Source organism: Rhodococcus sp. C-2 (genome assembly GCF_027854095.1).
Taxonomy (GTDB): Bacteria; Actinomycetota; Actinomycetes; order Mycobacteriales; family Mycobacteriaceae; genus Rhodococcus_F; species Rhodococcus_F qingshengii.
On sequence record NZ_JAQGFI010000002.1, the window covers coordinates 1 to 57,671 of the forward strand.

The following is a 57,671-nucleotide window of genomic DNA, read 5'->3' on the forward strand; positions in this document are numbered from 1 at the left end:
CACATATCCCGAATCCGTGGAAGGAAGCCCAGGATGATGTCAACGGCACTACCTACTAGCTACGGATTACATGTCGTCGCACTCTCGGACGCCTGGCAGAAGGGCGCACAACAGCTCGATACACAGACGCGAACCAATCTGGCCAACGACCCTCGAAACCTGCGCGCTGTCGACGGGCCCACGAACCAGAAGAAGTCGGATTCCGACGCGGCGACCTGGCTGCCACCCAACAAGGCCTACCGCTGCCAGTACGTGACTGCTCAAGTGGAAGTCAAAGCGGCATACGGTTTGTGGGTCACCCAAGCCGAACACGACACCATCGCAGACATTCTCGCGACCTGCTGAACTCTTGCGGTGATCAGCGGCCCTTGATCAGATACCGCACAATCGCCATTCCGAGCGCGAGGCCCACTACGGTGGCGAGCGCTGCAACCAGACCGTGACCGGTCAGTGCGACGAACACACCGGTGATGACTGCGACGACGGCAATGATCCCCGCGTCCACTCTGCTTTGACCACGTTCAGGCATGGCACTCTCTCGTGCTGTCAGGTCCGTCCGCTCCCCTCGTAGCGGACGGACCCAGCGGCAATCTGTCGAAATGCGCGAACTCCGGTGGCCTCACCGGGCTGACTTTGCGGGCGGTCCTGCGAGGCCGGCACGTCCCCCGGAGCCAACTCACATCGGTTCACGAAGTCCGTACCTTCGCAGAATATACCGATTGGTAGGTAATTACCGAGGGCTAAAGTCCCTGGTCATGGACTCATGCGACGAGTGGTCGGAAACTCGAGACGAACGAGCACATCCGCGAGGCGAGCGTTAGCCGAGATAGCAGAGGTCCGTGGCCACGGCCAGAGGCCCATCTGGAATCAGAGCGGCGACGTCTATGACCCGAAAAGTGATCCGAGATCCAACGATCCGACTGACGACACTCGCTTCCAATCAGAGCAATATGCGGTGGTGAAGCGAGAATCCGTCAAGAGAATCGTGACTGTCGCCGGTTCGAGGGTGCTTTCGAACTCGAGTACATTCAATTCACCATCGCCGTCGACTTTCGCTCGGCCGTATATGCACGGCATGTCAGCTGATACGGGCCCAGACGTCGTGTAGGTTCCCGGCAACACCTCCCACGGCACGTCGAACAGCCCGTGACCGGGAATCGTTCCCGGCGCTGCTGAGGCCGCAGACGTCCCGATCATTGCCACACCGACAGCTACTGCTGCAGCGGACGCGAGCAAACTAACCTTGCGCATTTTCCCTACCTTGTTCATACCTGAACCGCAGCGGCGAGTTCGAAGGCTTGTTGATGTAAGAACCCGCGGTTCGCGCAGTTCTTCAACTCACGGTAGTAAAAGGGCACGAGTTTTGGTGAGCTACCTTTTTGTGGTTCTGGCCCGATTTCCGTGACGGAGACTCCCATTGAGAAAAACTGGGAACGCCGGCGTTGCGGCTCTCGGCATGATTCGAACCTGTCATTCCAGTATTCGATCACACACCCGCATTCGAGCCGAAACGTCGACGCTCCCCTGCCGTTTGGGTGACTCAGCCTCCGAGTGAGCCCGTCGGCAGCTTCGAGAAGATGTCCCCGAGGCTTCCGGTTCCACCAGGAGTTTCCGGTTCCGTCGGATCCACCGGCTCGACGACGATGATACCAGGCACGGTGACGGTCACGGTCTTGTCCGCAGATTCCGAAGAACTGAACTTCTTGGTACCCAAGAACTTTGCGGTGATGCGATGCTCGCCCTGGTCGCGGAACGGCCAGACCAGTTCTGCATGGCCATTGGAATCGACTGTGGCGCTGCCGATCTTCGTATCGCCGTCGAAGAACTCGACCGTTCCCTCACCCGGGTTCGGGTCGATACTCGCCGCAATCTTGACGTCTTCGCCCGTCAGTGCCTCCAGCGCGACAGCGACCGTCGTCTCGGTCTGGTTGGTCGTGAATACCTCGGTAGTCGAGAGGGCGCTGCGTCCCTCGCCCGAAGCAACACAATACCCAGCGGCATTGACCCACCGGGACTCACCGAAACTCATGCTCGTGTCTTTGATCTTGATACTCGGGCTCGTCGCCCCGGCGCGCAGGTGCGTCGTCGCGTTTCCCTCGTCGGACCGAGCTTCAAGTTTCAATTCGACTGCCGGCAAACGAAAGTCCGTGTTGGCCTTGACTTGCAGCCCTTCCTTGGGCTTGTTGTCGCTGGCGCTCGGACCGTCGTTGACTGTCTTGTTGCCGGTACCGGTAATTCGCAGGTACTCACCCGCCGGGTTCGCGTTTCCGTCTGCGCCCACCCGGAGCAGCACCGCAGTCTCGCCGGTCAAGTTCGACGACGAATCACCGACGAGGGAGTACGAAACCAGGGTTGCCCCTTGCGGTAGTGCGATGTCGTACTTGATACGACCGGTGTCCGAATCCGAACTACGCATGGTGCCTGGATGCAATTTCACTGTGAACTGTTCGCCGGGACGCACGGACGTGGGCGCGGTTACCTCCATGTTGTCGGAGAACGACGAATCCCAATCGGTGGCGCCGTCGACCCGGCACTTGTGTTCGAAGGAAACTGTCCGCGTCACGGTATCGGAAGCCGCTGCCACCGGCGCGAACACAGCGAGGAGTCCGGCCGCGAGTGCTGGTACGACAGCGCAAACTGCCAGAGTGCGGGGGTTCATGTGTTGCCTTTCAGAAGAACTCGGCCATTGAAAGTTCAGTGAGGTAGGACCGTGATCACTTGCCACCGAGCGAACCCGTCGGCAGCTGCGGCAGAACGGACTCGAGGCTGCCGAGACCGCCCGGAGTGCCCGGATCGGTCGGGTCGGGATCGACCGGACCTGTGGTGTCACCGGTCACCGTGAGTACGTGTGCCGCCGACGTGTACTTCGCCTCGTCTCCGGTAGCGGTGAATACTGCAGTCACGGACTTGGTACCCGCCTTACCGAAGGTGAGATCCAGGCGCGCAATACCGCGAACCACCGGCCGCGGGTCACCGACGGGTTTGCCGTCGACCATGAACTGTACTGTTCCCGTTGTGTTTTCCGGATCGACGTGAGAAGCAAAAGACACCTTGGTACCGGTCGCGGCGGTAGCCGGTCCTTCGAGCTTAGTCACGATGTCCGCGCCTGGCTCAGGATCAACGGGCCCCAGGTCCCCGTCGATCTTCGTGGATGCCAGGGCGCCGGCACCGGCATTGAGGGGGCCGGTCTCAGCGTCGCGCGGCGAGCAGGATGTGGGCGCCCAGATGGTTCCCGCGAGCCAGTGACTGACCTGAGGGAGGAAGGTCAAAAATGACTCGGGCCCACCGAAAGTACCTGCAGCACCCGAAGTCCGCACATTGGTTTCGACTGCGCCGGACGGCCCGGCCTTTACGGTGATTCTGATCTTCGGAAAGACGATGTTGGTCTCGGCTCCGGACTGAGCATTGATCGCAAGCCCGCCGTGCGCACCCGACGACGATGACGGACTGTTGCCGATCGCTTCGTTTGCGCCGGACAACCGGAGTATCGGACCGTCCGCTGCGGGAGTGCCGTCTTCGTTGACACGAATCACCGAAGCAGGTTTCCCGGCAATAACATTGCCCGGATCGGTGACCGTCGCCGAAACGAACTCCGCGTTGGTCGGAATCGGCAGATCAATCTTCAGACGCGAGATCTTCTTGACGCTTGCGCCGCTCACATCGTTCGGGATCTGGACGCTACCCGGATCCACGTCGATGTCGAAGACCTGACCTGGCGCGACTACCGTCGGAGCCGAAACCCGCACCGTAGCAGGCTTTCCGTCTGACGAAGGACCGGAGAACGCACTCGGAACTGCGCGGCACGTGACCTGGAACGTTGTCGACGTGGTTTCTGCAACGGGCGCCGCGGTTGCCGGAATCACGGCCACAGCGGTTCCACCGGCAAGGAGGCCGGTAAGGAGCGCAGCATTCAGTAGGCGTTTTGACATGATGTCCTCTCGGAACAACCTGATTGACGTTTGCCGCCGAACTGTAACGGAGCCAGCGCCCGAGTTGACCCTTTTTCAATAAACAAAAACCACACAGTAGGTAAATACTTGGTAAGGGTTACTGGTCGTCACATCTGACCGCCGCCGCAGGCCTTTCCCCTCTCGATCAATCTCGCGATTCGAGATTCACTGCGGGGAAACACAATTCGACAGAAGTTCGCACCGTAGCGAGATCTCCGGTCATACTCTACCCTTACAGGAGGGTAGAGTATGAGAACCTCGTCAGGACGGAATCTCATGGCAGTAACCATCGCTTCATCCACCAACGACAATTCGGTTCGGGCCGCGCTCCGGTCACCTCACCGTCTCAAAACGGAGGTTTTGGCCGGACTGGTCGTGGCGTTGGCACTGATTCCCGAGGCGATCTCGTTCTCGATCATCGCCGGCGTCGATCCGCGGGTAGGACTGTTCGCGTCGTTCACGATGGCAGTGACCATCGCCGTCGTCGGCGGACGACCCGCAATGATCTCCGCAGCTACCGGCGCCGTCGCACTGGTCGTCGCTCCACTGACGCGCGAGTACGGAATCGACTACCTGATTGCGACAGTCCTTCTGGCCGGCCTTCTCCAGATCGTGCTGAGCCTCCTGGGCGTCGCAAAGTTGATGCGCTTCATTCCGCGCAGCGTCATGGTGGGATTCGTCAACGCACTCGCCATCTTGATCTTCATCGCCCAACTCCCCCACCTGATCGATGTTCCGTGGCTCGTCTACCCACTCCTTGCAGTCGCACTTCTGCTACTCGTATTCCTGCCGAAACTGACGAACGCCGTCCCGGCTCCACTGGTGGCAATCGTGCTACTGACAACCGCCACAGTCGTTTTCGCGTTCGATGTCCCCAACGTCGGCGACGAGGGCGAGCTTCCGTCGAGCCTACCGACGCTACTGTTCCCCGATGTCCCCCTGGACATGCACACACTGTCGATCATTGCGCCGTACGCATTGGCCATGGCGCTCGTCGGACTCCTCGAATCGTTGATGACGGCCAAGCTCGTCGACGACGTCACGGATACTCACTCGAACAAGACCCGAGAAGGGTGGGGCCAAGGCGTCGCGAACATCGTCACCGGCTTCTTCGGGGGCATGGGAGGGTGCGCGATGATCGGCCAGACCATGATCAACGTCAAGGTCTCCGGCGCTCGCACTCGAATCTCGACTTTCCTGGCGGGCGTGTTCTTGCTGATACTCGTCGTCGGCCTCGGCGATGTGGTGGCGTTGATTCCCATGGCCGCATTGGTGGCCGTCATGATCATGGTCTCGGTCGGCACTTTCGATTGGCACAGCATCAATCCGAAGACCCTGCGCCGCATGCCGATCGGCGAGACAGTGGTCATGTTGGTCACCGTGGTAGTCACCGTCGCGACCCACAATCTTGCCTACGGCGTGATCGTCGGAGTGATCACCGCGATGGTCATCTTCGCTCGCCGCGTCGCGCATCTCACCGAAGTGATCGACGTCGCGCATCCGGACGAGGACACCCGTGTCTATGCGGTTCGAGGCGAACTGTTCTTCGCATCCAGCAACGATCTGATCTACCAGTTCGACTACGCCGGCGACCCGAAGAACATTGTCATCGATCTGTCCGAGTCTCATGTCTGGGACGCGTCGACCGTCGCGACACTGGACGCCATCACCACCAAGTACGCGGCCAGAGGCAAGAATGTCGAGATCGTGGGGCTCGACGACGCATCGGCCGAGCGCCACCTGCGCCTGTCCGGTCGCCTGGGTGACGGTCACTGAGAGTATGGAGGCCCAGCGCGAGGAAAGTGGGAGTGATGTCTGAGCCGGAACATGCGGGCCAAGGGCCGAACATGCAGATCGGACAGGTTGCCGAACGCACCGAACTGTCGATCAAGACGATTCGTCATTACGACGAGGTCGGTCTGGTTACTCCGTCCGAGCGGAGCGCCGGAGGATTCCGCCTCTATACCGAGGCCGATGTCCAACGGCTACTGGTAATCCGACGAATGAAGCCGCTCGGATTCAGTCTCGAAGAAATGAAACAACTTCTCGATTCTCTGGCAGTGCTCGGCGACGAAGCTTCGGACGCGTCAACGCGCACCGCTGCAACCGAATTCGTCACCGACTGCCACACCCGGGCGGAAGAAAGCTGCACACACTTACGTAAGCAACTCGCCTACGCCGAAGAGCTGACGGGTTTGCTCGCCGACCACAGTCTCAACGGTGAACGGCATTCGTGATCTGCAAGCTGAACTAAGCTGAGTTGATGGCCCGATACTTCGACGTTCACCCGGAAAACCCGCAGCCGCGCGCGATCAGCCAGATCGTCGAAATGCTGCGCAACGACGCGGTCATCGCCTACCCCACCGACTCCTGCTACGCCCTGGGCGCCCGAATGGACAATCACTCGGGCACCGATCGGATCCGCGAGATCCGTCATCTGCGTTCGGACCATCACTTCACGCTGGTCTGTGCCGATTTCGCGCAGCTCGGGCACTTCGTCCACGTCACCAACTCGGCGTTCCGCGCGGTGAAAGCGGCTACGCCTGGGCAGTACACGTTCATCCTTCCCGCCACGAAGGAAGTTCCGCGTCGGCTGGCACACGCCAAGAAGAAGACCGTCGGAGTGCGTATCCCCAGCCACCCGGTAGTGCGGGCACTCTTGCAAGAGTTGGGTGAACCCATCCTCTCCAGCACCCTTCTCCTGCCCGGCGCCGAGGAACCGATGACGGACGGCTGGCAGATCAAGGAAGAACTCGACCACCAACTCGACGCCGTCATCGACTCGGGTGACTGTGGAACCGAACCCACCACAGTCGTCGACTATTCGTCCGGTGTTCCCGAAATCGTGCGGGTCGGCGCGGGAGATCCTTCTCGTTTCGAATGATCCCCCGCCCGGGCCACATCATGGAGTCGACCAGTCACGGCGTGACGATATCGAACCACAGATCGAAGTCCTCCAGCAGCGAGATGAACGTCTCCAGTTCGGACTGATCTCCCACAGCTTTTGCCGTTCCGGCCTTGATGGATTCGGTGAGCGAGGTCGTTCCCAGATACACCTCGTTGAACACGGCACGGGTCAAGGTCAGAGTCAGGGCGGCCGAAGCATCTGCCTTGTCCATGTCGTAGTTCAGCACGCCGTTGCGCACTGTGACCAGGACGTTGTCCGCGGTGTCCGACAACACGAATCGCAACGACAGGTCGACGTCGGCTGCTTTGGGACCGTCGAGGCGAACTGCCCAGAAGTCCAGCATCTGCTCGAGCGGCATCACTGCGACCACGGCCGGGCCAGTGGGGTTGTTGGACGGCATCGGCGCCAGCGGATGCCGCAATTCCATCGCTCCGACCAGGTAGAAGTTGCGCCACGTACCGTTCTCGGCTTGGTAGCCGAGTTGTTCGTACGTGTTCGCCAACAACTCTCGCGCTTTCTGATTGCTCGGATCGGCGAACACCAGATGGTTCACCAGCTCGGCCGCCCAGCGGTAGTCGCCGTCGTCGAACGCCTGCTTGCCCTTGGTCAAAAGTGCGTCCGGTCCGCCGACGGCTTCGACGTAGCGCTTGCCGTTCTCCACCGGCGGATGGGGATTGAGGTGAGCGGGAACGCCGTCGAACCAACCGAGATAGAAGGTGTAGATCGCTTTGACGTTGTGACTGAGCGAGCCGTAGTACCCACGGTTGTACCACTGCTTTCCGATCGCGTCGGGTACCTCGATCTGGTCGGCAATCTCTACCGGTGTCAGTCCCTTGTTGGCAAGGCGCAACGTCTGATCGTGCAGATACTTGTACAGATCTGCCTGATCCGACATCAGCTTCAAGATCTTGTCGTTGCCCCACGTGGGCCAATGATGCTGCGCAAAGATGATTTCGACGTCGGGGAACAGTTCCATTGCCAGACGCACGTAGTGCGACCACGCTTTGGCGTCGCGAGTCTTGGCGCCGCGCAACGTGTATAGATTGTGCATCGTGTGCGTGACGTCCTCAGCTGACCCGAGCGCCTTGAAATCTGGTAAATAGAAGAGCATTTCGGATGGCGCTTCGGTTCCCGGCGCGAGCATGAACGTCACGCGCACACCGTCGATGACCTCTTCGTGCACCGGTTCGGTGATGACGTCGGTAGGCACGGCGAACGTCGAAGTGCCGTGCGAAGTGGACAGGCCGAGACCACCGGATACCTGCCCTTGTGGCCCCGGACGCAGGAACGATCCATACATGTACATTCCGCGACGTGTCATCGCCGTGCCGGCAAGTACGTTCTCGGAAATCGCTTCCTCCGTGAAACTGTCTGGTGCGTAGACCTTTACGGCACCGGACTCGATCTCTTCGTCGGTGACAAATCCTTTGACACCGCCGAAGTGATCGCCGTGGGAGTGCGTGAAGATGATTGCCTTGACCGGAACCTTCGGGCGGTGCTGGTAGTACAACTCCAGCGCGAGAGCGGCTGTTTCCGCGGACATCAGAGTGTCACCGATGATCAACCCGGTGTCGCCCTCGATGATCGTCGTGTTCGACAAGTCCTGGCCGATCACCTGGTACAGACGATCAGCCAGCTTGAACAGTCCACCGCCCTTTCCCATCAAAGTGGCTTGGCGCCACAGACTCGGGTTGACGGTATCCGGTGCATCGCCGTCGGCGAACCCGTAGGCGTCGTAGGAGAAGATGAACTGCCCTTTGTCACCTTTGACCAGTCCGCCATCGATGAGCGGTGCCACGAGACCTCGAGAAATCAGTTCGAAGTCGAAGGTGTCGTCGAAAGGAAGGTCACGGAGAACCTGGGCATTTGCCAGGCGAGTCGCTTCGGTGGCGGGCTTGGGGTCGAGTTCGGACGGTGTAGTCATCTTCTCTTACGCTCCTCGGGAACTCGCGGTGACCTGTGTCGGGATATCGGTTCGTCCTCGATTCCCACGCAGCCCTCGCACATCACCCGGAAGGGATGATCAGGTGGCCCGTCCAGCAATCAACGGCGCAACGACGAACTCACGCACCAACGTCCGCTCGTCGTTCTCGTCCGCCCCCGGCACCATGAGCAGCGAGAGAATCACTCGCACGATCCAGCGCGCCCGCGACGCTGTGCCTGCTCCGAGTTCACCGAGCATCGCGACACCAAGTCCGTTGATGACGTCAGATGAATTGGCAAGTTCACCGGCAAGACTCGCATCACCCGGAGTGAACCATGCAGCCAACGTCGGAGTGCTACGCACCGCGGACACTGCAGTGAGTATGGCCGTCTCCAGACGCTCACTCGGATCGTCGATGGTCGCTACCGATTCCGCGATCGCAGTTCCCAGCCTGCGAGCTTCGCGGTGAACGAACGCAACGTGAAGAGCCTGCCGATTCTCGAAGTACCGATACAAGGTGGCCCGGGAACATCCTGCAACAGAGGCTATCTCCGCCATACCGACCGCGTTGACGCCTTTCTCGACGAACAATTGTGCCGCACTGTCGAGGATCTTCTCGGCTGCCGCCAAGGCGCGCCCCTCGCCGAGCCAGTCGTTGCTCATGGCCGAGTCACCGACATCGGAGCCGAGAGCGGACGGCGCACGTAGTTGCCCGGCGCGTATTGCATCGCGTCGATGTCGACATGGAAGTCGGGAATCCGGGAAAGCAACTCTTCCAAAGCAACTCGCGCCTGCATTCGAGCTGCCGATGCGCCCAGACAATGGTGGGCGCCATGGCTGAAGGTGAGGATCTTCTGCGGTCGACGCAAGACGTCCAACTCCGCCGCGTCGGGTCCGTACTTCTCGGGATCACGATTGGCCGCACCGTACATCAGCAAAACCTTACGTCCTGCCGGAATCACTTTGCCACCCAAGGCCACATCTCGCGTCGTGGTGCGTGCCAGTCCTTGGACCGGTGAGGTGAGTCGAAGCAACTCGTCGACCGCGTCGGTGATCAATGCGGGATCGTCCAGCAGGATCTGACGCTGGTCGAGGCGTTCGGTCAGCATCGCCACCGAACCACCCAGCATTCCTGTCGTGGTGTCGTTTCCACCGGCCACCATGGTGAAGGCGAAGCCCAGAATCGACAGCAGACCGGACATGTCGCCGTCTTCACCGAGTCCAGCGGCGAGTAGGTGCGAAATCGTGTCGTCACCCGGTTCGACCTTGCGGCGTTCGATCAGCGAAGCGAAGTACATCATCAGCTCACCGGTGGCGGCCTGCGCCGTCGTCGCTGCCGCGGCCACACCACCTGCCGAATTGGCAGCGACAATGGCTTCGGTCCAGCCGTCGAACTGGTCACGGTCCGATTCCGGCACACCCAGATAGTGTGCGACAACCATCGACGGCAACGGTTTGAAGAGCTCGACGACGATATCGCCGCTGCCACACGCTTTCAGCGTCTCGATACGTTCGACGACAAATTCGCGAACCATCGGCTCGACCGCCGATACCTGACGCGGAGTGAAACCCTTCGACACCATGCGCCGGAACTCCGACTGCACTGGCGGATCCTGCATCACGAACGGCGGATTGTCCTGCATCCCGATCTGTTCGAGTTCACCGTAGACAGTGGTCAATCCCTTTGCCGACGAATACGTCTCGTAGTCGCGAGCGGCGTTGTAGACGTCTTCGTGACGGGTGAGCACCCAGTAGTCGTCCCGCGGCGCAGCTTCCGGCACAACGTTGTGCACCGGGTCGTTCTCGCGCAATGCGTCGTACATGGCCCAGGGCGAACGCCAGGACTCCCCGGTGGAAGGTACAAACCGTGGCGAATGTGACACAGAAGTTATCATGACTCGACTATGAGACAAATAGCCGAATGTGTCAATGTTCTACGATCAACCGTTCCTACGAGCAGCATTGAGTAACTCGCATCCACGCAGAGCACTATCGTGTGTCGGGTGATCACGGATCCGAAGAATCATCCGAACAGCTCTGACGCCGGGCGCCGCGCCGTGGTTGCGGTCCTGCTCCCCCGCGAACATCTCCCCTTCATCAGGGACTGGTGCCTGCACCACATCGAGCAAGGCTGGGAGGTTGTTCTCTACGACAACACCGGTTCCGTCGGGTCCACCCGCAAGACAAGCGCATTCAGTCTCAACCGTTGGCACGGCCGCAGCGAGGACAAGAGAGGCAACTCTTACGGCGCCTTCACCCGATCGATGTCGGACAGTGAAGTTCAGGTCGCATTCCGCAAAGAACTGCACGACCTTCCGGTGACGATCGTCGACTGGCAACCGCGCGACGCGGACGGTCGGATCGTGCACGGTCAGGTAGAGGCGTACGTCGATTACGTGAGTCGATACCGCGACACCGTCGCATGGGCAGCATTCGTCGACGCCGACGAATACCTCCAACACGCACCAGGATTGGACTGGGAGGTTCTACTTGCCGGCGTAACTCAGGCGGGTTCGCACCGCGTCGTTCTCGATGCTCTGGTCTACGAATCCAGGTGGACGCGCGACGGACAATTGCGAGACGTCGAGGAATTGAAATGCCTTGGGCTACAGAGCCATGGTTGCAAGAACATACTGAGGCTGTCGGAGATTTTGCGAGCAGACGTCCACTGGGGATGGAAGACAAGCGAACCGGACAGCCTGGTGCGGCCGGACAGATCGCTCTACTACTTCCGCCACTACCGCGGTTCGGAGGCGATGCTCGACTACACTCCGCTGCCGAACTTCGGACCTCAGGTCCACGAAGAAGGTGTGGATGTTCCGGCAGCAATGGACGTATCACAGAATTGAATGTGCCTGCAAGACACAGATATTCAGGTGCAGACAAACCTCCGGCCCGCGTCCACGAAGGCAATGCCTTCAGGTCGCGGGCCGGAGTGCTACCTATCCGAAAAACGGATCAGGAAAGCGACTGTGCAGCGGTGACTGCAGAAATGATTGCGATAACACCAGCGAAGAGACCGGCAACTCCGCCGATGCCCTTGCCGATTGCTTCCCAAGCCTTGAGGTCGTCTGCTGTGGAACCCATGTCTATCTCCTCATCATGGAATGTGTGCGCGTGCCTCGCGCCAGGTGTGTAACGGCGCTCACATTATCTGTAAGACGCCCGATTTTAAAAGTCGTACCACCAAGTGGGATGTAGATCACATCTCGCCCAGCAGGACGCCGAGACAAATATTGCACGGAGCGGACAACTATTCGACAACCGCTAAATGACGAGCAGGAGAACAGCAGTGGGCAAGTTGGATGGAAAAGTGGCCCTGATCACTGGCGCAGGGCAAGGCGTCGGCCAGGGAGTTGCGTTTGCGCTCGCCAAGGAGGGCGCTTCCGTCGCGGTCGCGGGCCGCACTGAGTCGAAACTCGTCGTCACATGTAACGAGATCGCCGAACGCGGAGGCCGTGCCGAACCGGTGCTCATGGATATCGCCGACGCGGATTCCATCACCGGAGCCGTGGCGCGAACGGTGGAACTGTTCGGCGGCGTCGACATTCTGATCAACAACGCCAGCCTCAACCCGCTCGGCAACGTCCTCGACCTCACTCCGGAGCGCCTTGCCGACGGATTGACGTCCGGCCCCGTCGCGACTCTGCGAACCATGCAAGCCTGTTACCCGTTCATGAAGGAGCGCGGCGGCGGGGCAATCATCAACATGGTCAGCTCAGTGGCCGTCCGCTGGGACGCTGCCGGCTACGGCGGCTACGCGGCCGTGAAGGAATCCGTCCGAGCCCTCAGTCGCGCGGCAGCATGCGAATGGGGCGTCGACGGGATCCGGGTCAACGCGGTTGCTCCCCACGCGTCGTCGCCGGGCCTGCAGCGGTGGGCAGATGCACGCCCGGAAGAGGCTGCCGCTTTTGTTGCCGGTATTCCGCTCCGCAGGATCGGAGACTGCGAGACGGACATCGGCACCGCGGTGGCTTTCCTGGTCGGCCCGGATGCCGCGTATCTGACTGGAGCAACAATTCCGCTCGACGGTGGTCAGTCGCGCTGGGGCTGAGAGCTGGCGTCGTCGAAGGCAAGCACCGCCGACTTGGCTTCGGCGATCGGGCGGCGGAAAACGAAACCGACCAGAACGGATGCCAAAACCAGCGCGGCCAGAACAATGAGCCCGACCATCCACCACATGGTTTTCAGTATGCCCGAACCGACCTCCGCCGGACGCGCGCCACGGCCGTCGGAAAGCGGCGACAGCCTCGAAAAGTGCTGAACACCAGTCAAATTCCGTTTTGCCCGTTTCCTGAGCTTCTTGAGAAGCCGTGATCGATGACACATATTCGGATCCCGAACCGGAACGAGTGCGTGACTACGACGACACCTCGGTGCATCCTGGCAGGTATGGAATCCGCTGTTTCGGCCCAACTCGTCGACGGAAGCACCCTCACACACCCGTGGGGCGGGACAAGCAACATCACCGATCTCGGCGGTGACGTTCACTGGATCGACTTCGGCGGTCCCAGCGGAGCGCCGCCCATCGTGCTCGTTCACGGTCTGGGCGGCTCGCACCTGAACTGGGTGCGGGTGGCACCGGCGCTGGCGGCGCGCACGCGCGTGTACGCACTTGACCTCGCCGGATTCGGACTCACCTCTGCCCGTGGGCGACACACCGGCGTCGATGCCAACACAGTACTTCTGAATCGCTTTCTCGACACAGTGGTGGGTGAGCCCGCCGTCCTGTTCGGCAATTCCATGGGCGGAATGGTCTCGGCAATGTCGACCCATGCCAGTCCCGAATCAGTCGCCGGCCTGGTCCTGGTGGATCCGGCGCTCCCCCTGCCCGTCCAACTTCCCGATCTGACCGTCGCCGCCCAATTCGCGCTCTACTCGATGCCGTACGTCGGTGAGCAGGTTCTCGGCTTCGGACGCCGAAAGATGTCAGACCGGCAGTTGGCCGCTCAGATGACCAGATTGTGTTTTGCCGATCCGACGCGAGCCGACCCCGCGGTCCTCGACGCGGGCGCTGCCTTGACGGCGATTCGCCGCAACGAACCTACCCAGGATGCCGAATTCCTTCAGGCAGCACGGTCACTGCTGATGACCCTCGCCCGTCCTGCCTCCTATCGAAAGACATTGCGAGAGATCACGACTCCGACGCTCCTGATGCACGGCGATCGCGATCGGCTTGTCCCGGTCGAGGCCGCACGGGCAGCCGCTGCTGCACATCCACACTGGACCACCATCATTCTCGGCGACACCGGCCACACCCCACAATTGGAGATTCCGGACGAGTTCACCCGTCATGCGCTCGCGTGGCTCGATCGCACGGGGCTGATCAGGAGCTGACACGTACCAACACTCCCCGGTGGAACGCCCTTGCCGATCGAGCAAGTGCCCCATCAACTTCGGAGTATCAAGAACGATTCGGCGGTCGTCTACGTTGGCAGGTCCGGCCCACCGGGGAACGCGAAACGGACACATACCCCAAAGCTCTCGAACCCTGGGAATGTGTCGGGGTACGCGCGTAGCGTGAGATTCAGGCCTTCCTCGGCCAAGCATTTCCGCCTCCCCTGCTTGTGTATCCGTTTCGGTTAAGGAGAGTTTTCAGATGCCCGCACGCACAGCGCTCGACGGAACACCCTGTTGGATCGACCTCACCAGCTCCGACACCGAGGTTGCCAAATCCTTCTACACCAACGTGTTCGGCTGGCAGGCTGGCACAAACGACGACCCGCAGTACGGCGGCTACGCGATCTTCAGCAAAGACGGGCAGCCCATCGCCGGGCTCGGACCCCAGCAGGAGGGAAACCCCTACGGCAACGTGTGGACCACCTACATCTCCTCGACTGATGCGGCAGCGTCGGCGTCCAAGGCCCAAGCCTCGGGCGGAATGATCATGATGCCGTCGATGCAGGTCGGTCCTCAGGGCAGCATGGCGATCGTGGGCGATCCGGCCGGTGCCGTCGTCGGCATCTGGCAGGCAGATCAGCACCACGGCTTCGGTTTGGTCGGCGAGGCCGGAGCGCCGGTCTGGCACGAGACCTTGTCCAAGAACTACGCCGCGGTCCTGCCGTTCTACACCGACGTGTTCGGCTGGACTTACGAGTCGATCGGTGACAGCGACGAGTTCCGGTACTCACAGGCCAAGCAGGGCGACACGGTCGTCGCCGGTTTGATGGATGCCAGCTCGTTCCTCCCGGCAGAGGCGCCGTCGTTCTGGCAGGTGTACTTCGGGGCGGACGACACCGATGCGGCCGTCGCCAAGGTCGTCGAATTCGGCGGCAGCGTCTTGCGCGATCCCGAGGACACGCCCTTCGGTCGTCTCGCGTCGGTGGCCGATCCACTAGGTGCCAAGTTCCAGATCTCCACGATCATGGAATGACTCTCCGCGCGGAGGCCGCACCGGTCCGCGGTCTCTGCGCGCTGATCATCTGGAAAGTCCGGATTTGACCGCACAGATTTGAACACTCGCCCAGAAGGTATGCAGTTTTCTGCGTCCAACGCCTAATCTCATGGGATGCCCGCCCCCGCCCCTCTCCTCGATGTGTACTCGCAGCCGACTCTGTCGACGCTTGCGCCGTCGGTACTCGCTTCTCTCGGAGTGAGCGGCGAAGCGAACCGTCTCGATCTACAGCCCAGCAAGAAGACCGTAATTCTGCTGGTAGACGGGATGGGCGCGAATTTGCTCGCCCGCAACGTCGAACATGCACCATTCCTGAATTCACTGATCGGAACGCCCATCCGGGCAGGCTTCCCCACGACGACGGCCACCAGCATCGTCTCACTGGGGACCGGTCTGCCTTCGGGAGCGCACGGCATCACCGGCTACCAGTCCTACGTCGAAGAAGCCGATTCGGTGTTCAACTGGCTGGGTTGGCACAGCGCGGGCAAGAAGGAATCTCAGACCGACTCCATCGTCCCGGAGACCCTGCAGCCGCAGGCAACGACGTTCGATCGCGCCGCCGCAGCCGGCATCACCGTTACAACCGTCGTACCGTCGAAGTTCGACGGCAGCGGCCTCACCCGTGCCGGGATGCGCGGTGCCCAGTTCGCCGGAATCCAGGCATACGGAGACCTCCTCGCTCGCACCGTGGCGGCGTCGAAATCTGCCGACCGCACGTTCACGTACTGCTACATCAGCGAGATCGATGCACTCGGCCACGTCTACGGACCCGAGTCCGAGCCGTGGATTTTCCAACTGATGCTGGTCGATCGACTGGTCGAGCAACTCGCCGCGGCTCTCGGTCCGGACGTGAGATTGCTGGTGACGGCAGACCACGGAATGGTCGACGTGTCGGACGAGAACAAGATCGACTTCGACAACACTCCGATTCTGTCCAAAGATGTACTCGCTCTTGCCGGTGAACCTAGATGTCGTCACATCCACACCCGAGAAGGCGCTGCACAAGATGTTGCGGACCGCTGGCGCGCCGAACTGGGTGACCGCATGTGGATCGGAACGAGGTCCGAGGGCATAGTCGCAGGATTGTTCGGGTCTGCAGTGCATTCCGAGTATCACGGCCGGATCGGTGACGTCATCGCCATTGCATCCGGGGACGTGGCCGTCGTACGTCGATCTGTCGAATCGGGACTGTCCGGACTCCGTGGACAGCACGGCGCCCTCACTCCGGACGAACTGCTGGTACCGCTCTTGTCCTCAGGACAGCAGTAGGGTTCGCGCCCGGCGAATCTCGGGAACACCGACGACCTTGCATGCACCCAACAGGACGACGGCACCGACGGCCGCACCCGCCGACAATGAAATAACAGCAGCAAGCCTGGGCTCGGGAACTCGGTTCTGAACCGCCACCACCAAAGCGAGCGCACAACCACCTGCCAGAATTGCCGCCGCCGAAATCCTTCCGACGGTGGCCTGCACGCGACGGAATCCCAACAGCCCGTATCGCTTTCGAAGAAGGATGTGGCCGAGTACCGCTCCACACACGTAGGAGAACGAGCCGGCGGCACAGACGGCCAGGACCAGCCTTTCGTCACTCGCCGACAGTGACGCAAGAAGGACGAGCGCAGTCTTGGCGACCACCATCACCAGGGCGATCACCGCGGGAGTTCGGGTGTTGTTGTCGGCGTAGAACACTCGCAGCTGAAGCATGACCATCGCAAAGGGCACCAGCCCGAATGCACTGACCGCAACGGCCGTCCCGATCAACCGGGCACTGCTGCCGTCGACCCGGCCGAAGAAGATCAAGGTGGTCAACGAGGGACCGAACACCATGAGCGCCACAGTCACCGGGATCAGCGCCACCACAGAATACCGGGCTCCCCGGCCGAGATCGGATACGACGCCGACGTCGTCACCCGCAGCAACCGACCTGGCGATCCGCGGCATCAGCACCGTCAACAACGACACACCGAGAATGCCGTACGCCACTTGAAACAGCAGATCCGCGTGCGTGTACATCGAGTAGACGTGACGGGAGAGAGTGACCTTCATCGTCACCCACACACCGATCTGGCCGGCAACGACGTACACAAGTACCCAGCCGAGCAACGGCGCCCCGACGCGCACCGGTCGCCAGGTGTGCGGTACGACGCGCACGCGAAGGCGCCACCGAAACCCGTTGCGGTGCAGCGCTCGAGCAACGACGGCGGTTTGCGCCACGATCCCGAGCAGAGTGCCGATACCGATCACCAGAACCTGCGCGGTGGTCATCGACTCGGGAGTCAGAGCCACCGGTCCCGGGATACACAGGAAGACCGCGACCGTCACCAGAAGGACGACGTTGTTGATCACCGGTGCCCAGGCCGGCGCGCCGAATACCGATCGAACGCTGAGCACAGCCGTCATCATCGCCGTGACGCCGTAGAAGAAGATCTCCGGAAGAAGCAAGTACGCGAAGAGCGTCGTCAGCTCTCGTTGAGCCGGATCATCGATCACGGCCGAGACCAGAGGCGGCGCGCACACCACGGCCACTACCGTCACGAGCGCAAGAGCCAGCGCTCCGACGGTGAGAACGCGCTGCGTCTGCTCTCGTTCGAGCGTCCGCCCACGGCTCCGTTGCCGCGTCAGATACGGAAGCAGGACGCTGGCGAGAATCCCGCCGAGGAGGAGCTGATAGACCATGTTCGGGAAGCTGTTGGCCGCGTTGTACGCATCACTGACCAGGGCGATGCCCAGGACCGCGGCAAGGGCAAGGGTGCGGACGAAGCCGGTGATCCGACTGACCGTGCTGGCGAGCGCCACTTGCCCGCCCATCTTCGCCAAGCTGCCGCCCGTCACACCATTACGTTCGGACTCCCGTTCGGACTCCCCCACGTTCTCGACCATCTCGCCAGAGTGCCACATCGCAGACGTTCGACGATCCGGACGGAAACGGAAGGGCGCCCCGAACCGTGGGTTCGAGGCGCCCTTCCGTAAGGAACAATCAGGCGGATTCCGCTCCAGCCAACGGCGGCATGACGACAACCTGACCGGCGAAGGACAGACCCGCACCGAAGGCGAGAAGCAATGCCTTGTCGCCCGGCTTGCACTGGCCGTCGCGCAGCATCTGCTCCATGGCGAGCGGGATCGAGGCCGCGGACGTGTTGCCCGTCTCGGCGATGTCGTTGGAGACGGGGAAGCCCTCGGGCAGCTTCATGCTGCGAGCGATGACCTCGTTGATGCGCTGGTTTGCCTGGTGCGGCACAAAAGCGTCGATGTCCTCGATACCCAGCCCCGACTTCTCCAGGGTGCGAGTGGCGACCTTGCCCATCTCGAAGGCAGCCCAGCGGAACACCGCGGTACCGGCCATCTTGATCCACGGACGAGGTCCGGTCGGGTTCTTGGTGTAGTCGAGCCAGCTCGGCTCCTGAACGATGGCGTCGGACTGGCTGCCGTCCGAACCCCACTCGACCGGGCCGATTCCGACGGTGTCGCTCGGGCCGACGACAACTGCGCCTGCGCCGTCACCGAAGATGAAGCGAACGCTGCGATCGGTGGGCTCGGTGGCCTCGCTCATCAACTCGACGCCGACGACGAGTACGTGATCAACCGTGCCGCCGCGAACCAGGTCGCTGGCCACCGCAAGGGCGGTACAGAAACCGGCGCAGCCTGCCGCGACGTCGAATGCAGCCGGACCCTTGATGCCGAGCTCGTGGGCGACGATGGACGCAGCCTGAGGAGTCTGCAGGTCCCACGTCGACGTCGCGATGATCACGGCGCCGATCTGCTCAGGGGCAATGCCGCTGACGTCCAGTGCTTTACGCGCCGCGCTGATCGACATCGCGAGGATGCCTTCACCTTCGCCGGAGAACCGGCGCGACTTGATACCCGATCGCGTCTGGATCCACTCGTCGGTGGAATCGATCAGCTCGCAGATCTCGTCGTTGGTCACGACTCGCTCCGGGCGGTGAACGCCGAGCCCGAGAAGGACGGACTGCCGACCTCCGGCCACACTGGCAATCGGCTTACCCATTGATCGATCTCCTCGTTGGTTTCTGGTGATGACGCGCATTCGACATCACACGTTACGTACAGGACATAAGCCCCTGCCTCTCAGGTCACCGTTCGATCACGGCAACAACATGAGGCTGGCTCACATTACGCTTCGGTCAGGTATGTAGTCCAGATCCATGATCAGGCGCGCAAATGAGCTAGAACTGCCAAAACACGACGATGCCCGCTTTCGGAAGCCGACAGGCCGAGTTTTGCGAAGATATTTCCTATGTGCTTGCTCACAGCGGTGTCGCTGACGACCAGTTTCCTGGCGATTTCCTGATTTCCCAACCCCTCCGCCATCAGTCCGAGAACTTCGGACTCGCGTGGAGTCAGCGATCTGATCGGATCGTCGGCGCGTCGACGGCTCATCAATTGGGATACGACCTCGGGATCCATCACGGTTCCACCGTCGACGACCCGGTTCAATGCGTCGACGAACTCGGCTACCTTCCCGACTCGTTCCTTGAGCAGGTACCCGACCCCGCCGGCGCCTCCTGCCAACAATTCACCGGCGTAGCGATCCTCGACGTAAGCGGAAAGGACCAGGACGGGAAAGCCCGGGCGAAGCTTGCGCACCTCGATCGCCGCTCGAAGTCCCTCGTTGGTGAAAGTAGGAGGCATCCGGACGTCGAGCACCGCGGCGTCGGGGGTTGTCTCCTCGAACACCGTGAGGAACTGTGCGGCGTCGGAGACGGCAGACACCTCGAAGCCCTCTCCACGGAGCAGCAGGGCCAGCCCCTCTCGCAGGAGAGCGTCGTCCTCGGCAATCAGAATCCGCACGGTAGTTCCACCCTCATCGTTGTCGGTCCACCCTCCGGGCTCTCCAATACTGCGGTTCCTTCGAAAGCCTCGACCCGGCGTCGAATACCCGCCACGCCGCCGCCCGGGCGTTCGTTCGCGCCGCCGTGACCGTCGTCGATCACGTCGATGAGCATCGTCTCACCCGACGAGTCGTCCGACGTCTCCGTCCGTGCCGTGACGGTGACCCTGCGGGCTCCGCTGTGTTTTGCGACGTTGGTCAAGGCCTCGGCGACGACGAAGTACGCAGCAGCCTCGACGGCAGCCGGGGCACGGCGGAGCTCGTCGATCTCGAGTACGCAGGGCACGGCGGAGCGCCCGGCGAGCGCCGAGATCGCGCCCTCCAGACCCAACTCGTCGAGGATCGGCGGGTAGATGTCGTGCACCAACGTCCGGAGTTCGCTCAACGCCTCGGTGGCCGCATCCTGGGCCCGATGCAGTTGTGGCAGAGCCTGGTCCGGATTGTTCTGCAACGACCGCTCGGCCATCCCCAACATCATCACCACCGCGACCAGACGGTTCTGCGCTCCGTCGTGCAGATCCCGCTCGATGCGCTTGAGTTCGGCCGAATGCGCGTCGAGCGCCGCAGCGCGGCTGGCCGTCAGGGCGGTGACGCGCTTCGAGAGGTCCGAACGCGTATCCGGCGCAAGCAAAGTCGTGGTCGACCAGCTGATCCATTTCGCCATCGCGGGGATCAACCACCACGCGATCAGGAAGTACAGGATGCCGATCAACGGCATTCCGGCAGCGCCCAGCCACGACGTCACGGGGTACGGGTTGTTGACGGGTTCGCCCGCGGGCATCTGCTGCCAGTACAGCGGGACGGCAATCGCATTGAGCGCACCGAGTGGCAGAGCAATGGTCAGCATCGCCGCGACGAAAGCACCCAGACCATGAATCGACAACCAGGCCGCGTCGCGCCTCGTCGACTGATCGGTGAGGAACCGGCTCCAGTCCCCGAATGTCGGATTGCTGGGCATCGGTGGGTATCGCTGCAGAACAGGGCGTCCGGTGTACGCAGCGGTGCGTTTGCGAGCCAGGCCGGCCCACCACCGGAGCACTCGCACGTACGACGGCAACAGCAACCAGCCGACGATCAGAATCGAGAGCGACAACAGAATGAGACCGACCATCAGCAAGAACAGGGAAACAACAGCTGCCGCACCCTCGACGAGCACGTACACCGCAGCCCTGGTTCTCTTCTTCACTGCCCCAGCATGCCGCACCACACCGCACGATCCACTACAGCTGGCTACACCATTGATTCGGGACTCTGCTGGATGTCGACGAATGCCGAATCTCCATAGCGTTCTTCCCATGAAGAATCGACACTCGGTCCTCGCCTCGCCGGCCCCTGGTGCCACGGGAGCTCGAACATCTGCCGTGCGACTAGAAGGGGTCAGCAAGGTCTACGGCAACGGCCGCGGCGCCGTGACCGCCCTCGACAACGTCAGCCTCACTCTGCCGCGCAGCACCTTCACCGCAGTGATGGGCCCGTCCGGCTCGGGCAAGAGCACTTTCCTGCACTGCGCCGCCGGGCTCGACCGACCGAGCGGCGGATCGGTGTGGCTGGGCGATACCGAAATTTCACAGCTGAAGCCGAAGGCCCGCAGCATCTTCCGTCGCGATCACATCGGTTTCGTCTTCCAGGCCTACAACCTGCTCGGCGCTCTCGACGTCGAGCAGAACGTCACGCTCCCCCTACTCCTCGCCGGGCGACGAGCCGACAAGCAGTACCTGACCTTCGTCCTCGAATCCGTCGGACTCGGATCACACCGAAAGCGCAAACCCTCCGAGTTGTCCGGCGGTCAGCAGCAACGCGTCGCCATCGCACGCGCCCTCGTCACCCACCCCGACGCACTCTTTGCCGACGAACCGACCGGCGCCCTCGACTCCCGTAGCGCCAAGCAGGTTCTGGAGTTGTTGCGCCGGACAGCCGCCGAGTTCGACCAGACCATCGTCATGGTCACGCACGACCCGGTGGCCGCGTCGTACGCCGATCGTGTGCTGTTCCTCGCCGACGGGAAACTTGTCGGGCACATCGACCGCCCGACCCCGCAGCAGATCGCCGAGCGCATGACGCACCTCGGGGACTGGTGATGATGAAAGCGCACACCTTTGCGCACCTGAAAGCGCATCGCTCCGGTTTCGTCGCCGTGTTCGTCTCCGTATTCTGTGCAGCGCTCCTCACCTGCGGTCTGGGTGTGCTGCTGGAATCGGGAGTGCGGGGCGGTGTCTCACCACATCTCTACGCCGGTGCCGACGCCGTCGTGAGTGCACCACAGGCGCTCGAGGTCAAGGAAGACGCCGATCAGCCTTTTGCCGAGCGAGTTCTCCTCGACGACGATACGGTCCGCAAGCTCGACACACTCGATGTCACGGTGGTTCCCGACATCTCCGTCCCGGTCAGCACGGCCGAGGGCGTCGTACTCGATGCACATCCTTGGAACACAGCACAATTGGCGCCGTACTCGCTCACCGAGGGGCGCGCTCCGCAGAGCCGCGACGAGGTGGTCTCGACCACGGGCGCCGCGCTCGGCGAGCGAATCACGCTGGCTCACGGCGCGGTAACGGACGAGTACACCGTCGTCGGCACAGCTGATTCGGCTTCGGTGCCGTCACCCGACCGTCCGGCACTCGTCTTCCTCGACGACGCAGAGGCCGAACGGTTGTGGCCGCACCAGAACGCTGTCACCGCAGTCGGATTGATCGCTCCCGAAGGCGTGGATGCTGCCGCTCTCGCCCGCGATGCACTCGCCGGAACCGGTGCGGAGGTCTCGACCGGCACTGCACGCGGAGGCATCGAATTCCTCGACGCCGGTGCTGCGCGGACGCAGTTGATCGTGCTCTGCGCGTCGTTTGCCGGTCTCGCGTTGATGGTCAGTATGTTCGTCGTTTCCAGCACGCTGTCGCTCTCGATCAACGCCAGGCGCCGAGAGTTCGCTCTGTTGCGGGCAATCGGGGCCACCACGCGGCAAGTGCACGTCATGATCGGACGTGAAGTGCTGCTCGTTGCTGCTGCGGCGGCAGCTCTCGGCGCGGTGCCCGGATACCTGCTCGCCCGAGTGCTGGGCGCACAGTTCGCCGACGCCGGGGTCATGCCCACCGATTTCGCGCTGGCCTACAGCCCGCTTCCGGCGATCGCAGCTTTCCTGATCTGCGTACTCACTGCCCGCGCGGCAGCGGCGATCGCGGCACGACGACCGGCGAAGCTCGACCCCGTCGAAGCGCTTCGCGAATCCGAAAGCGGCCCGGCGAAACTGAGCCGCGGACGCATCGTCACCGGGCTGATCTTCGGCGCCGCCGGCCTCAGCGCCTGCGTCCTCCCTGCTTTCCTGCCCGGCAGCGTGGCGGCCGCTGGAGCCGGTTCGAGCGCACTGTTGTTGATCTTCTCGGTCGCGCTGCTCGGCCCCTTGTTGGTGCGCGGCATCATCAAGGTGATCGGCGGTCCGCTGCGCCGCAGTGGGTCGGCGTCCAAAGTTCTCGCTGCCGCCAACGCCGAATCCAATTCGAGACGGCTCTCGTCGGCGGTTGTTCCGTTGGCTCTCGCAATCGCGCTCGGCTCGGTGCAGTTCTTCAGCCAGAGCACCGTCGCCGCCGAGGCGACCAACCAGTCGATCAAGGGCGTCACCGCCGACCTGATCGTCGGCGCACCAGCCGGTATCGCTCCCTCGCTCCTCGAGTCGATCGCATCGGTGCCCGGAGTGAGTGCGGCAAACCCGGTGGTCCGCAGTCAAGTCCTCCCGGTACCCAGCGGTGAGGAAGGCGGCTCAGCCGACAGCGCGATCGCGGCCCAGGGCATCGACGCCGCCAGCGCCGACGCGACCCTCGATCTCGCGGTGACCGAGGGCGACCTCAGCGCTCTGACCGGCGATACCGTTGCCGTGAGCGAAGACGGCGCCTTCACCCTCGGAGCCAAGGTAGGCCAGCGCGTCGACCTCTATCTGGGTGACGGAACACTGGTACATCCCATGGTCGTCGCAAAATATGGTCGCGGCCTCGGATTCGGGGACGTGACCATGCCGATCGAGACTTTGCGTCAGCACTCCACCGACGCTCTGATCGACACCGTTCTGGTTGCTGCCGAACCCGGACGGTCGGCCGAAGTCCAGCAGTCGTTGCGCTCGTTCCCCTCGATCGCCGCGATGAACCAGGACCAGTTCGGGGCCGCGGGCGAAGATCAGCGTCGTATGCAGTCGTGGGTCAGCATCCTCGCCGTCCTCGTCCTGCTCGGCTATCTCGCAGTCGCAGTCGTGAACACCCTGGTCGCCGCCACTGCCGAGCGTTCCCGCGAGTTCGCGCTCCTTCAACTGGTGGGCTCGCGGACGAGGCAGGTCCGAGCAATGATGCGCATCGAGTCGTTGATGGTGGTGGGAATCGCCATCGTGGTCGGATCACTGATCGCCCTGCCGCCTCTGATGGGCATTGCCGTAGCGGTGTCCGGGCAGCCGATCCCGGCGATTTCACCGGCGATCTACGGTTCCATCGTCGCGGTGACCGCTGTTCTGGGATTTGTCTCCATCGCGATCCCGACGCGCGCCGCTCTACGCAAGAACCCGATGGACGGAGTGCGTAACCACTGAGTGGCACTACCGTCGTCATCTATGGATGCGGCGGCCTGGGACAAGAAGTACGAAGAAACCGAGCTCGTCTGGGGCGCTCCTCCCAACGAATTGCTGGTGGAATACGCGACGGCCCTCCCCCACGGCCAGGCACTGGACCTGGCGTGCGGCGAGGGCCGTAACGCGTTGTGGCTCGCGACTCGCGGTTGGGAGGTCACCGGCATCGACTACTCGGCCGTCGCGATCGAGAAAGCCCGCACGATCGCGGCCCGCTCACCCCGATCGGTTCTCGACCGGCTCGACTACCGATGCGGCGACGTCACCGTCGCGGATTACGCCTCGAGGAACGAGCAGGGATACGACTTGGCCCTGCTTCTTTACCTTCATCTGCCCGCACCACAACGCACCCTGGTTGTGAACCGTGCCATAAATTCTCTGAAACCTGACGGAATCCTCATGATTTTGGGTCACGACCGAAGCAACATCGACTACGGCGTCGGCGGGCCGCAAGATCCCGAAATCCTTTACACACCAGAAGAATTGATGCAGGAGTTCCGCGGAAAGCTCGAGTTCGAGATCGCCGGAAATCCTCACAGGCACACCGAAACGGGAATCGCGGTCGACGCGCTTGTCATCGGACGCAAATCCGGTGTTGGCAATGCAAAGAACGGCTAGTAACATGTATTAAGTTACCGACGAGTAATAAACTTCGGGCGGTACTAGGAGTGCTGGACCGCACCACCTCACTGGGAGAAGCAGAAGACATGGGCCATTACAAGAGCAACGTTCGGGACCTGGAGTTCAACCTCTTCGAGGTTCTCGGACTGGAGAAGCCACTGAGCGAAGGCGCTTGGGGCGACCTGGATGCCGACACTGTCCGCAACATGCTGGCAGAGGTCGCACGCCTGGCCGAGGGACCGCTTGGCGAATCTTTCGCCGATGCGGACCGCAATCCCCCTGTCTTCGATCCCGAGACGCACACCGTTGCACTTCCGGAATCCTTCAAGAAGTCGTTCAAGGCTCTGTGGGATGCCGAGTGGTACCGCATGGGATTGAGCGAAGAGGTCGGCGGCGTGCCGGTTCCCCGATCCGTCGTGTGGGCCATCGGTGAGCTGATCCTGGGCGCACAGCCTGCAGCGCACATGTACCAGGCCGGACCCGCCTTCGCGGACGTGCTGTTCAACAACGGCACCGAAGAGCAGAAGAAGTGGGCAGCCACCATCGTCGAACGCGGATGGGGCGCCACGATGGTCCTCACCGAGCCCGACGCCGGCTCCGACGTCGGTGCCGGACGCACCAAGGCGATCAAGCAGGACGACGGCTCCTGGCACATCGAGGGCGTCAAGCGCTTCATCACCTCGGCCGACTCGGACGACCTGTTCGAGAACATCTTCCACCTCGTTCTCGCTCGCCCCGAAGGCGCCGGACCGGGCACCAAGGGCCTGAGCCTGTTCTTCGTCCCGAAGACGCACTTCAACTTCGAGACCGAAGAGTTCGGCGAGCGTAACGGTGTCTTCGTCACCAACGTCGAGCACAAGATGGGCCTGAAGGTCTCCGCCACGTGTGAGGTCACCTTCGGCGGCCACGGCATCCCCGCACAGGGCTGGCTGGTCGGCGAGGTCCACAACGGCATCGCCCAGATGTTCGACGTCATCGAGCACGCTCGAATGATGGTCGGCACCAAGGCAATCGCCACCCTCTCCACCGGTTACCTCAACGCTCTCGATTACGCCAAGCAGCGCGTGCAGGGCGCAGACCTGACCCAGATGACCAACAAGGCAGCACCGCGCGTGACCATCACGCACCACCCCGACGTGCGTCGTAGCCTGGCAATGCAGAAGGCATACGCCGAAGGCCTGCGCGCGGTGTACCTCTACACCGCAGCTCACCAGGACGAGGTTGTCGCCCAGCTCGTCTCGGGCGCAGACAAGGACACCGCGTTCCGCGTCAACGACCTGCTGCTCCCGATCGTCAAGGGCGTCGGCTCCGAGCGTGCGTACCAGTACCTGACGGACAGCCTGCAGACCCTCGGTGGCTCCGGCTTCCTGCAGGACTACCCGATCGAGCAGTACATCCGCGACTCCAAGATCGACTCGCTGTACGAAGGCACGACGGCCATCCAGGCTCAGGACTTCTTCTTCCGCAAGATCGCTCGTGACCGCGGCGTCGCGCTCGCTCACGTTGCCGGACAGATCAAGACCTTCATCGACAGCGAAGCCGGCAACGGTCGTCTGAAGGCGGAGCGCGCACTGCTCGCCACCGCACTCGAAGACGTCCAGGCCATGGCCGCCACGCTCACCGGCTTCCTCATGGGAGCTCAGGAGCAGCCCACCGAGCTGTACAAGGTCGGCCTCGGCTCCGTCCGCTTCCTGATGTCCGTCGGCGACCTGCTCATCGGCTGGCAGCTGCTCCGCCAGTCCGAGATCGCTCTCGCAGCACTCGACAACGGCGCTTCCGACAAGGACAAGGGCTTCTACGAGGGCAAGGTCGCCATCGCTTCCTTCTTCGCCAAGAACGTCCTGCCCGAGCTCACCGCTTCACGCGAGATCATCGCGAACACCGAGAACGACATCATGGAGATCGACGAAGCCGCATTCTGATTCGTTCCTGATTCATGAAAAGTGCCGGTCCCGAGAACGTTTCGGGGCCGGCATTTTCATGCTCAGCAGTCCATGGAATCCGAGGTCATCTGCGCTCGACGGTCGGACAACTGATCTGTGCGGACAGTACGGACGTCGTCGGTTGTTCGCCGGGCCGTGCCGCCCTTCCCACCAGGGAAAGCGCCACGCGCCTGCGGTCCGGAGAACTGACGATTTCGATGGACTTGTCGTCACCGCCCCCGAAGGACACGAACTGTCCGCTCTGATCCGAGAACTTCATGATCGCCGACCCGTGCTGACCTGGTTCCGGTTTTTCGTTCACGTAGACCTGCAACTGGAAATCACGTCCCGGATACTCGCCGCCGCCGTCGTACTCGTAAAAGGAACTGGTGTGCACCTCGTAGGCCCACTGGCGGTGACCGGCGGGCAGCGAATCCGCCCAGTTGTGCTCGAAACACGTGACGGATCCGGGCAGCGAGACATTGGCTGCGCCGCTCCACCCACCGGACAGGGTGATGGCTCCGTACGGCGCTGCTTCGGACTCGTGCCGATCGGAAGGCAAGGGCGGAACGGTCACGGGTCCGACATTGCGACCGGTGAACTCGAAAAGCCTCTCGCTCGACACGAACGGGGGCGACTCGCGCTCACCGGCACAGGAGACAACCGACAGGGTGGCCATGACCAGTAACGCACACATACCGCGTCTACGAACCGGCACCTCGACTCCCCCGTTCCGTTTCCAACAGAATACATACCGTTCGGTCTTCAAGTTGTCGAACGTGTCCGACACATCCCATTCATGGGACCGCTCGCCCGCTACCGATGTGATTGGGTGAGCACGAACGTCCACTGAACCAGCACTCGGTTCTTTCGCAGGCCGAGTAGATCAACAGACAGGTGATCATCGTGGTCGCACCAGAGCACGCACAACCCGATTACGCCCCTGACCTGGCATTGACCGCCACGGACTTGGCGCTCGACGGCCCATGGGGGCCGGTGTTCGGACCCGTCAATCTCGAGATTCGTGCGGGCGGTGTGACCATCCTCGAAGGCTCGGCCGGTTCAGGACGTACGTCCTTACTTCTGACACTCAGCGGACGAATGAAAGCCAGTTCCGGCTCACTGTCCGTCTTCGGTCGAACGCGTCCCCGCGAGATCTTCGAGATCGCCGGGGTCGCCGGGTTCGAGGACATCGACGAGCTTGCCGAATCCGTCACCGTCCGCGATCTGATCACCGAACAAATTCGCTGGGATGCGCCCTGGTACAAGCTCATCGGACGCGCCGGAGACCGCGAACTCGAAGCGGTGTGCGCTCCCGTCTTCGGCGATCATCCGTTACCTGCGCTCGGCCGGTACGTCAGCGATCTCGGGGAACTCGAGGCGATCCTGCTGCGTATCGCCGTCGCGAACACGAAAAAGCCGGCCCTGCTTGTCGTCGACGATCTCGAACAAGTGCGGCGCGACTCCGAACGTGCGTACCTCGTCGAGCGACTCGTCGAGATGGGGAGCTACCAGACCATCATCGCGTCGACTGTCAACCCGCTGCCAGACGGATCACCCATCGATGCCGTCACCCTGCTGCAAGAAGTCACCAATCCCGACCAAGAAGGGGCGAGGTAACCGCGATGCTCGCTGGAATGTCTCTCGGAACCGAACTCAAGCGGTTCTCCCGCGGCGCGATGCCCAGGATCGCACTCGTCACCATCATCTTGATGCCACTGCTGTACGGCGCGATGTACCTGTGGGCGTTCTGGAATCCGTTCGGTGAGGTCAACAAGGTCCCCGTCGCGCTGGTCAACACCGACCGCGGCGCGATGGTGAAGGGTCAGGAGCTCAACGCGGGCGACGAGGTAAGCCAAGCGCTGCTCGATTCCGGTGAGCTCGATCTCCACCTGGTCTCGCAGCAGGAAGCCGCTCAGGGAGTCTCGGACGGCACGTACTACTTCTCTCTCACATTGCCTGAGAATTTCAGCGAGGCCGTCGCCTCCCCGACGACCAAGGACCCCCACAAAGCTCAGTTGCAGTTCACCTTCAACGACGTCAACAACTACCTCGGCACCATCATCGGCCAAAACGCCGCCCAGCAGGTCCTCAGTCAGGTCAGCGACAAGATCGGCGCGCAGTCCGTCGAGACAGTTCTGGTCGGATTGACCGATGCGGGTGCTGGTTTGAAGCAGGCCGCCGACGGAGCGCTCCAGCTCTCGGCCGGAGTGAACACTGCCAACGCCGGAGCCGGCGAATTGGCGTCGGGCTCGAAAACTCTGGCCGACAACATGGTTACCGCACGTGACGGTGCAGCCACTCTTGCCGGCGGTACAGCGCAACTCTCGACTGGCATCAACACCGCCACGGACGGCGTCCTCGCACTGACCGACGGTCTGGGGCAGCTCGATCTCGGAGCCGTCCAACTTGGCGACGGCGCAAGCCAACTCAGTGGTGGCGTCACCCAGGTCGTCGACCAACTGAGTGTCCTCGGGAACACACAAGCAGACGTCGCACAGCTGGTCGGGCAGGCAGTGGCCAGCCTTCGACTTAACCCGGATCCCGTCAGCCAACAGATCGCCAATGCCCTCGCGCCTGCCCAGGACATACTGCGCACTCAGGGTTTCGGTGAAGCGACCATGGGCCAACTAGGCGAACTCAAGAGCGGTGCACAACAACTCGCCTACCAACTCGACGATCCGTCGAGCACCTTCCGAGCCGGGCTCAGCGCCGCGGCCAACGGCGGTGGTGAACTCCGCAACGGCCTGGTACAGCTGCGTGACGGCGGTCAGCAAGTCAACGACGGCGCTCAAACCCTCAGTAGTGGACTGGTTCAACTCACCGACGGAAGCGTTCAACTCTCCGATGGTGCAGCCAAACTCGCAGACGGCACCGAGCAACTCCGTGCCGGGTCTGCCGAACTCGCGACCAAACTCACCGAGGGCGCCGGTCAGGTCCCCAGTTGGAGCGATCAGCAGCGAACCGCAACCGCTCAAACCCTCTCCAGCCCGGTCGAACTACAGGAGACGTACGAGAACCGGGCAAGCACGTTCGGTACCGGTTTTGCTCCGTTCTTCCTGCCCCTCGCGCTGTTCGTGGGCGGCATCATCACCTGGATGCTGCTCAAGCCGCTCCAGAACCGGCCCATCGCAAACGGACTCGGCGCGCTGCGAGTGGTCCTCGCCTCGTACTGGCCGGCATTGCTCATCGGCATCTGCCAGGTGATCGTGATGTACCTGGTCGTGCACTTCGCCGTCGGCCTGCACCCCACACACGCCCTCGGCACCGTCGGATTCCTGATGCTCATCACTGCCACGTACATGGCGTTGATCCAGGCATTCAACGCCATCTTCGGAGTCTCCGTCGGACGCGTCATCACCCTGGCGTTCCTGATGCTGCAACTGGTTTCGGCCGGCGGCATCTATCCCGTCGAAACCACCGCGAAACCGTTCCAGATCATCCACCCCTTCGACCCGATGACCTACGCGGTGAACGGGCTACGACAGCTCACCGTCGGCGGTATCGACTCGAGACTGTGGGTCTCGATCGCCGTCCTCGGCGGCCTTCTCGTCGCCTCACTCGGCGCCAGTTCACTTGCTGCACGCCGAAATCGGCAATGGACCATGGACAGGCTGCATCCGCCGATCGAAGTCTAGGCGAGGGTCTCCGGCCAAGGCTCCACGGTCAGCGCAGGCCATTCCCTGCGCCACCGTGCTGCCTTGGCCTCGTAAACCTCTCTCGGCGCCAGCACCGGGTTGGGGCGGACGATCATGTCGAAAAGATCGTCGTATCCATGCGGGGCATACACGTCCAAGGTCCCATCCGATCCCTTGGTGATCCCGAAACAGCAAGTTGTGGAAGCGAAGTGGTCGACAGCGTCGCGGCAACTGGTGAACGGAACGCCGGGAATCCCGAAATGCTGCTCGTACCACAGGTGCACGCGGGCTTCGTTGCGTACTTCGACATCGGCATCCACATCGGCGAACAGTTCTGCCGCCGAACGAATCACACGGTCCTCCGCGTCGTAGCTCAGATCGCCGGCGTCGAAGTAGAACAGGTCGTAGTCCTTGATTCCGGCGCCGAGATCACGGCCGTCGATGTGATTCCAGACGGTTTGGAAGAGCCCACCCGCCGTCAGGTACCACTCCGGCAATCCCAGCTTCGGCGCACGATCCACGATCGTTGCGACCACCGGATTGGCCAGGGCGATCTCGAGAAATCGTTCACGCATGCTCTTCAGCCTCTCATATGACAAGCAAACTTGACATCTAGTGACAAGTATTCTTTACTTTTTGCATGACTGGAAAGGCCGGCGACAACAACGTGCGGGAGCACCGACGCCTCGCCGGCCTCACCCAGGCGCAACTGGCCACGGCAGGTCAGGTGAGCAGACAGAGCATCGTCTCCGTCGAACGCGGTGACTATGCACCGAGTGTGTACCTGGCACTTCGCCTGGCCCTGGCGCTGGGGACCACCGTCGAAGCGCTCTTCCCCTTACCCGAATCGGAACTCACCACAGAAATTCCAGAGGAGACGGCATGAGCACCATGATGAAGGCAATGCGGTTCGTCGGAGATCTGGACGACGACTTCTACAAGGACGAGCGTCAGCGCGACGTCTGGAACGAAGCCTCGGCCGTGGGGTTCCAATTCGCCTACTGGATCACGTTGATCGCAGCGGCAATTCTGCCGTGGGTTGCCGGACGCACCGGCGCATGGATTTCATTGGGTCTGGTCATCGGATGGTTTGTCTGTTCGATGGTGGTGCTCCGCTACGCGCAGGCCCATGACGTCGACGTCTACGCAAGCATGAAGGGTCTCCAACCCCGATCTCTCGTGGCTGGGTCCGTCTATCTGATCGCATTGATCGGCGTCGTCGCCCAACTCGTAGCTCATCCGGGCGACGGAATCGCGACTTGGGCCGGCGCTGGAGTCGGCGCACTCCTCGGCGCCACGGCAGCCGCATTAGGCGTAAAGCTTCACCAGCAGCGCGCCAAGCGACGCGACGCGGCCGAAGAACTTCTCTGACTTCCGGAAGTCTGCCCAGCACAACGGAATCCATAGAGTTGGTAAAATCGTGCCAGGTCAACCGATCGCGAGTAACGTCGAAACGGTGAGCACTCGCCTCGGATACCAGATGCCCAACTTCAGCTACGGCGGTCCGGTCAAGGACCTCTTCCCCACCGTCATAGCGCAGGCCCGCGAAGCCGAAGCCGCAGGCTTCGACACTGCATTCGTGATGGATCACTTCTACCAACTCCCCGGAATCGGAGCGCCGGACGCCCCGATGCTCGAGGCCTACTCGGCGCTCTCCGCGCTGGCGACGGCCACCGAGACCATCCAGTTGTCTGCACTGGTCACGGGAAACACCTACCGCAATCCGCCCATGCTCGCCAAGACCGTCACCACCCTCGACGTGGTGAGCGGCGGTCGGGCCATCCTGGGCATCGGCGCCGGTTGGTTCGAACTCGAACACAATTCGTTCGGATACGAGTTCGGAACGTTCACCGAGCGCTTCCAGAAACTCGACGAAGCACTGCAGATCATCGCGCCGATGCTCCGCGGTGATCGCCCCACCTTCGACGGCAAGTGGTACCACGTCAAGGACGCCATCAACGAGCCTCGCGTCCGCGACGACCTGCCGATCCTGCTGGGCGGTGGCGGTGAGAAAAAGACGTTCGGCCTCGCCGCTCGCTTCGCGGATCACCTCAACATCATCTGCGACCCGTCGGAACTGCCGCGCAAGATGGAAGCACTTGCGGCACGCTGCGACGAAGCCGGTCGCGATCCCGCAACCCTCGAGACCAGCTTCCTCACGTTCATGATGATCGACGAGGACGGCGACAAGGCTCGCGCCCATCAGCGAACGTTTCTCGCGGAGCGTGGCCTCGACATCACCACGGCGCCGGAAGACGTGGTCGCCAAGGCCACCGAACGCCATTTCGTCGGCAGCCCGGACGACGTCGCCGAGCAGGTTCAGACGCGCATCCTCGACCACGGCATCGACGGCGTCGTGATCAACCTGATCACCAACGGCGAAGAGCCAGGCATCGTCGACCTTGCGGGCCGCACCCTCGGCCCACTCGTCGGCAAGTAATCCCCTACTCGCACTTCACGATCGGCACCGGGTCGTACTTGACGGTTCGGGTGTTCGAGGAAATCTCGGCGCCACTCGCGTGGTCGGTGATCACGCGAGTGTCGCTGACCGTGAACCCGGGTGCACCGCTCGAAGCCACACAACCAGGCCCCTCCGGCAACGTCACGGTGTTCGGCGACGTCGGCGACGTACGCGGGCCGGTCGTCGACGTGACATCGACGGTTTTGGTTCCCCAGATCCGAACTGTGATGTTCGACGACGTCGCAATCGTCTCGATCATCACGCCGGTCTTCGCCGGATTACGGAACTGCAGGTCGATCGCACCATCGAAGATGGTCGCCTCACGAGCCTCGGGGTACCGCGAGATGTAGTAACTGTGCTCGGTGTGCGCGACGTCCTCCATACCTGCGAAATACGTCGCGTTGTAGAGCGTCGTCGCGAGCTGGCTGATACCGCCGCCGACAGCCTTGTCCGGGCGACCGTTGTTGATGATCCCCGACTCGATGTATCCCTGCGCCGCACCGCGCGGGCCCGTGTACTCGTTGAGCGAGAACGTGTCACCGGGCTTGATCACGGCCCCGTCGATCTCCGACGCGGCCAGGCCGATGTTCACACCAGACGCGTATTCGAAACCACCGGTAGTGAATTCGCCGATCACCTCGTTGATGCCGAGGGCCTCCGCGGCTTCGGTGGTCAACGCCGGCGGGACCGGTCCGTAAACGGCGGGCGTTGCCCGAGAAGCCGTGCTGCCCAACAGAACCGGAAGTTCCTTGACCGTGTCCGGCCAGTTGATCAGATCACCGACGACACCGGGCACAACCGACGGTTTGCCACCGGCGAAGGTGAACGACGCGTCCTTGGGTTGTACTTCCGTCGACGCCAACTGCGGAGTCAGAATCTTGATCGCAGCATCCGTGTTGTACTGCGGAGTCAGCCCACCCGAGCCGTCGGGTGTGAAGGTCAGAACCTCGCCGATCTGATCGACGCCGAGTGTCGCGACCTTGCCGTCACGGCCGTTGACCACTACGTCACCCGAGACAGCTGGAATAGCGATCTCCTGCAGCGCACGATCGACACCGGCCTGAGTGACCGTCACCGGAACCTCGTCGACCGGAAGATCGACGACGCCACCATCGGACCATTCAGCGGCGAAGGTCGAACCCGCCTGCTGCGTTTCGAGCGCCTGACCGGCAGCGGGCGAAACACCAGTCGCCTTCCCGTTCTCGAACACGACTGCACCTTCGACGGGCGCACGATCGCTGTTCGCCGCGAGCTGCGCCATCGACGCATCCAACGCACCCTGGTCGATTGCCGACACCACGGGCACCTCGCGGGAGCCGAAGAACGACGTGATGCGGGTGATCGGGTTGATGGGCTGAGCGTTCACGCCCGACAGCGTCGCCGACCAGTCGACGTCCACACCCGCAGACGCGGGAACGATCTCGGAGTCGACGCCGCCTGCATGTACCGCTACCGGTTCGACGAGCCTCGGGCCGAGTTGGGCGCGCAGCGTGGCTTCCGCGTCGGCGGGCGTGAGATCACCGATGTCCACCCCGGCGACCTGAGTGCCGCGTGGTGTCTTCCCGGACGAGGTGAAGATGTCCACTCCGTAAGCAATCGCTGCGACGGCAAAGATGGCGCCGACTGCTATCGCCGGTTTGACCCACTTGCGGGAAGACTGCGAAGCGGGCGCCACCGGTTGTTGCGGCGCCGGGGGTGCAACTACCTCTGGTTCTCGGACAACAGGCTCGTACTGCTGCTGGATGGGTTCGAGTTGCTGGGTGTCGTACTGCTGCACGAACTCGGGACGCGGCGGCTTCGGGGGAACCACCACTGCCGGGGGCTCGAACTGCTCTGTCTGCTCGTCGATGGCTTCTGTCGCCGGAGCCGAGTTGACTACTTCCGTCGGCGGTGCGTCCTCCGCGGGGACGACAGGGATGACGGTGGTGACCTCGTTTGCCGATTCGTCGACTGTCGCTTCCGTGGAATCGCTTGCTTCTTCGTCGACAGGCCTTGGTGCTTCGGCTGGTTCAGGTTCTACTGATTCAGCCTCGACAACGGCCTCAGTGTCCTCAGGGGCCTCGGGTTCCTCGACCGACTGGGGTTCCTCGACCGACTCGGTCTCTTCGACCGCCTGAGGTTCCTCGACCGACTCGAGTTCCTGTTCCGGGAGGGACGAGTCCTCGCTGTTCGTCTTCTCGACGGACGGACCCTCTTCGTCACTCACCTGTTGGCTCCTCGCTGCATCAACCGTCGCTGCGGCGCTCACCGACAACTCAATACAGGATATCCGGACATACGAGAGCCCCGCGCTGCTGCCAGGTCGGGGGTCAGGCAGCAACACGGGGCTGTCATGAATATCGGTAGCTATTCTGCAGCGTTACACGCCTGCGCGAAAAAGTTTGCAAAGAGTTCGGGGATCCGGCCACCCCTCGTGGCCGGATCCCCGATTACGCATCCCCTCGCGACGATCACTGCAGGTGAGCGCAGTTTTCAGTCGCATGGGGAGATTGTGGAGCGGTTACCGCTCGATGATCGCCGTGACACCCTGGCCACCGGCCGCACAGATCGAGATCAGGCCGCGGCCCGAACCCTTCTCCGCGAGCATCTTTGCGAGGGAAGCCACAATACGTCCGCCGGTTGCCGCGAACGGGTGACCTGCAGCCAAGGACGATCCGTTGACATTGAGCTTGCTTCGGTCGATCGATCCCAATGCGCCGTCGAGGCCGAGGCGTTCCTTGCAGTACTCGTCCGACTCGAAGGCCTGCAGGGTTGCCAGAACCACCGAAGCGAAGGCTTCGTGGATCTCGTAGTAATCGAAGTCCTGCAAGGTCAGACCGTTGCGGGCCAGCAAACGCGGGATCGCGTACGTAGGAGCCATGAGCAACCCGTCTTTGCCGTGGACGTAGTCGACGGCAGCGGTTTCGGAATCGACGAGGTGCGCCAGAACCGGAAGATTGCGTTCGGCTGCCCACTCGTCGGTGGAGAGGAGCACTGCAGAAGCGCCGTCGGTGAGCGGCGTCGAGTTGCCTGCCGTCATCGTCGCGTCGCCGAGCTTGGTACCGAAGACGGGCTTGAGCGTCGACAGCTTCTCGACGGTCGAACCGGGACGGAGGTTGTCGTCGCGGGTCAGGCCGAGGAACGGGGTGACGAGGTCGTCGAAGAAACCGCGGTCGTAGGCAGCTGCCATGTTCTTGTGGCTGGCAGCGGCAAGTTCGTCCTGGTCCTCGCGCTTGATGCCGAATTCCTTGGCGGTGATCGCAGCGTGGTCACCCATCGACTTGCCGGTGCGAGGCTCGCCGTTGCGCGGAATTTCCAGGCCGAGCATGCCCGCACGGACGTTGCCGAGCAGCTTGATGCGGTCGCCCGTGGACTTCGCGCGATTGAGGGAGAGCAGGAACTCGCGCGCCTGATCGTTGACGCCGATCGGGGCGTCGGACGTGGTGTCCGTGCCGCCGCCGATGCCCGAATCGATGCGGCCGGCCGAAATGGCGTCGCCGACGGCGATGATCGACTGCAGTCCCGTGCCACACGCCTGCTGAAGGTCGTACGCCGACGTGTACGGGCTCAGCGCGCTGCCGAGAACGGACTCGCGAATGAGATTGAAATCACGGCTGTGCTTGAGCACCGCACCGCCGACGACCATGCCGAGCTTCTCGCCCTGCAGATTGAATCGGCTCACCAGACCGTCGAGCGTCGCAGTGAACATGTCCTGGTTGGACGCCTGTGCGTACGCCTTGTCCGAGCGTGCGAACGGAATGCGATTTCCGCCGACGATCGCAACCGGACGGCGCTGACCTGCAGAATTTGCAGCGGCTGCGGCCGGTGCAGTGCGCGGTGCGGCGGGCTTTGCATTTGAACGGGCTTTGCTTGTCACTTGCGTCTCCAAGGATGGTGCGATTACCTGTTGAAGACTATTCTTACTCAGTAGTAAGTTACTTGTCTATCGCCGCATTCTTTCGATTGCCCGGTGAGAGACAACCCGAAACACAACAGAAGGTAGGACCGTGGCAGCCAGCAAGGGAGCTCCCGACCTCTATTCACAGTTCCTCTCGTCCGCCCCCGGCGCATTCATCGCGTCGAAGGCCGGCCTGCCCAGGCCCGAGAACCTGCGTCGCTACAAAGCAGGGGAACCCGCACTCGCCGGACCTGTCCTCATCGGCGGCAAGGGTCGGCTCGCAGAACCACTTCGCGTACTGCTCTCCGACTACCCGGCGGCTCAGGCACACGACAGCAGCTTCGGTGGACTCGTGTTCGACGCCACCGGAATCACTCAGGTCAGCGAGCTCGAGCAGCTGTTCGAGTTCTTCCAGCCCGTGATCCGCAACCTCGCACCGTCGGCTCGCGTCGTCGTTCTCGGCACGACGCCGGAAGAAACGTCGAGCGTCGACGAGCATGTCGCGCAGCGCGCTCTGGAAGGCTTCACCCGCAGCGTCGGCAAGGAGATCAAGCGCGGCTCCACCGCTCAGCTGGTCTACGTCTCCCCCAAGGCATCCACCGGACTCTCCGGCGTGGAATCGACTCTGCGCTTTCTCCTTTCGGCAAAGTCCGCCTTCGTCGACGGCCAGGTCATCGTCGTCGGCGCTGAAGATTCCGTCGCGCCCGCAAGCTGGGACAAGCCACTCGAAGGCAAGGTTGCCGTCGTCACCGGCGCAGCCCGCGGTATCGGCGCCACCATCGCCGAGGTCCTGGCCCGCGACGGCGCGCACGTCGTCTGCGCTGACATCCCGGCCGCCGGCGAAGCGCTGTCCGAGACCGCGAACAAGGTCGGCGGCACGTCCCTCGCCCTCGACGTCACGGCAGCCGACGCAGCCGAGGTCCTCGCAGCTCACCTCCTCGAGCGTCACGGTGGAGCGGACATCATCGTCCACAACGCCGGCATCACCCGCGACAAGACCCTCGCCAACATGGACGAGGGCCGCTGGAACATGGTCATGAACGTCAATCTTCTTGCACCGCAGAAGATCACCGAGCACCTCGTCGAGAAGGGCGCCCTCAAGGAAGGCGGCCGCGTCGTCGACGTCTCCTCCATCGCCGGCATCGCGGGCAACCGCGGCCAGACCAACTACGGCACCTCCAAGGCCGGCGTCATCGGTCTCGTACACGCCGAAGCTCCCGTCCTGGCGAAGAAGAACATCACCATCAACGCCGTCGCACCGGGCTTCATCGAGACCGCCATGACCGCAGCCATCCCCTTCGCCACCCGCGAAGCCGGCCGTCGCATGAGCTCGCTCCTGCAGGGCGGCGAGACCGTCGACGTCGCCGAGACCGTCGCATACTTCGCCAGCCCGGCCTCCAATGCCGTTACGGGACAGGTCGTTCGCGTCTGCGGCCAGAGCCTCCTGGGCGCATGATGGCAACAAAGACCGTCGCGCTCACCGAGCAGCCGAAGACCCTCGACATCTACTCCCGCGCGGTACTGGGATTGTTGCCGTGGAACAAGTCCAACTCGCGCTCGGTGCCACAGCAGACCTTCACCCTCACCGGACTGAAGGTCGACACCGACAATCTGGCGGCGTACTGCCGCGTGACCGGACTGCGGTTCGGCGACACTCTGCCGATCACGTACCCCTTCACCTTGGCCTTCCCGACCGTGATGAAGCTGATGGTGTCGAAGGACTTCCCCTTCGCCGCCGTCGGCTCCGTTCACGCCGAGAACGTCATCGAATCGCTGCGGCCCATCTCCGTCAGCGAACCGCTTGACCTCTCGGTGCATGCCGAGAACCTGCGTGAGCACCGCAAGGGCCTGCTGATCGACGTGATCACCGAAATTCGGGTGGGACGGGAACTGGTCTGGCGACAGACCTCGAGCTTCCTGAACCAGCAGAAGACCTCCCTGTCCGGCCAGCCCGGTCCGGAGCCCAAGGCTGACGAGGTCCCGCCGATGCCGATGAGCACCATCCGCGTCGACCAGACCACGATCAGCAAGTACGCCGCTGTCTCCGGCGACCGCAATCCGATTCACGTCTCGTCTCTGGGCGCGAAGGCTTTCGGTTTCCCGAAGACCATTGCTCACGGAATGTGGAGTGCCGCGGCAGTTCTGCGGACTGTCGAGGGGTCCGTCGCGGACAAGGTCACCTACAGCGTGCGTTTCGGCAAGCCGATTCTGCTACCGGCGACGCTGAATGCCTACGCTGATCGCACCGACGACGGCTGGGATCTGTCGCTGCGTCACCCGAAGAAGGGTTACCCGCACGTCACTGCGACGCTGCGCTGACCTAGGACTGAACTGGGTTGGGCTGGTGCGTTTCCGACCCCGCCCCGACAGTGTGAACGTATCGCTCCCCCTGTTCAACAGGGGGAGCGATACGTTCACGCGATGTGACTGGGGGCTATTCGGACTTCTTCTTGCCCGACAGACCGCGCCACGCGAGGGATTCGAGTAGATCCGCTGCGGCATCCACTTCGATTTCCCCACCCGCAACCCGGTCCGCTACCGCCTCACCTGCGCCGACGAGCGCGATGGCGATGATCCCGTAATCGTGCGCGGCATCAGGATCCTTGGTGCTGGACTCGAGCAGATGCGCGGTCAACTCGATCAACCGATCGCGGCTGGACTGCACGGTTCCCGCAAAAGCCTGCTGCCCGACGGCCTGACGGTAGAGCACCATCCACGACTTGCGGTTTGCGCCCACGAACCCGAGGAAACCCTCGAGAGCGGCGCGCAATTGTTCACGCGGAGTCAGGTTCGGCGCGCCGGCCGGGGCGAGGGCCTCGAGGAAGCGGAGCCCTTCGCGATGGATGCACGCCGCGAACAACTCTTCCTTCGAGCCGTAGTACAGGTACAGCATCGGCTTCGAGATCTCGGCCTTGGCTGCGATGGTGTCCATCGAAGTTTCGTGAAACCCCCTGTCGGAGAACACGTCCACAGCCGCGTCGAGCATCTGCTGCTCACGCACTGCGCGTGGCAGTCGCTTGGTACCGCCGGCCATGCTTCCTCCAACCACAGGGTAAATGTCGATCTTACTCTACGGTAAGATTGCGCGTCGAATCCTGACTTCGACTCAGCAGGTCACGGCACCTTTGGCAGCGGCAACTGTGACCACGGCCTGATCGACCCGCGTCTGCGGAAGCTCACCCGACGCGACGGCCTGCTCGAGATGATCGAGAACCCGCGGAACGTCGTCGGTTGTCAGCCACAATGCCTGATCGACTCCAGCCACCAGCGCAGCCTGAACCGCGTCGGCAATATCGTATCGGTCGGTGATCGCCTGCATTCCGCTGAGGTCGTCGGTGAATACCGGGCCGGTGAACGGCGCTGCGCCGTAACCCACTCCGTCGCGAAGCAACGCAACGGCTGCGGGGCTGATGCTGGCAGGGGTACCGGGCTCGGTCAGACCGGGAACCTCGAGGTGACCCATCATGACGCCGACTCCGGTTCCCGACAGCTCGCGGAAGGGAATCAGGTCCGACGCGATCAGATCCTGTAGCGGCGGCGTTGTCACCTCACCCCGGTGCGAGTCACCCGACGCGCTGCCATGCCCGGGAAAGTGCTTGATCACCGGGAAGATTCCGGCGTCGCGCATCCCCTGCGCGTACGCACCGGCGTAGGCAACCACGGTCTGGGGGTCGTCGGAGTACGAGCGGTCCCCGATCACGGAGTCGTCGGGTTGGCTGCTGACGTCGACGTCGGGTGCGTAGTTGACGGTGATCCCGAGATCCTTCAAACCGCGTCCACGCTCGAGTGCCATCTGGTACGTCTGTTCCACTGTCATGGTCTGCGCCGTTTCCCTGGCCGACGGATCGGGCCCGAGGATGTCCGCGACGCGCGAAACCCGTCCACCTTCTTCGTCGATCGTCACCATCAACGGCAACTTCGACGCCGAAGCAACCTGCGGCACTTCGCGATTGGTGAGCATCGACTGATCGGTCCAACTTCCGACGAATATGCCGCCGATCTCCTCGTTCTGCACTATCGACAATGCGTCGTCGGTCCCGGTGACGCCGACGTTGAGCAGCTGGGCAAGTTTCTGACGCAAGGACAGCGAGGCTAGAAGGTCACTACCGCACGACGCGGCGACGGGTGCGGAGCTCGATGCCGCAGGCGTCGACGTGATCTCGGAGGTGGTGCTGGTCGGGGCGCTCGAAACCGGATCGGCGGTCCCGTTTTCGCCCGAGCATCCCGCAACCAACCCTCCGCACAAAGCAATGGTCGTCGCAGCCTTCAGAAACTTGATCCGCATACCTCGACCGTAACGGACCCGGTACCCATACACTCCCTCACGGGCACATCGGGACGGTAGCCTGGAAGAGAACCGATTCCCCCGCTGACGAGGAGGTCGTGATGCCACAAGGTCTGATGCTCATCGCGTACGACGGTTCCGACAACGCCAAGCGTGCAGTCGACTATGCGGGGCGTTTCCTCTCCGCCAATCGTGCTGTTCTCGTCACTGCCTGGGAGCCCATGGTTCGCCAGGCCGCTCGCATGTCCGGCCTGTCCGGGGTGATGCAACCGGAGTGGGTTCCCGACGACGACGTCGAGGACATCGCGTACACCGACGCCAAAGTCACCCTCGCCGAGGGCGTCGCACTGGCCGAGGCCGCAGGCCTGACCGTCGAAGGCAGAAGCGCCGAGTGCCGATCCGCGATCTGGTCTGCAATCTGCGAAACCGCAGACGAATTGGACGTCGACATCATCGTGACCGGCACCCGTGGCACTACGGGTTTGCGGTCGCTACTGCAGAGCAGCGTCGCGGATCATGTTCTGCGTCACAGTCATCGGCCGGTGTTGATCGTCCCTCCGGGGAAGTGACCTTCGCGCATTCCTGATCCGTGGCCGACTAGTGTCGAAAGCACCATGGACGGTTTTGTTCTCTCGCGCCCCGATCACAGCGTGGTCACCCGCGGCGTACGACGCAGCTTCGACAGCTCCGACGCGGCCACCCACGCTCTGTCGGCAGGTACGACAAAGCTGATCGTCGGAGCGCTCCCCTTCGACCCGGCTGCCGCAACGGCGTTGTACGAACCTGCCGAGGCGACGATCGCGTCGCGGCCGTGGCAACCGCGCGATCCCCAGACCCTGCCCACGACCCGGGTTGACCGAGAGATCCCGTCGTCGTCGGAGCATCTTCGTCGAGTGGAAAAGTTGATCGGACGCCTCCGCAGTGGAGAGATCGACAAGGTTGTCGCGGCTCGCACTGTGGAACTTCGCACGCAGACCCCGATCTCCCCAACCGCGCTCGCCGCACGCATGGCGGCGCTCAATCCCGTCGCCAACACCTTTGCCGTCGACCTCTCTGCTGCGGGAGCCGAATTCGAGGGCCACAGCCTGGTCGGCGCGACGCCCGAAGTATTGGTCAGTCGACGCGGGCGCGTCGTGACGTGTCGCCCGTTGGCCGGGACCACCAAGCGATCCGCCGACGCCGATCAAGACCGCGAGGCAGGCGAAAGCCTTCTGCATTCGACGAAGAATCTGGCCGAGCACGCCTTCGTGACGTCGTGGATCCGCCAGGTCCTGCAACCGATGTGCAGTGATCTGTCGGTGCCGGCAACTCCCGAACTGACCAATACTCACGAGGTCTGGCACTTGGCCAGCCCGATCCGCGGCACACTGCGAAACGACACCACTGCGCTCGACCTCGCCATCGCGCTGCATCCGACGCCCGCGCTGTGCGGAACACCCACCGACGCGGCACTGAAGGTCATCCGCGAGACCGAGGAGCCTCGGCGTTTCTACGGCGGCGCCGTGGGATGGTGCGACGAGGCCGGTGACGGCGATTGGGTGGTTGCCATCCGCTGCGCCGAGATCAGTGCAGACGGCCGCAACGCCTGGGCCAGCGCGGGTGGTGGAATTGTCGCCGAATCGGATCCGCAGGACGAACTCGACGAGACATCTACGAAACTGCGCACTCTGTTGACCGCGCTTGGCGCCGAAACCCTCGACTGACCAGCACGTCACGAGGGTAATCGTCCGGATTCTCGAGTGCGGGTGATACCTTGACCCGAGCAGTTCGTACGGGCCGGTAAGTCCGTCCGACCGCGAACGACCGACTAACGACCAATTGGGAGATCCGCGATGACGAAGTTCCTTGTCCCCGGTGTGGCCAGCGCTGTCATCGGTGCCGTTCTGGGTGCCGGCGTCATCTTCGGTGTCACGGCCGCCGCGTCGGACAACACTCGTCCCGAGATCGACCGCAGCGGAAACGCAGATTCTTCCGTGCTGAACCAGGTTGAGTACGGCAGCCGCTGAGAGCGCAGGCCTCGCGAGTTCCCGTTCTTCCGCCTCAGTCGTAGCGTTTCTTCTCACTTTTCTGCAATCGCCGGGTCTGATCACCGCTGACACCAAGTACGACCTGACGCAGAATCCGTTCGGTTTTCTCGAACGCGCCTCGCATCAGTGGAGTAGTCAGGCCCCACTCGGCCAGGTTCAAAACCAGGCCTACGGATATTTCTTTCCGCACGGGCCGTTCTTCGCGCTCGGCGAGTTGGCGAACGTTCCGCCGTGGGTCACCCAGCGCATCTGGTGGGCGCTGCTTCTGATCGCAGGTTTCTGGGGCATCATCCGAGTTGCCGAGGCTCTCGGCATCGGCAGCCGTAGTTCGCGCGTGATCGCAGCGGTTGCCTTTGTTCTTTCTCCCCGCGTGCTGACCACGCTCGGTTCGATTTCCTCGGAAACCCTTCCGATGATGTTGGCGCCGTGGGTGTTGTTGCCGGTGGTTTTGGCCTTCGGCCCTGTGCGTGGAAAAGGAGTCCCTGGACTCCCTGACCACTCACGGGGGTTGAGGCGGTTGGCCGCACAATCCGCACTTGCCGTCGCACTCATGGGTTCGATCAACGCCGTCGCCACCGCCGCGGCCTGCCTGGTCGCGATCATCTGGTGGCTCTCGCACAAACCCAACCGAACATGGCTGACGTTCACCGCGTGGTGGGCGCTGTTCGTCGCTCTCGGCACCCTCTGGTGGATCGTGCCGCTACTTCTGCTCGGCAAGATCAGCCCACCGTTTCTCGACTACATCGAGTCCGCCGGTGTCACCACTCAGTGGGCATCGCTCGCCGAGATACTTCGCGGCACGGACAGTTGGACCCCGTTCGTCTCCCCCGAACGCATTGCCGGCGCCGTCCTGGTCACCCAACCCGCAGCAGTCGTCGCCACCGGCCTGGTTGCCGCCGCCGGCCTCGCCGGGCTCTGCATGCGGTCCATGCCTGCTCGCGGCCGGCTGACGCTCATCCTGTTCGTCGGTATCACCGGCCTGGCCGCGGGTTACGTGGGTGAACTCAGCTCGCCGGTGTCGGAGTCGGTGCGCCTGTTCCTCGACTCGGCAGGCGCGCCGCTGCGCAACGTCCACAAGCTCGAGCCGTTGGTCCGTCTGCCGCTGGTGCTCGGACTCGCACACCTGCTGGCCAAAGTGCCACTGCCGGGATCGGTTCCACTCGCCCGATGGCGCCGCGCGTTCGCCCATCCCGAGCGCGAACCGATGGTCGCACTGACCAGCCTGATCCTCGTTGCCCTCACCCTCTCGACCGCCTTGGCCTGGACGGGAAAGCTCGCTCCCCGCGGTGCGTATCCGGACGTCCCCTCGTACTGGAACGAGGCGGCGCAGTGGCTCGAGGACAACACCTCCCCCGGATCGGAAGCCGAACGTGCCCTGGTCGTCCCGGGAGCGCCCTTCGGCAGCCAGGTGTGGGGTCTGACGCGTGACGAACCGCTTCAGGCGTTGGCGAGTACGCCGTGGGCAGTACGTGACTCGGTCCCGCTGACCCCTCCCGGCGCCATCCGAGCGCTCGATTCGGTGCAACGTCTCATCGCCGACGGACGTCCGTCGGACGGCCTCGCACAGACCTTGCTGGGGCAGGGCATCCACTACCTGGTGATGCGCAACGACCTCGACGGCGAAACGTCGCGCTCGGCCAGGCCGATACTCGTGCACCAGGCGGTCGAAGGCTCGCCGGGGATCAAGCGAGTCGCCCACTTCGGTGAAGACGACAGCCCCGAACCGATCGAAGGGCTGGTCGCGGACAGCGATCTGCGTCCCGGTTACCCAGCCATCGAGATCTTCGAGGTCACCCCGCCCGACGGCACCCCGGCGGTCAGCGGCCCGTACTCCGTCGACCTGAACCAGGTTCCGCGTGTACAAGGTGGGCCGGAATCGTCTGTGCGACTTCACGAAAGCGGGCTGGTTCCGGGGACCGGGCCGATGATTCTTGCCGCCGACGCCGAAGCTGCGGGACTGCCCGTCGATTCTGTCACCGTCACCGACACACCGCGCGATCGGGAAACCGATTTCGGTCAGGTCGACAACCACAGTTCCGCCCTGCGCACCCCTGACGACGCTCGTCGTACCTACAATCTGGTGCCCGACTACCCGGTTGCGAACACGCCTCTCGTGGAAGGCCGTTGGATCGGAGCTTCGATCACCGTCTCCAGCGCCGCCTCGGATGCCACCCAGCTGGGCGGCACTTCACCGTCGAGCAGTCCCGCGTCGACGGTCGACGGCGATCCCGCCACCGGCTGGTTCAGCAACGGCATCGAGCGCGCACTGGGCCAGTGGTTGCAGATCGACTTCGACACACCGATTTCCAGCGGGTTGCTTCATCTGACCACCAGTGCCGCGGCAATCGGAGCTCCCGTCAAATGGCTCGAGGTCTCGACACCGAACGGCAGCACAGCGGTGAAGGTGGAGCGTCCCGGTGAGCCCATCACCGTCTCGATCCCGGGCGGCACCACTCCGTGGGTACGCATCACAGCGACTCACACCGAAAACGGATCGCCTGGAACACAGTTCGGCATCAGCGAACTCTCCGTCGAAGACTTCTCCGATCGCAGCGCACCGAAGACCGTACCGATCCGTTTCGACACGGTCCTGCCGAATACGCCGACGGGCGCATCCGTGAACGCCTGGAATCTGAGCCAGGAGTTCCCCGGTCGCAACGCGTGCGCGGACTCGACCGACCGCGTGCGGTGCAGCAATGCATTCATGGCGATACCGGAAGAGCCGAGCCGCTTCCAGCGCACGCTCACGGTGCCCGAAAACACAGTCGTTACACCGACACTGACTGTCCGAGCGCGTCAGGGCAACGCCCTCGAAGATCTGCTTGCCGTCCCAGGCCGAATCACGGCTTCGGGTTCGAGCGACATCGGCGACACACGCGGATCTGCCTTCGCTGCCACCGACGGCGACGCACGCACCACGTGGTCGGCGCCGCAGAGCACCACAGAACCGGGCGGCCCGAAACCGACGCTGACTCTCAATCTTCCCGAGCCCACCCTGGTCACCGGCCTGGACATCACCCGGGGACTCGGCACCCTGCCGTCGCTGCCGACCAGCGTCGCGGTGAATCTCGGCAACGGGCCGCAGGTGCGAGAGCTGCCCGAACCCTCGGACGACACGCCTCGAACCAGTCGAATTACCCTCTCCCCCTTCGTCGCCGACAAGATCGTCCTGAGCATCACCGATTGGGAACCGGTCCTCGATCAGACGGCGCTCGGCTTCGCCCAGGCGCAGCCCACCGGCCTCGCCGAGGTCGGCGTCATCGGTGCCGACGGAACCCCGATCGCCGGTTCGGGAGTGCAGGGCTCGGACTCATTCGACAACCGCACCGTCACCGTCACCTGTGGCGACGGCCCGACCATTTCGGTTGCCGGACAGCAATTCCCCACCTCGATCACGGCGACGGCGACGCAACTTCGGACCGGCGCACCCGTCGAGGCACGTGTGTGCGGTCTGGACGCTTCGGCGACTTTGCCGGCGGGACAGCCTGAAGTGGTCGTCGAACCAGGCCCCGCATTCTCGGTCGACAATCTCGACCTGGCGGCGGTCGGTCCTTCAGCCGCGCAGCGGAATACACCGCTCGAATCGACCGCGTGGACGGCGAATCACCGCGAACTCACCGTCACGAACTCGTCCGCCGATCAGCTGATCGTCAATCCCGAGAGCACCAGCATCGGTTGGATCGCCACGGCGCCGGACGGTTCCGAGCTGACGCCGGTGGTCGTGAACGGTTGGCAGCAGGGCTGGATCGTGCCGGCAGGCACCGCGGGAACCGTCACCATCGACTTCCCCAGCGACCGTTGGTACCGCCTCGGCATATTCGGCGGGCTCGTGTTGCTGATCCCGCTGCTGTTCGCGGCTCTTGTCCCCACGCGCCGAGAGCCCAAGCCCCTCACACCACCCCGACCGTGGCGCAGCGTCGCGGCAGGATGGGTGGGCGTGCTCGCGGCGGCCACCGTCATCGGCGGCGGAGTGGGAGCGGCGATCGCAGTTGTGTGCTCGATCCTCGGACTTGCCGCGCTGCGAATCTTCGGCCCGGCTCGGACCGCACGCATTCTCGTCGGCACCGCCGGCGTGGCCGCGATGATCGGCATCACGCTGCTCTCGACCGGACCGTGGCGAGCACCGGGCGGCTATGTGGGCGACTCGTTCGCGATTCAGTTCTCGATGTTGGTGGCCTTGGTCGTGACCGGGTTGGCCGCGTTGCCCTTTGCCGGTTCACCGATATGGCGGCGCTTCTCCCAGCGCGTCACCGCGACGCGCGCCGGTTCCTCCACCAAGGCGTAACTGGCCGAGGCCACAGCGACGCTCAGGACGACCGTCAGCGCCAGGACGTAGAAGAAGCTGCCCGAGAACGGAACTATGCCGAACACGGGGAACACAGCGTTCAGTACGGCCAGGTGCCAGATGAACAGGCCGTAGGACCAGCGTCCGATTGCCAGCGCCAGCGGGCTCGCCAGGAATCGATGCTGCGATTGATCGCGCAGAACCAGTGGAGCGATCAACGAGAAGCTGATGATCGCACCGAGTGCAATCTTGATCGCGTACTGCCACGGCTCAGGCCGCACCAGACCTTCGGGCCCGGCCAGATCGGTGCACGAGAGAACGAAGGCCACAAACGCAACAAAAGTCAGGAGCACCCGCCGGTGCGCGAGGCGATGCATCCACGTCGACGGGCCCACGGCCAACTCGGCCAGCACCATGCCTGCGCCGAACCACGGCAGGTAGCCCGGCAGCCAGTTGTCGTGGTGAATGGCGTCCGGAGTCGGGATCGGAATGAAAGCCCACGTCAGCGCCAACACCGACACCCCGAGCAGAAGCGGTAGCCGGAACCGGGCCGAGTTTCCGCGTAGTCGCACCATCAGATACGCGAACAGCGGCAGCAGAACATAGAACGCCACCTCGACCGACAGGCTCCACATCTGCGTGAGGCCCTCGGTGAGTGTCAACGGCACGAAGACCTGCGCCAACCCGAGATTCGCCAACCACACTTGGTAGCCCCCGCCGGCACCGGGCAGGAACAGCAGGATCAGGACCACTGCCACCCAGTACGCCGGCAGAATGCGCGTCGCGCGGGAGATCCAGTACCGGACGGTCGACTGCGGCTGCCCGATTCCGCGGGCCTTTGCCGCGTGGGGGCGCCACAGGAGAAATCCGGACAAGGCAAAGAACACCGCTACGGCGAGATCGAGTCGACCGAACGCGCGCCCGATCGCGCCGGACTGCGCTTCACCGGTTTGGAACGCGACATGGGTGACGAGGACACCGAGCGCCGCCAATCCACGCATACCGTCCAAAGCCGGAACGAAGCCCCGAGCCTGTGGCGGGACCGTCTGAGGGGAATTCGTGGAACTGATCATCACGGATAAGTGTGCACCCCAGGCCGATTGAGGGAAACCACCAGGGACTCACAACAAAATGCCTGGCCAATTCATGCCCTCATGCGACAAACCGGGCCGGTGGACTGTTAGTGTTCTGCCACACATGGTGTCCATCGGGGGCCCCATGCGATCTGCGCAGCTCATATTGTGCCGGTTGGGGAACCTCGAAAGACTTAACGGGTTAGGAGTCACAGCATGGCGGAACGCTCAGGGCCGAGCCGGATACTTCCTTGCATTCTGGTGGGCCTCGGTGCCTTCCTTTTGGCCATCGCCATCCTCATTCCTACCTACACGGTAGGCAAGCTGGAGAAGACGCCACTCGACCTCGAGGTGACCACCGTCGCCACAGGCACCGGTAGCGTCCTCAACTCGGCGGCCCTCCTCGCCGGTAAGGCGCAGGTCGACAACAACGTGCCGATCGTCGCTCAGCGCTACGTCACCACGCAGGACCCGTCCGACGCCGACATCATCACCGTCGAAGCCGGCCAGACCGTCCGTCGTACCGACAAGCAGGGCGACACCGGACTGCTGACCGCAACCCTGGACCGCGTCACGCTCGATCGCGTCAGCTCGATGCCGACCAACGATCCGGTCGGAACCGTCCAGACGTCCAGCGACCAGCCCGCCGAAGAAGTTTCCCGCGACGGTCTGCAGTACAAGTTCCCGTTCAACACGGAACAGAAGAGCTACCCCTACTTCGACCTGAACGCTCGCGCCACGAAGGACATCGACTTCGTCGAAGAGACCGAGATCAACGGTCTGAAGGTGTACCACTTCCAGCAGACGATCGATCCCGTCGACCTGTCGAAGGTCGTCAACTCCCCCACCAACAAGCTGAGCCTGCCCGCCGACACCTGGGGCGTTCCCGGTGGCGCTACTCCGATCACGATGACGCGTTGGTACACCAACGTCCGTGACCTGTGGGTCGAGCCCAAGACCGGCGTCGTCGTCAAGGGCCAGGAGCAGTTGCACCAGTACTACGGACGCAACAAGGACTCGGTCGACGTCGAGGTTCTCAAGGTCACGCTGCCCTTCGACGAAGCAACCATCGAGTACCAGGTCCAGCAGGCACGTGACGGCATGGACAAGCTCTCGCTGTTCGGCCGCACAGTCCCGATCGTGGCAGGTGTGCTCGGCGTCATCGCGCTGATCGCCGGTATCTTCCTCGGCATTCGCGGCGGCAAGGGCGGAACTCCGGCCCGCGCTGCACACGGCGGAACGAACCAGAATCCCAGCGGCCAGGGCTCGCCCGAGCCGGCTCCGGGTGAGCACGACTGGACCTCGGACGACACTCAGGTGATTCCGCGTCCGGATCTGCGCAAGGACTGATTCAGACAGTAAGCAGAGCGCCCCTTCCACACGGAAGGGGCGCTCTGCTGCGTTTCGGGGCTTTGTTGCCGGATCGGCGTACGGATTGGCGCAACGGGTCGTTCCCTCCGCGTGGTTGCGGGCTTAGCGTTTTCTGGAAGTCCAGACCACCCCGAACACGAGGAGCCACATGCCCGCATCAACAGTTCTGGGTTCGCACATCTGTGTCAGCGATCTGACGCGACGGAGATTTGTTGTCGGCACGGCTGCATTCTCCGGGCTGTTCGCCGCCGGTTGCGCGAGGTCCGCCGGTACCGAGGGCGATTCGGCCGGGATGCGCACGGTCACGACCTCGCTCGGAACCTATGACATTCCGGTCACCCCGAAGCGCGTCGTCGCCATCGACTCCAGACTCGACCTCGAACCAGCCGTTGCGATGGGCCTGCCGGTCATCGCGTACAGCTTCGACGCCGCCGAGCCGTGGGTTCCGGCCGATCCCACGGCACAGGTGTTCGAGGCACCGGTCAACGTCGAGGCAATTCTCGCGCTGGAACCGGACCTGATCATCTGCACCGACATCGGTGAGGCCTCCGACATGTGGCCGCTACAGCAGTTGAGCCAGACAGCGCCTGTGCTTCCGATGGACTTCACGCGCCCGTGGCGCGAGAACATCGATCAGCTGGCGAGTTGGCTGAATCGCACCGAGAACCCCGACGTCCGTCAGGTCATCGGAGCGTACGAGGACAAGGCAGCCGGATTGAAGGAACGTCACGCCCCGAGCTTGGCGAGCAAGCAGATCGTGCTGCTGAACTACGTGAATCAGAAGGTCAACGGCGTCAACCGCAAGGGCATCTCCACGCAGGTGGCCGAAGACCTCGGCGTCCAGCTCCAGTGGCCGGTCGAGGGACAGAAGGAGATCTCTACCGAAAACCTCGTGACTGCTCTCGACTCGGCCGACGGAATGATCGTCACCACCGCGCCCGGCGTGGATCCCGTCAGCGACGACCGCGCGATGTGGAACCGTATCCGCGCAGTACAAGGCGACAACGTCGTCTACACGGGTGGGAACATCAACTACGGATCCGTCTACACCGCGATGCGTACGCTCGACTACTTCGACGATCTGTTCACGCGTCTGGAGAACTGACGCCGGTGTGAGGTGCCGGCCGGGCGCGGTCGGCACTTCGCACTGCGGCGACGGACACCGCCAACGCCGTCGTCGACGCAACCACCACGGCGACGCCGATCAACTCTCCCGGCGTCTTCGCCCACACCAGCATCACCGTCGCCTCCACGGCCAGTCCTGCCCACGCCAGAAGGGCCACTCGCGTGCGTTCTGACGCGATTGCGGACAGCAAGGCACCTTGGAGTACCGCTAGCGCTGCACCGTGCAGTGCGAAGGCCCACAGCATCGGAGCCACGGCGGCGTACGCGTCGCCCACGAGCATCGGCACCAGCGGGCCGGCAACCGCCGCCCCCAGAACCAACACGGCGCCGATGCCGACGAGCACAGCCAACGCCGAGCGAACCGCTTGCGCCGAGTGCGCCGGATTCGCCATCTTCGGGTACAGCACGACGCCCACTGCCTGTGGCAGCCAGAACGCCACCTTCGTCGCGACGGCGCCGAGTGCGTAGACACCGGCGTCGTATTCGCTGAGAACGACACGGACGATCAGCAGGTCCAGCGAAGACAACGCGATCAGCGCGAGCTGGACTTGTGACGCCGCGAGCACGGAGACGACGCCGATACGCACCGGACGGTCCTCGCTCACCGAGACGGTTCGGTCGACCACTCGAACTATCGCCACCAGCAACGCAGTTCCGGCCGCGCCCGCGACCAATGCCGCGCCTGCCCCGCCACCGAAAGCCAGAACGATCACTGCCGGAAGGACTTTCATCACCCCGGCTCCGGCCAGCACGGCGCTGAGAGTGCCGAACCGACCGTGTCCCTGCAACAACCCCTGCTCCGTTGCCAGCAGAACCAACATGGGCGCAGTCACCAAAGCCGAGAACGACGCCACGATTCCGGTGTCGAGCAGCCACGCCATCGCCGGAGTGAGCGCCACCGCGAGGACGGCGACGATCGCGGTGCATCGATACCCCAACGACCGCAACGCATCTGTGCTCTTGCCACGCACCGCCTCGCGGGCGACCACCGTCTGCAACGCCAAAGCCGGAACCGCAAGCACCAACTGGGCGGCAAGCAGACTCGCGAACTCGCCGTAGCCGACCGGACCCAACCATCGGCTGGCCAACCATGCCAACAGGTACGACGCGACATTGGCCGTCATCGATCCCACCAAAACCATGCCGACCCCGGCCGCGGCGGCGCGATCGAGTGGTTGGCGAGGCATGGCAGTAATGATGCACCACGTATCGTGCGCGTCATGACAGTGCAAGCCGGATACCGCCGTTACCTGCCTGCGGCGTACAGCCTGGCGCTGGCACTGTTGATCCTCGGACCGCTGCTCGGCCCCGGCTACCTCCTGCTGCGCGACGCCGTCAGCACGCCGCGCTCGTACTTGACCGACTCCGCCCTCGGACTCACCGACGCCGCAGCCCGCGCCGTTCCCCAGGACGCGCTGATCGCAGCGTTGAGCACCGTGATCGACGGCGGACTGGTGGTCAAGTTCATCCTGCTCGTGGCGCTCTGGCTCGCCGGTTGGGGTGCGGCGCGCATGGTCGCCGTCCTGCTGCCGACGGCCGGTCTCGGTCCACAACTGGTCGCGTCGACGGTGATGCTCTGGAACCCCTACGTGGCCGAGCGCCTGTTACAAGGACATTGGAGCCTGATGACCGGTTATGCCGCACTGCCGTGGATCGTGTGTGCCGGAATCGGAGTTCGCCGAGCCACGCCCGGGTCCTGGTGGGCGTTGGCCGCGTCACTGGCATTCGCGGGTCTGACACCTACCGGCGCTCTGCTCGCTCTGACAGCCGCGCTGGTGGTGGTAGCCACCCCCGGAGGCCGAACCTCGGCCATGCGGCGTGTCTGCGGCGCTATCGGGCTGTTCCTCGTCGCCGCCTCGCCGTGGTTGGTCGCCACCTTCGTATCCGGAGCAGCAGGCGACGGTTCCGATCCAGCGGGAGTCGCCGCCTTTGCCGCCCGAGCAGAACCGGGACTCGCGACGCTCGGCAGCCTCGCCGGGCTCGGCGGTCTCTGGAACTCGGCAGCGGTACCGTCCACGCGCACAACACTCTTCGCGTTGGTCGGAACAGTTCTTCTGCTCGTCGTCGTGTTCGCCGGTATGCCCGCTCTGTGGCGCCGACGCCGGAACCCCGTTGCCAGTGGACTCGGCGCGCTGGCCCTGTTCGCGGTGCTCGCTCCGACCCTGGGCGCTACTCCGTGGGGGCTCGACGTCGGCCGATGGTCGGTCGAGGTGTTCACCGGCGCCGGTCTACTGCGTGACGCCCAGAAGTGGGTCGCGCTGGCCGTACCGTTCTACGCACTCGCTGCCGCCGCCGCGGTGATGTGGGCGGGCAATCGGTTCTCCCTTCCCCGCCCGACATTCTCGATCGCCGCCGTCGTGGTGACGATCGTGGCGCTACCGGATCTGGTGTGGGGTGTCGGCGGCGCGTTGAAGCCCGTGCACTATCCCGGGTCCTGGACCGTGGTTGCCGAGCAACTACGAGACGAAACCGGTGACGTTGCAGTGCTTCCCGCCGGGATGTTCCGCGCCTTCCCCTACAGCGGTGATGCGCCGGTACTCGATCCAGCACCACGCTTCCTACCCCTCGACGTGCTGCAGACCGGCCAACTGGTGGTTGCCGGTGGTGCTGTCGGCGGTGAAGGAACCCGGGCCACCCAGGTCGAGGATGTGCTGCTTGCCGGCGGGAGTCCTACGCAGTTGGCCGATCTCGGAGTCGGATGGGTACTGATCGAGCGTGAGACACCAGGCCAGCTCGGCAAGGCGGCAGCGACACTCGCCGGGTTGGAACAGGTCTTTGCCGACAACGATCTCGAGCTCTACCGGGTACCCGGAGATGTTGCCGCGCACGAAGCCTCGACCGGCGCCCGAACGGCCGTCATAGTTGCGCATCTCGCCTGGATACTGATGGGCGTGATCGCGCTGATCTCAGTCGGACTGAACCAGAACCGAATTCGACTCGCGAGGCGCGGCCAGTCCTGAGACCCACCGACCGTCCTTGTGCGCGGTCAGCACCTCGAGCACTCCGGTGCCGGTCTGCTCCCAGGAGAACTCGCCCGACCACACCCGAGCTTTCTCACCGAGCACCGTGCGGAGTTCGTGGTCGCGGAGCAGGGTGCCTGCCGCCTGCGTCAGATCAGCGATGTCGCCGTCGCCGGCGTGCTCACCGCCGACCAACAGCCCGGTCACTCCGTCGACGATCGAATCGGTCAAGCCCTTGGAACTGCGGTAACCGATCGTCGGAACACCGTGCTGCGCAGCCTCGATGACCGCCAGGCCCCACCCTTCCTTCCGCGAAGGCATGAGGTGAATCCACGACTGCGCAAGGAGTTCATGTTTACGAGCCTCGTCGACGTGACCGTAGAACGAGACGGCGTCACCGATTCCCAACTCGGCGGCGCGATCTCGCAGGTTCTGCTCCCACCAACCACCACCGATGACGTCGAGATGGATGTCCGGAAGCGTCGGACGCAGGGCTGCGACGGCCTCGAGTGCGTCCTCGATCTGCTTGTGCGGCACCAGTCGTGAGAGAACCGAGATGGTGGGACGCTCGGCCCTGGTGATCGATCCACCCGCGTCGACGCCGACGGGGAGCCGATCGGCACCGTTACGCACCACGGCAATTCGTTCGCGCTCGACACCGAGGTCCACCAATTCTTCCGCTGAGGGAAGCGACACCGTCAGATACTGACTACGTCGATGGGTGCGCGGTGACAATCGCGATTCGACCCACCAGCCGATCCGGCCGACGAGCTTGCCTGCCACCGGCCATTGTTCACGATGGCAGTGATGGACCAGAAGCGTGACCGGCGCACCCGCCACGGTCTTGGAGAAGAAGGGGATGCCGTTCTGAGTGTCGATCACCGCGTCGGGGCGAATGCCCTTGAGCGATCCGAAACCCAGACGTCCGGCGGCAATGGCGGCCAGAGCGCGGGGGTACACGCTGAAACGTCCACCGGCCCGGCTGATCGTGATGCCGTCTCGAACCTCCGACGCGGGCGCCCCGGGATACGACGCCGTCCGCAGCGTCACCTTGATACCGCGCTCGGCCAACTGGGATCCGACCTGCTCGAGGTAACGCTCGCTTCCACCGCCCTGGGGATGCCCGGTATCGCGCCAGCAGAGCAACAGAACCTCGCGCACGTGCGTTACTCCCTGAGTTGGTCGGTGGCCACCCCGGTTCGGGCGATCCTGCGGGATGCCCCGCCTGACCGGCCGGTAACCCTGCCGAACACCCTAACTGTTCGAGCGTCGGTATTGCCGCGCTCCTGACGGTGTTCGTGGACCGGGTGCCCCAGTGGCTAAAGTTGCTACCCGTGACCAAGCCCGCAGTGACCCGCATTTTCGGCCGACGGGCAACCCTGAAACGCTCGTTCGGCCTGCTCAGCGACTTCCGCCACGAGCAGTCCGCGCCCGACATCTTCTACGGCGCGCTCGCGCGCGACTCCGTCGAATTGATCTCGGACCTGCACGAAGGTCACACCGGACGATCCCTCGACGGTCTCACCGTCCTCGACGTCGGCGGTGGTCCGGGCTATTTCGCGGAGGTCTTTCAAGCCGCAGGTGCCCGCTACATTCCCGTCGAACCCGATCCGTCGGAGATGCATGCTGCGGGTCTGACCGTGGGCGGCGCGGTGCGTGGATCCGGTTTGGCACTGCCGTTCCTGGACTCGTCCGTGGACATCTGCTTCTCCTCCAACGTGGCCGAACACGTCAGCGAGCCCTGGCTGATGGCCGAGGAAATGCTGCGCGTGACCAAGCCCGGCGGCTTGATGGTTCTCTCGTACACCCTGTGGTGGGGTCCGTTCGGCGGCCACGAAACCGGACCGTGGCACGCGCTGGGCGGCGAGTACGCAGCCAAGCGGTACCTCCGCAAGACCGGGCGCGAACCGAAGAACAGATTCGGGGTGTCGTTGTTCAAAGTCGGCGCCACGGACGGCTTACGCTGGGCCCGTGGAACCAGCCAGGGCACGTTGCTCGCCGCGATCCCGCGCTACCACCCGTCGTGGGCGTGGTGGATGGTCCGAGTCCCCGGTCTGCGGGAGTTCCTGGTGAGCAACCTCGTCGTGGTTCTCGAAAAGCGATAGCGACATGCGCCTCGCAGTCGACATCGGTGGTACCAAGATGGCTGCCGGGGTCGTGTCCGAGGACGGCCGCGTTCCCGTGTTCGACAGCGTGCCGACGCCGCAGACCGACCCGTGGAGAGCGTGTGCGGCGCTGCTCGAACGAGTCGCAGACGGCCGAGAGGTCGACGGTGTCGGCATCGCGTGCGCCGGGCCGGTGGACACCGTCGCCGGCGTTGTCGCTCCCATCAACATCACCGAGTGGGCACAGGGATTCGAGCTCGTAGCGGGCGTCCGCAGCGTCTTTCCCGATGCCGGAACCGCCCTCGCCATGGACGGAGCCGCAGCGGCATTGGCGGAGTTCCACCACGGCGCCGGACGCGGAACCCCGAACCTCCTGAGCCTGGTCGTCTCGACGGGAATCGGCGGAGGAATCGTTCTCGGCGGTGAGATTGCTCGGGGTCGCACGGGGAACGCCGGTCACATCGGCCACCTCGTCGTTCCAGGATCTTCCGAACCGTGCAGCTGCGGGGGCGTCGGCTGCCTCGAGACGGTGGCCAGTGGACCGTCCGCGGTGCGATGGGCTCGTAGCCAGGGCTGGTCGGGAAACACCGGCCGTGAACTAGCCGAAAGTGCACGCAGCGGCGACGCGATCGCCGTGGACGCGCTTCACCGTGCAGGCACGGCGCTCGGTGGTGCCATCGCCTCGGCGGCTGCCCTCCTGGACGTGGACCTCGCGGTGATCGGCGGCGGTTTCGCCCAGTCGGGTGCACCGCTGTGGGAACCGATGCTCGACGCGGCTGCCCGACATGCCCGTTTGTCGTTCGTCGCCGGGCTCCGGATCGTTCCCGCCGAGCTGGGTGGCGCCGGAACTCTGACCGGTGCGGGCTTGCTCGCGCTCACCGCCGTTATCTGACACGCGTTCTTCCCCGATAAATCCGCAGGGAGTCCCACTAAACGGGTGCCACCTGTTCCCAATTTCTGTAACGTGTTTTAGTGTTCTGACTCACACCGTTACGGGCATTGCACGTGACGCCTACGGGAAGGAGGTGACCGTGAGCCCAGACGCTTCCTCATCTGACGTTGCCTCGACCGCTTCTTCGACCGATGAAACCGAGCATCACGCCCAGGTCGCCCGACCAAGCGATTCCCTCCGCGACACCGAAGACCTCCGTGAGCGCCTGGAACGGTGGATGGCCGGCAAGGTGCCGAGCGGATCCACTGTGACCGTCGCCGACGTCACCTTGCCCGCAGCCAACGGCATGTCCAGCGAAACCATCCTCTTCGACGCCACCTGGGACGGCGAACATCATCCCTTGG

General features: G+C 63.4%; 50 protein-coding genes and 2 pseudogenes (1 of these 52 running past the window's edge). 30 read left to right on the top strand and 22 right to left on the bottom strand.

What is annotated here, in order from left to right:
• Window positions 1-69: 69 nt before the first annotated feature.
• Window positions 70-342: pseudogene (locus tag PCS43_RS03870) on the top strand (HNH endonuclease family protein); the annotation flags it as partial.
• Window positions 343-358: 16 nt separating this feature from the next.
• Here PCS43_RS03870 and PCS43_RS03875 read toward each other — a convergent pair.
• From PCS43_RS03875 to PCS43_RS03890, 4 genes are all read right to left on the bottom strand, one after another.
• Window positions 359-529: a hypothetical protein gene (locus PCS43_RS03875; RefSeq protein ID WP_007734610.1), complete on the bottom strand. Its 171-nt coding sequence runs from the start codon at window positions 527-529 to the stop codon at window positions 359-361.
• Between the two features lie 353 nt (window positions 530-882).
• The gene (locus tag PCS43_RS03880) at window positions 883-1,251 is read right to left on the bottom strand and encodes a hypothetical protein (protein WP_003945774.1); all 369 of its coding nucleotides are present in this window, start codon (window positions 1,249-1,251) and stop codon (window positions 883-885) included.
• A 289-nt stretch (window positions 1,252-1,540) separates the two neighbouring features.
• Window positions 1,541-2,659 carry an Ig-like domain-containing protein gene (locus tag PCS43_RS03885; RefSeq protein WP_136471539.1) on the bottom strand — a complete coding sequence of 373 codons (1,119 nt, stop codon included), beginning with the start codon at window positions 2,657-2,659 and terminating at the stop codon, window positions 1,541-1,543.
• Window positions 2,660-2,714: 55 nt separating this feature from the next.
• Window positions 2,715-3,929 carry an Ig-like domain-containing protein gene (locus tag PCS43_RS03890; protein WP_064074104.1) on the bottom strand — a complete coding sequence of 405 codons (1,215 nt, stop codon included), beginning with the start codon at window positions 3,927-3,929 and terminating at the stop codon, window positions 2,715-2,717.
• Window positions 3,930-4,226: 297 nt separating this feature from the next.
• Here PCS43_RS03890 and PCS43_RS03895 point away from each other — a divergent pair, with 297 nt between their 5' ends.
• From PCS43_RS03895 to PCS43_RS03905, 3 genes are read left to right on the top strand one after another with little or no spacing between them, the layout of a single operon-like run.
• Window positions 4,227-5,726 (top strand): SulP family inorganic anion transporter, encoded by a 1,500-nt coding sequence (locus tag PCS43_RS03895; RefSeq protein ID WP_233405659.1) that lies wholly within the window; start codon window positions 4,227-4,229, stop codon window positions 5,724-5,726.
• Window positions 5,727-5,761: 35 nt separating this feature from the next.
• On the top strand, window positions 5,762-6,187 hold the full coding sequence (locus tag PCS43_RS03900; protein WP_007734605.1) for a MerR family transcriptional regulator: 426 nt from the start codon (window positions 5,762-5,764) through the stop codon (window positions 6,185-6,187).
• 26 nt (window positions 6,188-6,213) lie between these two features.
• On the top strand, window positions 6,214-6,834 hold the full coding sequence (locus tag PCS43_RS03905) for an L-threonylcarbamoyladenylate synthase (protein ID WP_003945756.1): 621 nt from the start codon (window positions 6,214-6,216) through the stop codon (window positions 6,832-6,834).
• A gap of 34 nt (window positions 6,835-6,868) precedes the next feature.
• On the opposite strand, the gene PCS43_RS03910 is transcribed toward PCS43_RS03905, so the two are convergent.
• The 3 genes from PCS43_RS03910 to PCS43_RS03920 form a co-directional block, all read right to left on the bottom strand.
• Window positions 6,869-8,782, bottom strand: coding sequence for an alkyl/aryl-sulfatase (locus PCS43_RS03910; protein WP_065456075.1), 1,914 nt, complete (start codon window positions 8,780-8,782; stop codon window positions 6,869-6,871).
• A 99-nt stretch (window positions 8,783-8,881) separates the two neighbouring features.
• Complete coding sequence (locus tag PCS43_RS03915) at window positions 8,882-9,445, bottom strand: TetR/AcrR family transcriptional regulator (protein WP_209911511.1); 564 nt, start codon at window positions 9,443-9,445, stop codon at window positions 8,882-8,884.
• Window positions 9,442-10,677, bottom strand: coding sequence for a cytochrome P450 (locus tag PCS43_RS03920; protein WP_245361543.1), 1,236 nt, complete (start codon window positions 10,675-10,677; stop codon window positions 9,442-9,444). Before PCS43_RS03920 ends, PCS43_RS03915 begins: the two co-directional genes overlap by 4 nt.
• Before the next feature lie 108 nt (window positions 10,678-10,785).
• Here PCS43_RS03920 and PCS43_RS03925 point away from each other — a divergent pair, with 108 nt between their 5' ends.
• Window positions 10,786-11,631 carry a glycosyltransferase family 92 protein gene (locus tag PCS43_RS03925; RefSeq protein ID WP_054826164.1) on the top strand — a complete coding sequence of 282 codons (846 nt, stop codon included), beginning with the start codon at window positions 10,786-10,788 and terminating at the stop codon, window positions 11,629-11,631.
• A gap of 109 nt (window positions 11,632-11,740) precedes the next feature.
• On the opposite strand, the gene PCS43_RS03930 is transcribed toward PCS43_RS03925, so the two are convergent.
• Window positions 11,741-11,869 carry a hypothetical protein gene (locus tag PCS43_RS03930; protein WP_003945944.1) on the bottom strand — a complete coding sequence of 43 codons (129 nt, stop codon included), beginning with the start codon at window positions 11,867-11,869 and terminating at the stop codon, window positions 11,741-11,743.
• A gap of 205 nt (window positions 11,870-12,074) precedes the next feature.
• Between PCS43_RS03930 and PCS43_RS03935 the strand changes: the two genes are divergently transcribed.
• The gene (locus tag PCS43_RS03935) at window positions 12,075-12,836 is read left to right on the top strand and encodes an SDR family NAD(P)-dependent oxidoreductase (protein WP_042452547.1); all 762 of its coding nucleotides are present in this window, start codon (window positions 12,075-12,077) and stop codon (window positions 12,834-12,836) included.
• Here PCS43_RS03935 and PCS43_RS03940 read toward each other — a convergent pair.
• On the bottom strand, window positions 12,818-12,955 hold the full coding sequence (locus PCS43_RS03940; protein WP_003945592.1) for a hypothetical protein: 138 nt from the start codon (window positions 12,953-12,955) through the stop codon (window positions 12,818-12,820). The genes PCS43_RS03935 and PCS43_RS03940 overlap by 19 nt on opposite strands.
• A 219-nt stretch (window positions 12,956-13,174) precedes the next feature.
• On the opposite strand from PCS43_RS03940, the gene PCS43_RS03945 reads away from it, so the two are divergent.
• The 3 genes from PCS43_RS03945 (at window position 13,175) to PCS43_RS03955 (ending at window position 16,445) form a co-directional block, all read left to right on the top strand.
• Window positions 13,175-14,119 carry an alpha/beta fold hydrolase gene (locus PCS43_RS03945; RefSeq protein WP_037132348.1) on the top strand — a complete coding sequence of 315 codons (945 nt, stop codon included), beginning with the start codon at window positions 13,175-13,177 and terminating at the stop codon, window positions 14,117-14,119.
• A 262-nt stretch (window positions 14,120-14,381) separates the two neighbouring features.
• Entirely contained in the window at window positions 14,382-15,155 is a 774-nt protein-coding gene (locus PCS43_RS03950) for a VOC family protein (protein WP_136471533.1), read from the top strand.
• A 135-nt stretch (window positions 15,156-15,290) separates the two neighbouring features.
• Entirely contained in the window at window positions 15,291-16,445 is a 1,155-nt protein-coding gene (locus PCS43_RS03955; RefSeq protein ID WP_209911508.1) for an alkaline phosphatase family protein, read from the top strand.
• Here PCS43_RS03955 and murJ read toward each other — a convergent pair.
• From murJ to PCS43_RS03975, 4 genes are all read right to left on the bottom strand, one after another.
• Window positions 16,431-18,059, bottom strand: a complete 1,629-nt coding sequence (gene murJ, locus PCS43_RS03960; protein ID WP_228232473.1) for a murein biosynthesis integral membrane protein MurJ — start codon at window positions 18,057-18,059, stop codon at window positions 16,431-16,433. The genes PCS43_RS03955 and murJ overlap by 15 nt on opposite strands.
• A 97-nt stretch (window positions 18,060-18,156) precedes the next feature.
• The gene (locus tag PCS43_RS03965; protein ID WP_003945837.1) at window positions 18,157-19,185 is read right to left on the bottom strand and encodes a beta-ketoacyl-ACP synthase III; all 1,029 of its coding nucleotides are present in this window, start codon (window positions 19,183-19,185) and stop codon (window positions 18,157-18,159) included.
• A 161-nt stretch (window positions 19,186-19,346) separates the two neighbouring features.
• Window positions 19,347-19,988 carry a response regulator transcription factor gene (locus PCS43_RS03970; protein ID WP_042452561.1) on the bottom strand — a complete coding sequence of 214 codons (642 nt, stop codon included), beginning with the start codon at window positions 19,986-19,988 and terminating at the stop codon, window positions 19,347-19,349.
• A complete protein-coding gene (locus tag PCS43_RS03975) occupies window positions 19,976-21,214 on the bottom strand; it encodes a sensor histidine kinase (RefSeq protein WP_179090776.1) in 1,239 nt (412 codons plus the stop codon). The genes PCS43_RS03970 and PCS43_RS03975 overlap by 13 nt, the downstream gene beginning before the upstream one ends.
• Window positions 21,215-21,323: 109 nt before the next feature.
• Here PCS43_RS03975 and PCS43_RS03980 point away from each other — a divergent pair, with 109 nt between their 5' ends.
• From PCS43_RS03980 to PCS43_RS03995, 4 genes are all read left to right on the top strand, one after another.
• On the top strand, window positions 21,324-22,106 hold the full coding sequence (locus tag PCS43_RS03980) for an ABC transporter ATP-binding protein (RefSeq protein WP_047269551.1): 783 nt from the start codon (window positions 21,324-21,326) through the stop codon (window positions 22,104-22,106).
• Window positions 22,106-24,589 carry an FtsX-like permease family protein gene (locus tag PCS43_RS03985; protein WP_076948600.1) on the top strand — a complete coding sequence of 828 codons (2,484 nt, stop codon included), beginning with the start codon at window positions 22,106-22,108 and terminating at the stop codon, window positions 24,587-24,589. Before PCS43_RS03980 ends, PCS43_RS03985 begins: the two co-directional genes overlap by 1 nt.
• Before the next feature lie 21 nt (window positions 24,590-24,610).
• Window positions 24,611-25,243, top strand: a complete 633-nt coding sequence (locus PCS43_RS03990) for a class I SAM-dependent methyltransferase (protein WP_058039137.1) — start codon at window positions 24,611-24,613, stop codon at window positions 25,241-25,243.
• Between the two features lie 89 nt (window positions 25,244-25,332).
• Window positions 25,333-27,168 (top strand): acyl-CoA dehydrogenase, encoded by a 1,836-nt coding sequence (locus PCS43_RS03995; RefSeq protein ID WP_007734578.1) that lies wholly within the window; start codon window positions 25,333-25,335, stop codon window positions 27,166-27,168.
• Window positions 27,169-27,253: 85 nt separating this feature from the next.
• On the opposite strand, the gene PCS43_RS04000 is transcribed toward PCS43_RS03995, so the two are convergent.
• Window positions 27,254-27,886 (bottom strand): hypothetical protein, encoded by a 633-nt coding sequence (locus PCS43_RS04000; protein WP_230359540.1) that lies wholly within the window; start codon window positions 27,884-27,886, stop codon window positions 27,254-27,256.
• 179 nt (window positions 27,887-28,065) lie between these two features.
• Between PCS43_RS04000 and PCS43_RS04005 the strand changes: the two genes are divergently transcribed.
• Window positions 28,066-28,788, top strand: a complete 723-nt coding sequence (locus tag PCS43_RS04005; protein ID WP_007734574.1) for an ATP-binding cassette domain-containing protein — start codon at window positions 28,066-28,068, stop codon at window positions 28,786-28,788.
• Window positions 28,789-28,793: 5 nt separating this feature from the next.
• The gene (locus PCS43_RS04010) at window positions 28,794-30,806 is read left to right on the top strand and encodes a YhgE/Pip domain-containing protein (protein ID WP_209911505.1); all 2,013 of its coding nucleotides are present in this window, start codon (window positions 28,794-28,796) and stop codon (window positions 30,804-30,806) included.
• On the opposite strand, the gene PCS43_RS04015 is transcribed toward PCS43_RS04010, so the two are convergent.
• Window positions 30,803-31,381 carry a nucleotidyltransferase family protein gene (locus PCS43_RS04015; RefSeq protein WP_007734569.1) on the bottom strand — a complete coding sequence of 193 codons (579 nt, stop codon included), beginning with the start codon at window positions 31,379-31,381 and terminating at the stop codon, window positions 30,803-30,805. The two genes, PCS43_RS04010 and PCS43_RS04015, sit on opposite strands and share 4 nt — an antisense overlap.
• Window positions 31,382-31,446: 65 nt before the next feature.
• Between PCS43_RS04015 and PCS43_RS04020 the strand changes: the two genes are divergently transcribed.
• The 3 genes from PCS43_RS04020 to PCS43_RS04030 all read left to right on the top strand — a co-directional run bounded on the left by PCS43_RS04020 (window position 31,447) and on the right by PCS43_RS04030 (window position 33,246).
• On the top strand, window positions 31,447-31,692 hold the full coding sequence (locus PCS43_RS04020; protein WP_007734566.1) for a helix-turn-helix transcriptional regulator: 246 nt from the start codon (window positions 31,447-31,449) through the stop codon (window positions 31,690-31,692).
• The gene (locus PCS43_RS04025; RefSeq protein WP_054187986.1) at window positions 31,689-32,177 is read left to right on the top strand and encodes a hypothetical protein; all 489 of its coding nucleotides are present in this window, start codon (window positions 31,689-31,691) and stop codon (window positions 32,175-32,177) included. Before PCS43_RS04020 ends, PCS43_RS04025 begins: the two co-directional genes overlap by 4 nt.
• 85 nt (window positions 32,178-32,262) lie before the next feature.
• A complete protein-coding gene (locus PCS43_RS04030; RefSeq protein WP_007734562.1) occupies window positions 32,263-33,246 on the top strand; it encodes an LLM class F420-dependent oxidoreductase in 984 nt (327 codons plus the stop codon).
• Window positions 33,247-33,250: 4 nt separating this feature from the next.
• On the opposite strand, the gene PCS43_RS04035 is transcribed toward PCS43_RS04030, so the two are convergent.
• Both PCS43_RS04035 and PCS43_RS04040 read right to left on the bottom strand, forming a co-directional pair.
• On the bottom strand, window positions 33,251-35,473 hold the full coding sequence (locus PCS43_RS04035; protein ID WP_042452579.1) for a VanW family protein: 2,223 nt from the start codon (window positions 35,471-35,473) through the stop codon (window positions 33,251-33,253).
• 294 nt (window positions 35,474-35,767) lie between these two features.
• Window positions 35,768-37,123: an acetyl-CoA C-acetyltransferase gene (locus tag PCS43_RS04040; protein WP_003945465.1), complete on the bottom strand. Its 1,356-nt coding sequence runs from the start codon at window positions 37,121-37,123 to the stop codon at window positions 35,768-35,770.
• 130 nt (window positions 37,124-37,253) lie between these two features.
• Between PCS43_RS04040 and PCS43_RS04045 the strand changes: the two genes are divergently transcribed.
• Both PCS43_RS04045 and PCS43_RS04050 read left to right on the top strand, forming a co-directional pair.
• The gene (locus tag PCS43_RS04045; RefSeq protein WP_003945596.1) at window positions 37,254-38,600 is read left to right on the top strand and encodes a 3-oxoacyl-ACP reductase; all 1,347 of its coding nucleotides are present in this window, start codon (window positions 37,254-37,256) and stop codon (window positions 38,598-38,600) included.
• Window positions 38,600-39,463, top strand: coding sequence for a MaoC/PaaZ C-terminal domain-containing protein (locus PCS43_RS04050; protein WP_007734551.1), 864 nt, complete (start codon window positions 38,600-38,602; stop codon window positions 39,461-39,463). The genes PCS43_RS04045 and PCS43_RS04050 overlap by 1 nt, the downstream gene beginning before the upstream one ends.
• Before the next feature lie 115 nt (window positions 39,464-39,578).
• Here the strand turns inward: PCS43_RS04050 and PCS43_RS04055 are convergent, their stop codons facing one another.
• Complete coding sequence (locus PCS43_RS04055; RefSeq protein ID WP_003945885.1) at window positions 39,579-40,178, bottom strand: TetR/AcrR family transcriptional regulator; 600 nt, start codon at window positions 40,176-40,178, stop codon at window positions 39,579-39,581.
• Between the two features lie 72 nt (window positions 40,179-40,250).
• Entirely contained in the window at window positions 40,251-41,429 is a 1,179-nt protein-coding gene (locus tag PCS43_RS04060; protein WP_003945797.1) for a glycoside hydrolase family 3 N-terminal domain-containing protein, read from the bottom strand.
• A gap of 101 nt (window positions 41,430-41,530) precedes the next feature.
• Between PCS43_RS04060 and PCS43_RS04065 the strand changes: the two genes are divergently transcribed.
• The 4 genes from PCS43_RS04065 to PCS43_RS33345 all read left to right on the top strand — a co-directional run bounded on the left by PCS43_RS04065 (window position 41,531) and on the right by PCS43_RS33345 (window position 47,741).
• Window positions 41,531-41,998: a universal stress protein gene (locus PCS43_RS04065; protein ID WP_003945900.1), complete on the top strand. Its 468-nt coding sequence runs from the start codon at window positions 41,531-41,533 to the stop codon at window positions 41,996-41,998.
• A 45-nt stretch (window positions 41,999-42,043) separates the two neighbouring features.
• Window positions 42,044-43,132 (top strand): isochorismate synthase, encoded by a 1,089-nt coding sequence (locus PCS43_RS04070; protein ID WP_065351998.1) that lies wholly within the window; start codon window positions 42,044-42,046, stop codon window positions 43,130-43,132.
• Between the two features lie 129 nt (window positions 43,133-43,261).
• A complete protein-coding gene (locus PCS43_RS04075) occupies window positions 43,262-43,435 on the top strand; it encodes a DUF2613 domain-containing protein (protein ID WP_003945488.1) in 174 nt (57 codons plus the stop codon).
• Window positions 43,416-47,741 carry an alpha-(1->3)-arabinofuranosyltransferase gene (locus tag PCS43_RS33345; RefSeq protein ID WP_333779557.1) on the top strand — a complete coding sequence of 1,442 codons (4,326 nt, stop codon included), beginning with the start codon at window positions 43,416-43,418 and terminating at the stop codon, window positions 47,739-47,741. Before PCS43_RS04075 ends, PCS43_RS33345 begins: the two co-directional genes overlap by 20 nt.
• Before the next feature lie 23 nt (window positions 47,742-47,764).
• Here the strand turns inward: PCS43_RS33345 and PCS43_RS04085 are convergent.
• Window positions 47,765-48,814 (bottom strand): annotated as a pseudogene (locus tag PCS43_RS04085) (acyltransferase family protein); the annotation flags it as partial.
• Window positions 48,815-49,030: 216 nt separating this feature from the next.
• Here PCS43_RS04085 and PCS43_RS04090 point away from each other — a divergent pair.
• Both PCS43_RS04090 and PCS43_RS04095 read left to right on the top strand, forming a co-directional pair.
• Window positions 49,031-50,164: a DUF3068 domain-containing protein gene (locus PCS43_RS04090; protein WP_064443181.1), complete on the top strand. Its 1,134-nt coding sequence runs from the start codon at window positions 49,031-49,033 to the stop codon at window positions 50,162-50,164.
• A 169-nt stretch (window positions 50,165-50,333) separates the two neighbouring features.
• Entirely contained in the window at window positions 50,334-51,290 is a 957-nt protein-coding gene (locus PCS43_RS04095; protein WP_064074119.1) for an ABC transporter substrate-binding protein, read from the top strand.
• Here the strand turns inward: PCS43_RS04095 and PCS43_RS04100 are convergent.
• A complete protein-coding gene (locus PCS43_RS04100; RefSeq protein ID WP_042920247.1) occupies window positions 51,271-52,497 on the bottom strand; it encodes a lipopolysaccharide biosynthesis protein in 1,227 nt (408 codons plus the stop codon). The two genes, PCS43_RS04095 and PCS43_RS04100, sit on opposite strands and share 20 nt — an antisense overlap.
• Before the next feature lie 33 nt (window positions 52,498-52,530).
• Here PCS43_RS04100 and PCS43_RS04105 point away from each other — a divergent pair, with 33 nt between their 5' ends.
• The gene (locus tag PCS43_RS04105; RefSeq protein WP_209911497.1) at window positions 52,531-54,270 is read left to right on the top strand and encodes a hypothetical protein; all 1,740 of its coding nucleotides are present in this window, start codon (window positions 52,531-52,533) and stop codon (window positions 54,268-54,270) included.
• Here the strand turns inward: PCS43_RS04105 and PCS43_RS04110 are convergent.
• Window positions 54,217-55,431 carry a glycosyltransferase family 4 protein gene (locus tag PCS43_RS04110; RefSeq protein WP_019747129.1) on the bottom strand — a complete coding sequence of 405 codons (1,215 nt, stop codon included), beginning with the start codon at window positions 55,429-55,431 and terminating at the stop codon, window positions 54,217-54,219. The two genes, PCS43_RS04105 and PCS43_RS04110, sit on opposite strands and share 54 nt — an antisense overlap.
• Window positions 55,432-55,604: 173 nt before the next feature.
• Here PCS43_RS04110 and PCS43_RS04115 point away from each other — a divergent pair, with 173 nt between their 5' ends.
• The 3 genes from PCS43_RS04115 to PCS43_RS04125 all read left to right on the top strand — a co-directional run.
• Window positions 55,605-56,375, top strand: coding sequence for a class I SAM-dependent methyltransferase (locus tag PCS43_RS04115; protein WP_003945692.1), 771 nt, complete (start codon window positions 55,605-55,607; stop codon window positions 56,373-56,375).
• 4 nt (window positions 56,376-56,379) lie between these two features.
• Window positions 56,380-57,267 (top strand): ROK family protein, encoded by an 888-nt coding sequence (locus PCS43_RS04120; RefSeq protein WP_209911494.1) that lies wholly within the window; start codon window positions 56,380-56,382, stop codon window positions 57,265-57,267.
• 139 nt (window positions 57,268-57,406) lie between these two features.
• On the top strand, window positions 57,407-57,671 hold the 5' end (the start) of the coding sequence (locus PCS43_RS04125; protein WP_269613246.1) for a phosphotransferase family protein. The gene runs 923 nt beyond the window's last position; only the first 265 of its 1,188 coding nucleotides appear in the window; the start codon lies at window positions 57,407-57,409; its stop codon lies beyond the right edge, outside the window.

Excerpts from the sequence above, each read along its gene's own strand:
- PCS43_RS03995 (WP_007734578.1), top strand. The coding sequence starts at position 25,333 with ATGGGCCATTACAAGAGCAACGTTCGGGACCTGGAGTTCAACCTCTTC.
- PCS43_RS03980 (WP_047269551.1), top strand. The coding sequence starts at position 21,324 with ATGAAGAATCGACACTCGGTCCTCGCCTCGCCGGCCCCTGGTGCCACG.
- PCS43_RS04100 (WP_042920247.1), bottom strand. The coding sequence starts at position 52,497 with ATGCCTCGCCAACCACTCGATCGCGCCGCCGCGGCCGGGGTCGGCATG.
- PCS43_RS04065 (WP_003945900.1), top strand. The coding sequence starts at position 41,531 with ATGCCACAAGGTCTGATGCTCATCGCGTACGACGGTTCCGACAACGCC.
- PCS43_RS04025 (WP_054187986.1), top strand. The coding sequence starts at position 31,689 with ATGAGCACCATGATGAAGGCAATGCGGTTCGTCGGAGATCTGGACGAC.
- PCS43_RS04075 (WP_003945488.1), top strand. The coding sequence starts at position 43,262 with ATGACGAAGTTCCTTGTCCCCGGTGTGGCCAGCGCTGTCATCGGTGCC.
- PCS43_RS04120 (WP_209911494.1), top strand. The coding sequence starts at position 56,380 with ATGCGCCTCGCAGTCGACATCGGTGGTACCAAGATGGCTGCCGGGGTC.
- PCS43_RS03915 (WP_209911511.1), bottom strand. The coding sequence starts at position 9,445 with ATGAGCAACGACTGGCTCGGCGAGGGGCGCGCCTTGGCGGCAGCCGAG.
- PCS43_RS03895 (WP_233405659.1), top strand. The coding sequence starts at position 4,227 with ATGGCAGTAACCATCGCTTCATCCACCAACGACAATTCGGTTCGGGCC.
- PCS43_RS04010 (WP_209911505.1), top strand. The coding sequence starts at position 28,794 with ATGCTCGCTGGAATGTCTCTCGGAACCGAACTCAAGCGGTTCTCCCGC.
- murJ (WP_228232473.1), bottom strand. The coding sequence starts at position 18,059 with ATGGTCGAGAACGTGGGGGAGTCCGAACGGGAGTCCGAACGTAATGGT.
- PCS43_RS04105 (WP_209911497.1), top strand. The coding sequence starts at position 52,531 with ATGACAGTGCAAGCCGGATACCGCCGTTACCTGCCTGCGGCGTACAGC.
- PCS43_RS03905 (WP_003945756.1), top strand. The coding sequence starts at position 6,214 with ATGGCCCGATACTTCGACGTTCACCCGGAAAACCCGCAGCCGCGCGCG.
- PCS43_RS03950 (WP_136471533.1), top strand. The coding sequence starts at position 14,382 with ATGCCCGCACGCACAGCGCTCGACGGAACACCCTGTTGGATCGACCTC.
- PCS43_RS03890 (WP_064074104.1), bottom strand. The coding sequence starts at position 3,929 with ATGTCAAAACGCCTACTGAATGCTGCGCTCCTTACCGGCCTCCTTGCC.
- PCS43_RS04090 (WP_064443181.1), top strand. The coding sequence starts at position 49,031 with ATGGCGGAACGCTCAGGGCCGAGCCGGATACTTCCTTGCATTCTGGTG.
- PCS43_RS03955 (WP_209911508.1), top strand. The coding sequence starts at position 15,291 with ATGCCCGCCCCCGCCCCTCTCCTCGATGTGTACTCGCAGCCGACTCTG.
- PCS43_RS03990 (WP_058039137.1), top strand. The coding sequence starts at position 24,611 with ATGGATGCGGCGGCCTGGGACAAGAAGTACGAAGAAACCGAGCTCGTC.
- PCS43_RS03885 (WP_136471539.1), bottom strand. The coding sequence starts at position 2,659 with ATGAACCCCCGCACTCTGGCAGTTTGCGCTGTCGTACCAGCACTCGCG.
- PCS43_RS03900 (WP_007734605.1), top strand. The coding sequence starts at position 5,762 with ATGTCTGAGCCGGAACATGCGGGCCAAGGGCCGAACATGCAGATCGGA.
- PCS43_RS03930 (WP_003945944.1), bottom strand. The coding sequence starts at position 11,869 with ATGGGTTCCACAGCAGACGACCTCAAGGCTTGGGAAGCAATCGGCAAG.
- PCS43_RS03875 (WP_007734610.1), bottom strand. The coding sequence starts at position 529 with ATGCCTGAACGTGGTCAAAGCAGAGTGGACGCGGGGATCATTGCCGTC.
- PCS43_RS03910 (WP_065456075.1), bottom strand. The coding sequence starts at position 8,782 with ATGACTACACCGTCCGAACTCGACCCCAAGCCCGCCACCGAAGCGACT.
- PCS43_RS04020 (WP_007734566.1), top strand. The coding sequence starts at position 31,447 with ATGACTGGAAAGGCCGGCGACAACAACGTGCGGGAGCACCGACGCCTC.
- PCS43_RS03920 (WP_245361543.1), bottom strand. The coding sequence starts at position 10,677 with ATGATAACTTCTGTGTCACATTCGCCACGGTTTGTACCTTCCACCGGG.
- PCS43_RS04050 (WP_007734551.1), top strand. The coding sequence starts at position 38,600 with ATGGCAACAAAGACCGTCGCGCTCACCGAGCAGCCGAAGACCCTCGAC.
- PCS43_RS03985 (WP_076948600.1), top strand. The coding sequence starts at position 22,106 with ATGATGAAAGCGCACACCTTTGCGCACCTGAAAGCGCATCGCTCCGGT.
- PCS43_RS04095 (WP_064074119.1), top strand. The coding sequence starts at position 50,334 with ATGCCCGCATCAACAGTTCTGGGTTCGCACATCTGTGTCAGCGATCTG.
- PCS43_RS04015 (WP_007734569.1), bottom strand. The coding sequence starts at position 31,381 with ATGCGTGAACGATTTCTCGAGATCGCCCTGGCCAATCCGGTGGTCGCA.
- PCS43_RS03965 (WP_003945837.1), bottom strand. The coding sequence starts at position 19,185 with ATGGGTAAGCCGATTGCCAGTGTGGCCGGAGGTCGGCAGTCCGTCCTT.
- PCS43_RS04070 (WP_065351998.1), top strand. The coding sequence starts at position 42,044 with ATGGACGGTTTTGTTCTCTCGCGCCCCGATCACAGCGTGGTCACCCGC.
- PCS43_RS03945 (WP_037132348.1), top strand. The coding sequence starts at position 13,175 with ATGGAATCCGCTGTTTCGGCCCAACTCGTCGACGGAAGCACCCTCACA.
- PCS43_RS03940 (WP_003945592.1), bottom strand. The coding sequence starts at position 12,955 with ATGGTCGGGCTCATTGTTCTGGCCGCGCTGGTTTTGGCATCCGTTCTG.
- PCS43_RS04055 (WP_003945885.1), bottom strand. The coding sequence starts at position 40,178 with ATGGCCGGCGGTACCAAGCGACTGCCACGCGCAGTGCGTGAGCAGCAG.
- PCS43_RS04060 (WP_003945797.1), bottom strand. The coding sequence starts at position 41,429 with ATGCGGATCAAGTTTCTGAAGGCTGCGACGACCATTGCTTTGTGCGGA.
- PCS43_RS03880 (WP_003945774.1), bottom strand. The coding sequence starts at position 1,251 with ATGCGCAAGGTTAGTTTGCTCGCGTCCGCTGCAGCAGTAGCTGTCGGT.